This window comes from Novosphingobium album (ex Liu et al. 2023), from assembly GCF_029076845.1.
Classification (GTDB): domain Bacteria; phylum Pseudomonadota; class Alphaproteobacteria; order Sphingomonadales; family Sphingomonadaceae; genus Novosphingobium.
Map to the genome: position 1 here is coordinate 56,365 of NZ_JARESE010000012.1, position 51,423 is coordinate 107,787.

Annotated in this window: 46 protein-coding genes and 2 tRNA genes (1 of these 48 only partly in view); 18 read left to right on the forward strand and 30 right to left on the reverse strand. The window is 67.6% G+C overall.

Going from position 1 to position 51,423, the window contains the following annotated elements:
• A protein-coding gene (locus PYV00_RS04705) for an MBL fold metallo-hydrolase (RefSeq protein ID WP_275227110.1) crosses the window boundary here: on the reverse strand, nt 1-102 show its 5' portion. 564 nt of this gene lie to the left of the window's left edge; only the first 102 of its 666 coding nucleotides appear in the window; its start codon is at nt 100-102; its stop codon lies off the left edge, out of view.
• A gap of 143 nt (nt 103-245) precedes the next feature.
• Here PYV00_RS04705 and PYV00_RS04710 point away from each other — a divergent pair, with 143 nt between their 5' ends.
• Nucleotides 246-659, forward strand: coding sequence for a hypothetical protein (locus tag PYV00_RS04710; protein ID WP_275227111.1), 414 nt, complete (start codon nt 246-248; stop codon nt 657-659).
• A gap of 19 nt (nt 660-678) precedes the next feature.
• Here PYV00_RS04710 and PYV00_RS04715 read toward each other — a convergent pair whose 3' ends face one another.
• The 4 genes from PYV00_RS04715 to PYV00_RS04730 all read right to left on the reverse strand — a co-directional run bounded on the left by PYV00_RS04715 (nt 679) and on the right by PYV00_RS04730 (nt 8,197).
• Entirely contained in the window at nt 679-4,137 is a 3,459-nt protein-coding gene (locus PYV00_RS04715) for an error-prone DNA polymerase (protein ID WP_275227112.1), read from the reverse strand.
• A 57-nt stretch (nt 4,138-4,194) separates the two neighbouring features.
• Nucleotides 4,195-5,745, reverse strand: coding sequence for a DUF6504 family protein (locus tag PYV00_RS04720; RefSeq protein ID WP_275227113.1), 1,551 nt, complete (start codon nt 5,743-5,745; stop codon nt 4,195-4,197).
• Nucleotides 5,727-6,491, reverse strand: a complete 765-nt coding sequence (locus tag PYV00_RS04725; RefSeq protein ID WP_275227115.1) for a hypothetical protein — start codon at nt 6,489-6,491, stop codon at nt 5,727-5,729. Before PYV00_RS04725 ends, PYV00_RS04720 begins: the two co-directional genes overlap by 19 nt.
• Nucleotides 6,492-6,613: 122 nt before the next feature.
• On the reverse strand, nt 6,614-8,197 hold the full coding sequence (locus tag PYV00_RS04730; RefSeq protein ID WP_275227116.1) for an amino acid permease: 1,584 nt from the start codon (nt 8,195-8,197) through the stop codon (nt 6,614-6,616).
• Nucleotides 8,198-8,344: 147 nt separating this feature from the next.
• Here PYV00_RS04730 and panB point away from each other — a divergent pair, with 147 nt between their 5' ends.
• The gene (panB, locus tag PYV00_RS04735) at nt 8,345-9,217 is read left to right on the forward strand and encodes a 3-methyl-2-oxobutanoate hydroxymethyltransferase (RefSeq protein WP_275227117.1); all 873 of its coding nucleotides are present in this window, start codon (nt 8,345-8,347) and stop codon (nt 9,215-9,217) included.
• Here panB and PYV00_RS04740 read toward each other — a convergent pair.
• From PYV00_RS04740 to efp, 9 genes are all read right to left on the reverse strand, one after another.
• Nucleotides 9,207-10,187 carry a bile acid:sodium symporter family protein gene (locus PYV00_RS04740; protein WP_275227118.1) on the reverse strand — a complete coding sequence of 327 codons (981 nt, stop codon included), beginning with the start codon at nt 10,185-10,187 and terminating at the stop codon, nt 9,207-9,209. The two genes, panB and PYV00_RS04740, sit on opposite strands and share 11 nt — an antisense overlap.
• 113 nt (nt 10,188-10,300) lie before the next feature.
• Nucleotides 10,301-12,115 carry a tetratricopeptide repeat protein gene (locus tag PYV00_RS04745; RefSeq protein WP_275227119.1) on the reverse strand — a complete coding sequence of 605 codons (1,815 nt, stop codon included), beginning with the start codon at nt 12,113-12,115 and terminating at the stop codon, nt 10,301-10,303.
• Nucleotides 12,081-13,445, reverse strand: coding sequence for a PEP-CTERM-box response regulator transcription factor (gene prsR, locus PYV00_RS04750; protein ID WP_275227121.1), 1,365 nt, complete (start codon nt 13,443-13,445; stop codon nt 12,081-12,083). The genes PYV00_RS04745 and prsR overlap by 35 nt, the downstream gene beginning before the upstream one ends.
• Nucleotides 13,445-15,565, reverse strand: coding sequence for an XrtA/PEP-CTERM system histidine kinase PrsK (prsK, locus tag PYV00_RS04755; protein ID WP_275227122.1), 2,121 nt, complete (start codon nt 15,563-15,565; stop codon nt 13,445-13,447). Before prsK ends, prsR begins: the two co-directional genes overlap by 1 nt.
• On the reverse strand, nt 15,565-16,950 hold the full coding sequence (locus PYV00_RS04760) for a TIGR03013 family XrtA/PEP-CTERM system glycosyltransferase (protein WP_275227124.1): 1,386 nt from the start codon (nt 16,948-16,950) through the stop codon (nt 15,565-15,567). The genes prsK and PYV00_RS04760 overlap by 1 nt, the downstream gene beginning before the upstream one ends.
• A 233-nt stretch (nt 16,951-17,183) precedes the next feature.
• Nucleotides 17,184-17,267 (reverse strand) — tRNA-Leu (locus tag PYV00_RS04765).
• A 50-nt stretch (nt 17,268-17,317) separates the two neighbouring features.
• The gene (locus PYV00_RS04770; protein ID WP_275227125.1) at nt 17,318-17,605 is read right to left on the reverse strand and encodes a hypothetical protein; all 288 of its coding nucleotides are present in this window, start codon (nt 17,603-17,605) and stop codon (nt 17,318-17,320) included.
• Nucleotides 17,606-17,781: 176 nt separating this feature from the next.
• The gene (locus PYV00_RS04775; protein WP_275227126.1) at nt 17,782-18,603 is read right to left on the reverse strand and encodes an inositol monophosphatase family protein; all 822 of its coding nucleotides are present in this window, start codon (nt 18,601-18,603) and stop codon (nt 17,782-17,784) included.
• 132 nt (nt 18,604-18,735) lie between these two features.
• Nucleotides 18,736-19,299 (reverse strand): elongation factor P, encoded by a 564-nt coding sequence (efp, locus tag PYV00_RS04780; protein ID WP_275227127.1) that lies wholly within the window; start codon nt 19,297-19,299, stop codon nt 18,736-18,738.
• A gap of 104 nt (nt 19,300-19,403) precedes the next feature.
• Between efp and PYV00_RS04785 the strand changes: the two genes are divergently transcribed.
• The 4 genes from PYV00_RS04785 to PYV00_RS04800 all read left to right on the forward strand — a co-directional run bounded on the left by PYV00_RS04785 (nt 19,404) and on the right by PYV00_RS04800 (nt 22,535).
• Entirely contained in the window at nt 19,404-19,787 is a 384-nt protein-coding gene (locus tag PYV00_RS04785) for a hypothetical protein (protein WP_275227128.1), read from the forward strand.
• A gap of 49 nt (nt 19,788-19,836) precedes the next feature.
• Nucleotides 19,837-20,649, forward strand: coding sequence for an SDR family NAD(P)-dependent oxidoreductase (locus PYV00_RS04790; RefSeq protein ID WP_275227129.1), 813 nt, complete (start codon nt 19,837-19,839; stop codon nt 20,647-20,649).
• 163 nt (nt 20,650-20,812) lie between these two features.
• Nucleotides 20,813-21,994 carry a sulfotransferase family protein gene (locus tag PYV00_RS04795; RefSeq protein WP_275227130.1) on the forward strand — a complete coding sequence of 394 codons (1,182 nt, stop codon included), beginning with the start codon at nt 20,813-20,815 and terminating at the stop codon, nt 21,992-21,994.
• Nucleotides 21,995-22,007: 13 nt separating this feature from the next.
• Complete coding sequence (locus PYV00_RS04800; protein ID WP_275227131.1) at nt 22,008-22,535, forward strand: nuclear transport factor 2 family protein; 528 nt, start codon at nt 22,008-22,010, stop codon at nt 22,533-22,535.
• On the opposite strand, the gene PYV00_RS04805 is transcribed toward PYV00_RS04800, so the two are convergent.
• Nucleotides 22,532-23,371 (reverse strand): TauD/TfdA dioxygenase family protein, encoded by an 840-nt coding sequence (locus PYV00_RS04805; RefSeq protein WP_275227132.1) that lies wholly within the window; start codon nt 23,369-23,371, stop codon nt 22,532-22,534. The two genes, PYV00_RS04800 and PYV00_RS04805, sit on opposite strands and share 4 nt — an antisense overlap.
• A 59-nt stretch (nt 23,372-23,430) precedes the next feature.
• On the opposite strand from PYV00_RS04805, the gene PYV00_RS04810 reads away from it, so the two are divergent.
• The gene (locus tag PYV00_RS04810) at nt 23,431-23,832 is read left to right on the forward strand and encodes a nuclear transport factor 2 family protein (RefSeq protein WP_275227133.1); all 402 of its coding nucleotides are present in this window, start codon (nt 23,431-23,433) and stop codon (nt 23,830-23,832) included.
• A gap of 46 nt (nt 23,833-23,878) precedes the next feature.
• On the opposite strand, the gene PYV00_RS04815 is transcribed toward PYV00_RS04810, so the two are convergent.
• From PYV00_RS04815 to PYV00_RS04835, 5 genes are all read right to left on the reverse strand, one after another.
• Nucleotides 23,879-24,118 (reverse strand): hypothetical protein, encoded by a 240-nt coding sequence (locus PYV00_RS04815; protein WP_275227134.1) that lies wholly within the window; start codon nt 24,116-24,118, stop codon nt 23,879-23,881.
• A gap of 5 nt (nt 24,119-24,123) precedes the next feature.
• Nucleotides 24,124-26,394 (reverse strand): xanthine dehydrogenase family protein molybdopterin-binding subunit, encoded by a 2,271-nt coding sequence (locus tag PYV00_RS04820; protein ID WP_275227135.1) that lies wholly within the window; start codon nt 26,392-26,394, stop codon nt 24,124-24,126.
• Nucleotides 26,391-26,879: a (2Fe-2S)-binding protein gene (locus PYV00_RS04825; RefSeq protein WP_275227136.1), complete on the reverse strand. Its 489-nt coding sequence runs from the start codon at nt 26,877-26,879 to the stop codon at nt 26,391-26,393. The genes PYV00_RS04820 and PYV00_RS04825 overlap by 4 nt, the downstream gene beginning before the upstream one ends.
• Nucleotides 26,876-27,745 (reverse strand): FAD binding domain-containing protein, encoded by an 870-nt coding sequence (locus tag PYV00_RS04830; RefSeq protein WP_275227137.1) that lies wholly within the window; start codon nt 27,743-27,745, stop codon nt 26,876-26,878. The genes PYV00_RS04825 and PYV00_RS04830 overlap by 4 nt, the downstream gene beginning before the upstream one ends.
• A gap of 95 nt (nt 27,746-27,840) precedes the next feature.
• Nucleotides 27,841-28,641, reverse strand: a complete 801-nt coding sequence (locus PYV00_RS04835) for an SDR family NAD(P)-dependent oxidoreductase (protein WP_275227139.1) — start codon at nt 28,639-28,641, stop codon at nt 27,841-27,843.
• A gap of 95 nt (nt 28,642-28,736) precedes the next feature.
• Between PYV00_RS04835 and PYV00_RS04840 the strand changes: the two genes are divergently transcribed.
• Together PYV00_RS04840 and PYV00_RS04845 are read left to right on the forward strand one after the other, a co-directional pair.
• A complete protein-coding gene (locus tag PYV00_RS04840) occupies nt 28,737-29,915 on the forward strand; it encodes a DUF1214 domain-containing protein (RefSeq protein ID WP_275227140.1) in 1,179 nt (392 codons plus the stop codon).
• Nucleotides 29,915-30,703, forward strand: coding sequence for an SDR family NAD(P)-dependent oxidoreductase (locus tag PYV00_RS04845; RefSeq protein WP_275227141.1), 789 nt, complete (start codon nt 29,915-29,917; stop codon nt 30,701-30,703). Before PYV00_RS04840 ends, PYV00_RS04845 begins: the two co-directional genes overlap by 1 nt.
• Before the next feature lie 52 nt (nt 30,704-30,755).
• Here PYV00_RS04845 and PYV00_RS04850 read toward each other — a convergent pair whose 3' ends face one another.
• The 6 genes from PYV00_RS04850 to PYV00_RS04875 all read right to left on the reverse strand — a co-directional run bounded on the left by PYV00_RS04850 (nt 30,756) and on the right by PYV00_RS04875 (nt 36,421).
• Nucleotides 30,756-31,256, reverse strand: a complete 501-nt coding sequence (locus PYV00_RS04850) for a GNAT family N-acetyltransferase (protein ID WP_275227142.1) — start codon at nt 31,254-31,256, stop codon at nt 30,756-30,758.
• Nucleotides 31,250-31,522, reverse strand: a complete 273-nt coding sequence (locus tag PYV00_RS04855; RefSeq protein WP_275227143.1) for a YjhX family toxin — start codon at nt 31,520-31,522, stop codon at nt 31,250-31,252. The genes PYV00_RS04850 and PYV00_RS04855 overlap by 7 nt, the downstream gene beginning before the upstream one ends.
• Before the next feature lie 208 nt (nt 31,523-31,730).
• Complete coding sequence (locus PYV00_RS04860) at nt 31,731-32,648, reverse strand: acyl-CoA dehydrogenase family protein (RefSeq protein ID WP_275227144.1); 918 nt, start codon at nt 32,646-32,648, stop codon at nt 31,731-31,733.
• Nucleotides 32,648-33,793, reverse strand: a complete 1,146-nt coding sequence (locus tag PYV00_RS04865) for an acyl-CoA dehydrogenase family protein (RefSeq protein ID WP_275227145.1) — start codon at nt 33,791-33,793, stop codon at nt 32,648-32,650. The genes PYV00_RS04860 and PYV00_RS04865 overlap by 1 nt, the downstream gene beginning before the upstream one ends.
• Nucleotides 33,794-33,908: 115 nt before the next feature.
• Nucleotides 33,909-34,682, reverse strand: a complete 774-nt coding sequence (locus tag PYV00_RS04870) for an SDR family NAD(P)-dependent oxidoreductase (RefSeq protein WP_275227146.1) — start codon at nt 34,680-34,682, stop codon at nt 33,909-33,911.
• A 23-nt stretch (nt 34,683-34,705) separates the two neighbouring features.
• A complete protein-coding gene (locus PYV00_RS04875; protein ID WP_275227148.1) occupies nt 34,706-36,421 on the reverse strand; it encodes an FAD-dependent oxidoreductase in 1,716 nt (571 codons plus the stop codon).
• A gap of 185 nt (nt 36,422-36,606) precedes the next feature.
• Between PYV00_RS04875 and PYV00_RS04880 the strand changes: the two genes are divergently transcribed.
• The 3 genes from PYV00_RS04880 to PYV00_RS04890 are packed head-to-tail and all read left to right on the forward strand — an operon-like array spanning nt 36,607 to nt 39,179.
• Nucleotides 36,607-36,921 (forward strand): Rieske (2Fe-2S) protein, encoded by a 315-nt coding sequence (locus PYV00_RS04880; RefSeq protein WP_275227163.1) that lies wholly within the window; start codon nt 36,607-36,609, stop codon nt 36,919-36,921.
• 60 nt (nt 36,922-36,981) lie between these two features.
• Nucleotides 36,982-38,163, forward strand: a complete 1,182-nt coding sequence (locus PYV00_RS04885; RefSeq protein WP_275227149.1) for an acyl-CoA dehydrogenase family protein — start codon at nt 36,982-36,984, stop codon at nt 38,161-38,163.
• On the forward strand, nt 38,163-39,179 hold the full coding sequence (locus PYV00_RS04890) for an acyl-CoA dehydrogenase family protein (RefSeq protein ID WP_275227150.1): 1,017 nt from the start codon (nt 38,163-38,165) through the stop codon (nt 39,177-39,179). Before PYV00_RS04885 ends, PYV00_RS04890 begins: the two co-directional genes overlap by 1 nt.
• A gap of 7 nt (nt 39,180-39,186) precedes the next feature.
• Here the strand turns inward: PYV00_RS04890 and recG are convergent, their stop codons facing one another.
• On the reverse strand, nt 39,187-41,244 hold the full coding sequence (gene recG / locus PYV00_RS04895; RefSeq protein WP_275227151.1) for an ATP-dependent DNA helicase RecG: 2,058 nt from the start codon (nt 41,242-41,244) through the stop codon (nt 39,187-39,189).
• 65 nt (nt 41,245-41,309) lie between these two features.
• On the opposite strand from recG, the gene PYV00_RS04900 reads away from it, so the two are divergent.
• Nucleotides 41,310-41,594: a succinate dehydrogenase assembly factor 2 gene (locus PYV00_RS04900; RefSeq protein WP_275227153.1), complete on the forward strand. Its 285-nt coding sequence runs from the start codon at nt 41,310-41,312 to the stop codon at nt 41,592-41,594.
• Nucleotides 41,595-41,682: 88 nt separating this feature from the next.
• A complete protein-coding gene (gene mfd, locus PYV00_RS04905) occupies nt 41,683-45,156 on the forward strand; it encodes a transcription-repair coupling factor (protein ID WP_275227154.1) in 3,474 nt (1,157 codons plus the stop codon).
• A 376-nt stretch (nt 45,157-45,532) separates the two neighbouring features.
• On the opposite strand, the gene PYV00_RS04910 is transcribed toward mfd, so the two are convergent.
• The gene (locus PYV00_RS04910; protein WP_275227156.1) at nt 45,533-46,843 is read right to left on the reverse strand and encodes a GGDEF domain-containing phosphodiesterase; all 1,311 of its coding nucleotides are present in this window, start codon (nt 46,841-46,843) and stop codon (nt 45,533-45,535) included.
• A gap of 100 nt (nt 46,844-46,943) precedes the next feature.
• Here PYV00_RS04910 and PYV00_RS04915 point away from each other — a divergent pair, with 100 nt between their 5' ends.
• The 4 genes from PYV00_RS04915 to PYV00_RS04930 all read left to right on the forward strand — a co-directional run bounded on the left by PYV00_RS04915 (nt 46,944) and on the right by PYV00_RS04930 (nt 50,242).
• Nucleotides 46,944-47,723, forward strand: coding sequence for an NAD kinase (locus PYV00_RS04915; RefSeq protein ID WP_275227157.1), 780 nt, complete (start codon nt 46,944-46,946; stop codon nt 47,721-47,723).
• A gap of 156 nt (nt 47,724-47,879) precedes the next feature.
• A tRNA-Asn gene (locus PYV00_RS04920) sits at nt 47,880-47,954 on the forward strand.
• 169 nt (nt 47,955-48,123) lie between these two features.
• Nucleotides 48,124-49,359: a tyrosine-type recombinase/integrase gene (locus tag PYV00_RS04925; protein ID WP_275227158.1), complete on the forward strand. Its 1,236-nt coding sequence runs from the start codon at nt 48,124-48,126 to the stop codon at nt 49,357-49,359.
• Nucleotides 49,360-49,375: 16 nt separating this feature from the next.
• Entirely contained in the window at nt 49,376-50,242 is an 867-nt protein-coding gene (locus PYV00_RS04930; RefSeq protein ID WP_275227160.1) for a hypothetical protein, read from the forward strand.
• 186 nt (nt 50,243-50,428) lie between these two features.
• Here PYV00_RS04930 and PYV00_RS04935 read toward each other — a convergent pair whose 3' ends face one another.
• Together PYV00_RS04935 and PYV00_RS04940 are read right to left on the reverse strand one after the other, a co-directional pair.
• Complete coding sequence (locus PYV00_RS04935) at nt 50,429-50,668, reverse strand: hypothetical protein (protein ID WP_275227161.1); 240 nt, start codon at nt 50,666-50,668, stop codon at nt 50,429-50,431.
• Nucleotides 50,669-50,727: 59 nt separating this feature from the next.
• Nucleotides 50,728-51,423 (reverse strand): tyrosine-type recombinase/integrase (locus PYV00_RS04940; protein ID WP_275227162.1); only part of this gene is annotated, 696 nt, incomplete at its 5' end.

Sequence of the window (51,423 nt, forward strand, 5' to 3'; positions counted from 1 at the left end):
ATCGCCGCCCGGATCGATCACCACCGCGCGCCGGGTCCGCTCGCACCAGACGAGCGAGCAGTTCTGCTTGTAGCGCGTGACCGGGACGATCTCGAATTCCATGCCCCCATCCTGCCCGAGCGCGGCCGGCGATGCCAGAGCCCGCGCGACGATCACGATCGCGCGCGCATGATTTGATTCGCCGTGCCCGGGCCACGCGATTATGCAGGCGGGAAATGGCTGCTCGTTTGGGGGAAGAAAGACCGATGAAGCGTTACCATGGCCTGGCCGCGATCGCGGCTTTTTCGCTGATCGCCTGCAAGTCCGAAAGCACTGAAGCCGCGTCCGGGGAAACCGCCGCCGCGACCGGGACGGCAACGGCAAGCGCCGCCCCGGCCCAGGCCACGGCCAGCCCGGTGGCCATGACCGGGGCCACGCCCGGCGCGAAGCCGACCAGGGACTTCATGGTGGGCAAGTGGGGCGAAGAGGGCGATTGCGCGCTCGCCATCGAATTCAAGGCCGACGGCACGATGGTCGGCCCGTTCGAACGCTGGAACCTTGCAGACGGTATGCTGAAAATGGTCGGCAATCCGCAGAAGATCGCGCTGATCATTGTCGACGACAAGACGATGGAATCGCAGATCGGCAACGATCCCAAGCACAAGCTGACCCGCTGCTGAGGGGGGAGCCGCGCCCTCTTCAATGGAAATCGCGTGACCGGGGGATGATCCGCAAATCGCGGGGATGGCCGTGGCGCGGCATATGCCGGCGGCTTTCCAGCCCATGTCTGGCAGGCAGCGGATGGTCAACGTGATCGGCCCGCGCGCTGGGCGGCGGCGGCAGGTCTTCGGACAAGCGATGCAGATCGGCCGTCGCATCGGCCAGATGCGCGGCGATGACGTGGATCACCTCGTCATCGTATTCCACCCGGCCACGCACTTCCATCAGCCGCGCGCCCATCACCACCTTGCGCTGGCGCTCCATGAGATCGGGCCAGACCACCAGGTTGGCCACGCCCGTCTCGTCCTCCAGCGTGATGAAGCACACCCCCTTGGCCGATCCGGGCCGCTGGCGGATCAGCACGATCCCCGCCACCCGCACCATGGCGCGCACCTTGCGCGCGCGCAGATCGCCAGCGCGCGTGAAGCCGCGTTCGGCCAGGCTGGCGCGCAAAAAGGCCATGGGATGGGCTTTCAATGACAGCCGCAGCGTCTGATAATCGGTGATCACTTCCTCCGACAGCGGCATGGCCGGCAGCCGGGTCTCGGCCCGTTCCGCCCCTTCGTCACGCGCGGCGGCGGCGGCGAACAGCGGCAGATCGGGCGCGGCGATCAGGCCGCGCGCATCCCACAGCGCCTGCCGCCGGCCCAGCGAGAGCGAGGAAAAGCAATCGGCCGCGGCCAGCTTCTCGATATGCGCGGGCGAAAGCCCTGCCCGCTCGCGCAGTTCGGCGATATCGCGAAACGCCCCGCCCGCCTCGCGCGCGGCGACGAGCCGGGCGGCGGCATGTTCGGGAAAGCCATCGACTTGCCGGAAGCCGAGCCGCAGGGCGACGGGAGAGTCCGAAGGGTCCCCGTCGGATTCCAGCGTACAGTCCCACGCGCTGGCGTTCACGTCCACCGGCAGCACCGGGACGCCGTGTTCGCGCGCGTCGCGCACGATCTGGGCGGGGGCATAGAAGCCCATCGGCTGTGAATTGAGCAGCGCGCAGGCGAAGGCGGCGGGATAGTGGCACTTGAGCCAGCTTGAAACGTAGACGAGCTGCGCGAAGCTGGCCGCGTGGCTTTCGGGAAAGCCATATTCGCCGAAACCCTTGATCTGGTTGAAGCAGCGCTGGGCGAATTCGGGATCGTATCCACGCGCGATCATCCGGCCGACCATCAGGCCTTCCAACTCGTGCACGTTCCCGCGCGAACGGAATGTCGCCATCGCCTTGCGCAGCCGGTTGGCATCGCTGCTGTCGAACTTCGCCGCGTCCAGCGCGATCTTCATCGCCTGTTCCTGGAAGATCGGCACGCCCAGCGTGCGCCCCAGGATAGAGGTCAATTCGTCCGCCGGGCCATGCTCGGGCGCCGGCGAGGGAATTGTGACGGCTTCCTGCTCGTTCCGCCGCTTCAGATAGGGATGCACCATATCGCCCTGGATCGGCCCCGGCCGCACGATCGCGACCTCGATGACAAGATCGTAGAATATGCGGGGTTTCAGGCGCGGCAGCATGTTCATCTGCGCGCGGCTTTCCACCTGGAACACGCCGAGCGAATCCCCCCGGCACAGCATGTCGTAAGTCTGCGTATCCGCCTGCGGAACCGTGGCGAGCGTCAGCGCGCGGCCATGGTGTGCGCCCAGCAGATCGAAGCACTTGCGGATGCAGGTGAGCATGCCCAGCGCGAGCACATCGACTTTCAGGATACCAAGCTCGTCGATGTCGTCCTTGTCCCACTCGATGAAGCTGCGATCGGGCATGGCGCCGTTGCCGATCGGCACGGTTTCGGTGAGCGCCCCTTCGGTGAGGATGAAGCCGCCGACATGCTGCGAAAGGTGGCGCGGCATGCCGATCATCTGTTCGGTGAGTTTCAGCACCCGGCGCAAGTGCGGATCGGACAAGTCCAGTCCGATCTCGGCCGCATGTTTTTCCGCCACTTCATCGCCGTAGCTGCCCCAGACGGTGCGGGCGAGCGCGGAGGTCACGTCTTCCGACAGCCCCATCGCCTTGCCCACCTCGCGGATCGCCATGCGCGGGCGGTAGTGGATCACCGTGGCGCACAGGCCGGCGCGGTGGCGGCCATATCTGGCATAGATGTGCTGGATCACTTCCTCGCGCCGTTCATGCTCGAAATCGACGTCGATATCGGGCGGCTCGTCGCGGTCCTCGGAAATGAAGCGCTCGAACAGCAGCTCGTGATGCGCCGGATCGACCGAGGTGATGCCCAGGCAAAAGCACACCGCCGAATTGGCCGCCGATCCGCGCCCCTGGCACAGGATCGGCGGCTCCTGCGCCCGCGCGAAAGCGACGATGCCGTGGATGGTGAGGAAATAGCGCGCAAGCTGCTTCTTGCCGATCAGCGCGAACTCCTTCGCCAGCGCGGCCCGCACCTTTTCCGGCACGCCGTTCGGGTAATGGTGGCGCGCGCCTTCCCAGGTCAGCCGTTCCAAATGCTGCTGCGCGTCGAGCCCGTCGGGATAGCTTTCCTCGGGATATTCATAGCGCAACTCCTCCAGGCTGAAGGTGCAGGCATCGGCCACTTCGCGCGCCGCCGCGATGGCGTGGGGCCAGCGTTCGAACAGGCGCACCATCTCCCCGGGCGATTTCAGGTGGCGTTCGGCATTGGCTTCGAGCAGCCAGCCCGCCCGCGCCACCGTGGTCTTGTGGCGGATCGCGGTCATCACGTCCTGCAAGGGGCGGCGATCGGGCGCGTGATAGAGCACGTCGTTGGTGGCCAGGATCGTCATGCCGTTCGCCCGCGCCATGGCATCGAGCGCGGCGATCCGCGCCACGTCGTTACCGGCATGGCAATAACAGGCGGCAATGTGGCGCAAGCCGGGCAATCGCGCCGCGAGATGGGGCAGGATTTCGGCGATCGGGGCGGTCAACCGCGCTTCCTTGGGAGCAGGCGGTTCGGGTTCCGGTCCCTCCCCCAGCGGGAGGGGGACGACATTGCTTGCCACCGCCACGGTGAACCGCGCGGCCAGATCGCGCGGCGGCACCAGCACGAGCCGCACCCCCTCGGCATGGACGGCCAGCATGGCGAGCGAGATCTCGCACACGCCCTTGGCCTGCCACGCGCCCGCAAGCGTGCCCATCCGCCCCGCCGAGATCAGCCGGCACAGCCGCCCGTAAGCGGCACGGTCGGTCGGATAGGCAAGGAACACCAGCCCTTCCACCGTCTCGATCCGGCAACCGATCACCGGGCGCAGCTTCAGTGCCCTGGCCTCGGCATGGACGCGCACCACGCCCGCCATCGAATTGGCATCGGCGATGCCGATCGCATCGTAGCCGAGCATACGGGCGGTGGTCACAAGGTCGACCGCGTCCGAAGCCCCGCGCAGGAACGAGAAGCAGCTTGCCACGCCCAGTTCGACGAACGGCGCGCGCGGCGGCACGCCGATGGCATCGACCCTGGCACGGCGGCGATCGGGCGTGAGCGGGATATCAGGCATGGGCACGCGGCCAAAGCCCTCTTCCCTTCAGGCGAGAGAAGGCTGGTGGGTTCCTTCTCATCCACAGATCCCTTGCAGAAACCATCCGGGCACGCCGCCGCGCCCGTCGCCGATCAGGCCCAGGCGATAGATCCAGTAGCGCCGCCCTGCCCCATCCTCGATCCGGTAATAGTCGCGCAACCGGGTGGAGGAGCGTTCGCGCCACCATTCGGGCGCGATCCGTTCGGGCCCTTCAGCGCGGGTGATCTCATGCACCTGGCCACGCCAGCGGAAACGGCGCGGCAAGCCGTCTGGGGTTTCGTAGATGACCGCGATCGGTTCTACCCGATCGAGCAATTTCAAGGGCCTGTCATGGAATTCGAATGTATCTTGCAAGGGTTTTTCCGGTTCGAGCGGGCCTTGCCAGCCTTGCGCGCGTTCGGGCAGGTGGCTGGCGCGCGGCACCGGGCGGCGCACCGCTCCGGCGCCCAGGCGCACGGTCAGCCGGTCGATGCAGGCGGCCAGGCTGGTGCCATGGGTTTCGGCCGCAGCCTCGAAATCGCCTTGCGCCAGCGCGAAAGGTTCGGTCCACGGCGCGCGCAGGCGCACCAGCTCGATGCCGAAACCGGCATCGACATCATCCAGCTTGCGGCCGAACAGGCCGGCGATATGCCCGGCCTCGCGGCTCGGCGCGGCCAGTTCGAGCACCCGGACGATGACTTCGCCGTCCACCCGCCACAGCCCGAGTTCCAGCCGGCGCGCGCCCAGCGCACGGCTTTCCAGCCGGCGCGCCATGTCCCCGGCCAGATCGGCGACGACCCGGTCAAGCAAGTCGCGGTGGCGGATCGGCTCCAGCAGCCGGCGCTGGACCAGCGGCGGCTCCACCGCGATAACCGGCAGCAGCGGCTCGGGCACGCGGCCCAGCAGCTGGTCCATGCGGATCAGCGGATTGGCCGCGGGTGAGCGGCGATCGCGGAAGCGCCGGACCAGCGCCGCGCGCGCGACGCCGTGCAGATCGCCCAGCCGCTTGAGGCCAAGGCGCCGCAGCACCGTGATCGTCGCGTCATCCAGCCGCAGCGCCGCCACCGGCAAATCCGCCAGCCGCGCGGCGGGATCGTCGCGCGGGCGCAGGATCGCGTCATCGGGGCCGTGATGCGCCAGCGCCCAGGCCGCGCCGGCGGTCGGCGCCACGGCGAGGCGAACCGTGAGCCGGCGGCGCGCGAAAGCCGCGCGGGCATCGGCCAGCAAGGCCCGTTCCCCGCCGAACAGGTGCGCGACGCCGCTGATATCGACGATCAGGCCATCGGGCGGATCGAGCGCGCTGCCCGGCCCCCAGCGCTGCGCCCAGATCGCCAGGCGTTCAAGGAACGCGAGATCGCCCGCCGGGTCCGCCGGGGCGACCGCGAGCGTGGGGCATAGCGTGCGCGCATCGGCCAACATCATGCCCGGCGCCGCCCCCGCCGCGCGCCCGGGGGCATTGGCGGCGGCGATGCGCGGCCCGTGCGCGGTTTCGGCGATCAGCGCGAGCGGGGCGGCATCGGCCCCCTCGCCCGGCGCCAGCCCTTCGCCCAGCCGCCAGCGATCAATCGCCAGCCGCGCGCACCAGATCGCTAGGACGCGGCGGGGCATCGGGCCAGGGCCCCGGCCTGCGCCGCGCCATCCACCCGCTCCGCCAGAAGCCCGGCCCCCTCCGGCCCGGTCCCGTCCAGCCTGGCCGCGGCATCGCCGCGCAGCAGCCATTCGCCCGGCGGATGGCCCCGGGCGCGGAACAGCTCGGCCCGCCAGGCCGGGTGGCCCGGCGCCTGCGGGTTCCAGCGGGGCGGCGGCGAAGCGGCGGGCTCCACATGCCAGCGCATCCGCGCCGAGGACAAGTCGCGCCGCGCGTCGAGCCGGACCAGCCAGAACGGCACCCCGTGCCGTTCGACGGCCAGGCTGAACCGGCGCGAAGCGGTGAAATCGAGCGCGCGGGGATTGCCGGCAATCTCCCCGATCACGAAAGCCAGATCGCGGCAGCGCAGCCCTTCTTCCAGCGCGAACAGCGCGTCTTCCGCGCTTTTCGCCGCGACATGGATCAGGCGATGGCGCAAGCCGCGAGGCAGGCCCGGACGATAAGGCCGCCCGGTGCGCCGCAACGCTTCGCGGTCCTGCACCCAGAGCCACATGCGATCATCGGCCGGGTCGATCCGGTCCAGCGCGAAGGCCAGCGCCAGCGCCGCCCCCGCGCCATGATCGGCCGTAGCGAAGATCTCGGTATGCGCGGCCCCCTCGCCCCGGTTTCCCGGACGCCATTCGGCGGCCTGAAGCGCGCTCTGCCCCGGGGGCGGCAAGACCGTCGCGAATGGGAGATCGGGCATCGAATCGCATCTTTCGAACATCTATGTTCTATTTATGTTCTTATCGAGCGCGATTCGCAATGCCTGCCTTGCGGCCGGCCAAGATGGCCCCGGAAAACAGGAAGGGGGCCCGCAGGCCCCCTTACCGATCAATCCAGCGCCGATCAGTCCAGCTCGGCACCGCCGGGCATCGGCGGCACCGGCTGCGGCGGCGCATCGACATCCTCTTCGTGCACCTCGAACCGGCCGAGCCCGACGTGGCTCTTGCGATAGCCATAGCCGAAATAGAACACGAGGCCGATCGCCCCCCACACCGGCAGGACCAGCATCGCCTCGGTCGGCAGGTTGAAATAGAGCAGCAGGCAGCCCAGCACCGAAATCGGCGCGACCACCCAGATCAGCGGCGTGCGGAACGGACGGTGGCGGCCCGGATCGCGCACGCGCAGGATCAGCACCGCGAGCGACACCATGAAGAACGCGAACAAAGTGCCGGAATTCGAGATGTCGGCCAGCTGGCCCACGGGCAGCAGCGCCGCCGCGATCGCCACGAAAACGCCGGTGATGAGGGTAACGATATGCGGCGTCTTCCACTTGGGGTGCACCGTCGCCAGCTTTTCGGGCAGCAGCCCGTCACGCGCCATGACGAAGAAGATGCGCGTCTGGCCGTAAAGCATCATCAGGATGACCGAGGGCAACGCCAGATTGGCGGCCAGGCCGATAAGATCGCCCGCCCAGGTATAGTTGATCGAGCGCAGGACATGGGCCAGCGCCTCGTTCGAACAGACCAGCGGCACTTCGCCCTTCTGCGCCAGCGCGGCGCACTGCGCGGTGAATTCGGGCGAACCGGGCTGCACGCCCAGCGCGGTGGGCTGCGCGCCATCCGCGCCGATCGCGCCCGCCGCCACCAGCAGGTAGAACACGGTACAGATCCCCAGGCTGCCGATCAGGCCGATCGGCACGTTGCGCTGGGGGTTCTTGGTTTCTTCCGCCGCGGTCGAAACCGCATCGAAGCCGACATAGGCGAAGAAGATCGACGCCGCCGCGCCCACGACGCCCAGGCCGCTCGTCCCGGCGGGTCCGAACCAGCCGTTGGGAGTGAAGGGGGCGAAGTGCTGGCCCTGCATCGCCGGCAAGGTGAGCACGACGAACATGGTCAGCGCGGCGACCTTGATGGCCACGAGCACGGCGTTGAACGTGGCGCTTTCCTTCGTACCGATCATCAGCAGCAAGGTGACGGCCAGCGCGACCACGATCGCCGGAACATTGATGATGCCCGCGCTGAAATCGACCCCGCTCAACGACCAGATCGGCCCGGCGGATAGCGCGGCGGGTAGCTCAAACCCCGTTAAACTCTTGAGAAGTCCCATGAAGTAGCCCGACCACCCGACGGACACGGCACTGGCGGCAACCGCATATTCCAGGATCAGGGCCCAGCCGACCATCCAGGCCAGCAGTTCGCCGACGACGGCATAGCTGTAAGTATAGGCGGAGCCGGACACGGGAACCATCGAAGCCAGCTCGGAATAGCACAGCGCCGCCACCGCGCAGACGAAGCCGGCGATGACGAAGCTCCACATCATGCCGGGGCCGGCCTTCTGCGCCGCCGCCGCCGTCAGCACGAAAATGCCGGTGCCGATGATCGCGCCAACCCCCAGAAGCGTCAGTTGCACGGGCCCTAACGAGCGATGAAGCGATTTCTTTTCTGCCGTCGCCAAGATGGCGTCGAGCGATTTTACGCGACCGAACATGCGGAGACCCCCAGAGAATACGCGGAATTGCGCGACGCTAGCGACAAGCCGAGGCTTGGCAAGAGCCAAACGTACCGAGTCCCCAGCTTTACCGCCACCGCCGGTCCGGCTTTGCCAGAATCCCCGCGCGACGCTAGAAGCACCGGCATGTCCACGACCTTCCAACTCGACACCGCGACCAGCCGCGCCAATCCCACGCCCGCGCCGATGAAGCGCCTTACCGTGCCCGCGATCCAGCGGCGCAAGTTCGAAGGCAAGACGCAAGAGCCGCTGGTCATGCTCACCGCCTATACCGCCCGCCAGGCACAACTGCTCGATCCGCACTGCGACATGCTGCTGGTCGGGGATTCGCTCGGCCAGGTGATCTATGGCCTGCCTTCCACCCTGCCCGTCACGCTCGACATGATGATCGCGCACGGCGCGGCGGTGGTGCGCGGCAGCTATCATTCGGTGGTGATCGTGGACATGCCGTTCGGCAGCTATGAAGCGAGCCCGCAGCAGGCCTTCGCCTCGGCCAGCCGGGTCATGGCCGAAACCGGCTGCGCGGCGGTGAAGCTGGAAGGTGGCACGGCCATGGCCGAAACGATCGCGTTCCTGGCCGCGCGCGGCATCCCGGTGATGGCGCATATCGGGCTGACGCCGCAGGCGGTCAACGCGCTGGGCGGCTACGCGGCGCGCGGCCGCAGCCAGGAAGAGCACGAGAAGATCATCGCCGACGGCCATGCCATCGCCAAGGCCGGGGCCTTTGCCGTCGTGGTCGAAGGCGTGATCGAGCCGATCGCCGTGGCGCTGACCGAAAGCATCGACATCCCCACCATCGGCATCGGCGCATCGGCCCGGTGCGACGGGCAAGTGCTTGTCACCGAAGACATGCTGGGCATGTTCGAACGCGTGCCCCGCTTCGTGAAGCGCTATGGCGACATTGCCGGGATGATTTCCGAAACCGCCGCGAAATATGCCGGGGAAGTGCGCGCCCGCGCCTTCCCCGGCCCCGAGCAGACCTACCAGCCTAAGCCCTGACCGCCTCGCCCTGCGCCCCGCGCGCCAGCCGCCCGGCGATCGGCGCGGCGGCGACCATCTGCGAAAGGTGGTAGACGAGCAGCGGCAGCAGCACCGTGCCGGCGGTCGCCGGGGGGAACAGCAGCGTCGCCAGCGGCGCGCCCATGGCGATGCTCTTCTGCCCGCCGGCGAACAGCAGCGAGATCCGGTCCCCGCGCGAAAGCCGCAAGGCGCCGCCCAGAAGCCAGGCCCCGCCATAAGCGAAAGCCAGCAGGAGGCCGCAGCCCAGCAGCACCGCAAGCCAGGCGACCGGGTCCATCCGGCTCCAGATACCGTCCCCCACCGCGCCCGAGAACGCGACATAGACGCCCAGCGCGATCACGCCCCGGTCCATCATGGCGATCGCCGCGCGGTGGTGCATCACCCATTCGTGCGTGACCGTCTGCAGCCCCTGCCCGATCAGGAACGGCAGCAGCAGCATGGTCAGCACCTTGACCAGCGTGGTCCCGTCGAAGACTTGCGCCTCGCTCCCGGCCAGCAGCGAATAGAGCGGCACGGTCAGGAACACCGCCAGGATGTTGAGCAAGGCGGCCGCCACCACCGAACTGGCCACGTTCCCGCGCGCCAGCGAGCAATAGACCGTGGCCGACTGCACGGTCGAAGGCAGCACGCCCAGATAGAGGAAGCCCAGCGCCAGCGATGCCGGCACCACCGGCTCGGCCGCGCGCCAGACGGCCCAGCCGGCCAGCGCCATCACGCCGAACACCCAGATCACCAGCGGCACCAGCAGCCGGTGATTGCCCAGCCCTTCCCATACCTCGCGCCGGGAAAGCCGCATCCCGTAGAACAGGAACAGCACGAAGATCGCGACGGTGGAGATCGCCTGCGCCAGCACATAGGCGCCGCCCGTGGCGGGCAGCAGCGTGGCAAGCAGGATCGCGCCCAGGATCAGGCGCACCAGCGGGTCGATGCGGGCGAACAGGCGTGTCACGGCTTCCTCCAACCCCACACCGGCGCAGCGATGCCGCAGCAGGCAGCGATTGTCGAGCGCCGAGAGACTGTTTGGAAATGCGCCTTTCGGCGAAGGCCGTACCGGCCCGCGCGCTATCCCGCGCCGGCCAGCCTGAGGCGCGCTTGCGCCAGCAAGGGGCTGTCGCCCATCAGCCGCCGCGCCTTGTCCAGCAGGGCCAGGGCATTGCCCCGATCCTGGCCAAGCGCGGCCAGGCCGAGGCCGAACGCCTGCGCCGCCACCGGGCTCGCGCGCTGAAGCAGGCTGGCCGCGCGCGCGGTTTCCACGCCCGCCCGGGCATCGCCCGCCCGCACCTGCACCAGCGCGAGATCGGACAGGAGCTGGACGTCGCGCTCCTCGCCACGGGCGCGCAAGTATTCCAGGATCGCGCGCCCGCGCGGCACATCGCCCGACTGGACGGCGAGCCACGCGGTGAGGCGCAGCGCGGCCAGGCTGGTGGGGTTTTCCATCAGGTAGCTTTCGAGCAGCTCGCTCGCGCCGCGCGTGTCGCCGGCGATCAGGTAGGCCTGGAAGCGCCGCAGCATCAGGCTTTCGGGCATACGGATCATCGCGGCGGCGGCATAGCGCTGCTGCGCCACATCCGCCCGGCCCAGCATGAGCTGGACGTCACCGGCCAGCATCTGGTTGTCGAAATTGCCCGGCGCCGCCGCCCGGTCGCGCTCTGTCCGCGCTTCGGCCTCGCTGGCGCGGCCCTCGGCCAGCAAGGCGCCGATCGGGCCGCTGTCGGGCACGGGATGGAGCGGCGCGGCGGGCGGCAAGGCCGCGCGATCGAGCAGCGGCCCGGCCAGGGCGCGCTCGTCCAGCGCCTCGTGCGCGCGCGCCACCACCGTCAGCAGGTAGGGAGAGGCGTCGGGCCGTGCGATCTCGTCGGAAAAGCGCCGGGTCAGGTAACGGTATTCGCCGCCCAGATAGAGCGCGCGGGCCAGCAGCAGCTTGGCGCGCGCATTGGCGGGCTGGCGCTGCAACAGGCGTTCCAGCTCCTCGCTCGCCACCGAGAAATTGCCCGCCGCCAGCTCGATCACGCCTTCCAGCAGCATCGTGCCCGGCACATCGTCCAGCTTGCCGCGCGTGCGGTTCATCAGCGCCTTGGCCAGCGCATAGTTGCCCGCGCGCGCCGCCAGCACGGCCTGCAAGTAATAGGCGCGCGGATTCTTGCCATCGAGCTGCAGCACCCGCCGCGTCACCGCGACCGCTTCGCTCGCCCGGTCAAGATCGCCCAGCGTGGCGGCATATTGCAGCAGCACCGACACATCGTCGGGCGCCCGCGCCAGCGCCGCCTCGAACCAGGGCAGCGCGGCGGCCAGGCCATAGCGATCGCGCACCAGCTCGCCCTGGAATTCCAGCGCGCGCACGTTGCGCGGGTCCAGGTCCAGCGCATGGCGCGATGCGTCGATCGCCAACTGGTGCTCGCCCCCGACATAGCGCAGCCGGCCGATCTCCACCCACAGCCCCGCGTCGTTCGGGGTGATCGCCAGCGCCCGGTCAAACGCGCGGCCCGCGGCCGGCAGGTTGCCGTCGTGCTGTTCCAGCCGCGCGAGCGCGCGAAAGCCGGTGGCGGCGGTATCGGGGCTGAATTCGCCGGGGCCGAGCCAGACGCGCGCCTTTTCGGCATTGTCCTGCGCCAGATAGGCCTCGCCCATGTAGGCGGCCACCGCGCGGCGCGGCACGCCGCGATCGAGCGCCTCGCGCAGCTTGACCTCGGCATCAATGCCATCGGCCCGCCACAGCGCCGCCCGGCCCGCCTGGACCAGCGCGCCGCCGTCCGCCCCTTCGGCGCGCCCCGGCGCGGCATGGGCGAAAGCCGCCGCCGCCAGCAGCACGGCCGCGATCATCGCGCCCGGCCGCCGGAAGCGCTCAGGCGTGGAGATCGTACTGCTTGAGCAGGTCATACAATGTGGGCCGGCTGATCCCCAGCATCTTGGCGGTGCTGGAGATATTGCCCTCGCTGCGCGCCAGCGCGTGGCGGATCACCTTGCGGTCCGCCTGCTCGCGCGCGGTCTTGAGGTTGAGCGCGTTGATCGTCTGCTCGTCCGGCTCACGCAAGTCGAGGTCGGCGGCGGAGACCAGCTTTTCGTCGGCCATGATCACCGCGCGCTTCACCCGGTTTTCCAGCTCGCGCACATTGCCCGGCCAGTGCCAGGCATCGATCGCGGCCAGCGCGTCGGCGGCAAAGCCGCGCACCTTCGGGTTCATTTCCTTGGCGAAGCGGTTGAGGAAGGCCTTGGCCAGCAGCGTCGCATCGCCGGGACGCTCGGCCAGGCTCGGGATCTTCACGACGATCTCGGCCAGGCGATAGAACAGATCCTCGCGGAAGCGGCCATCGGCGATCATCGCTTCCAGATCCTGGTGCGTGGCGCAGACGATGCGGGTGTCGACCGCGATCGATTCGCGCGAGCCGATGCGCTCGATCACCCGCTCCTGCAGGAAGCGCAGCAGCTTGACCTGGAGCTGCAGCGGAATGTCGCCCACTTCATCCAGGAACAGGGTGCCGCCATTGGCCTGCTCGATCTTGCCCTCGGTGGTCTTGACCGCGCCGGTGAAAGCGCCCTTCTCATGCCCGAACAGCTCGCTTTCGAGCAGGTTCTCGGGGATCGCGGCGCAATTGATCGCCACGAACGCGCCGTTCGCGCGGTCGCTGGCATCGTGCAGCCCGCGCGCCAGCAGCTCCTTGCCGGTGCCGCTCGCGCCCAGCAGCATGACCGAGACGTTGGTATTGGCCACGCGCTCGATCGTGCGGGCGACGCGTACCATTTCGGGGGCGGCGGTGATCATCCGGCCGAGCACGCGGTCCTCGGTGCCGGCCTTGGCGGCAAGCCGGCGGTTTTCCAGTTCGAGCCGGTGAAGCTGGAACGCGCGGCGCACGATCAGGCCCAGCGCGTCGATATCGACCGGCTTCTGGTAGAAGTCGTAGGCCCCCTTGGCGATCGCCTGCAGCGCGCTTTCGCACGCGCCGTGGCCACTGGCGACGATCACCTTGGTGTCGGGCTTCAAGGCCATGATCTCGTCGAGCACGGCAAAGCCCTCGCTCACCCCGTCGGGATCGGGCGGCAGGCCCAGGTCCAGCGTCACCACATCGGGCGCCTCGGAGCGCAGCAGCGCCAGCGCGGACGCGCGATCGCCCGCGACGAGGACTTCGAAATCCTCATAAGCCCACTTGAGCTGCGCCTGCAGGCCGGCATCGTCCTCGACCACCAGCAGCTTGGGTTTGGTGTCGCTCATCAGGCCACTCTTTGCTCGTTGCTTGTGAAGTTCTGGTAGACGTCGGTCGTCGCGCTCAGCGGGATGCGCACCACGAAGCGCGAGCCCAGCCCTTCGCGCGATTCCACTTCCAGGCGGCCGCGCATCGCGCGCACCAGTTCGCGCGCCTCGAACGCGCCGATGCCGAACCCGCCGTTCTTGGTGGAGACGAACGGCTTGAACAGCCGCGTGCGGACGAATTCGGGCGACATGCCGCAGCCCGAATCGACGATCTCGAACCGCGCGCCCAGCCCGTCCATCGCAACCGAGAGGAACACCGGCTCACCCGGCGCGCTGGCATCGATGCCGTTCTGCACCAGATGCACCAGCACCTGCTCCAGCGAATGGCGGTTCGCCGTGATCGTCAGATCCTGGTTCTCGGTCAGCGTCACTTGCGGGGCGGAATGGAACATGGCCATCACCGATGCGGTCACATCGCGGGTGGAGACCTGCTCCAGCCGCTCCACCGCGCCCGTGCCATAGCGCGAGAGCCGCGCCAGCAGCGCGTTCAGCTTGTCCGCCGAATTGCGCAGCGTCAGCAGCATGTCGTCGCGGAATTCCTTCTTTTCCGCGTGCAGCTCGGCATTGCGCGCCAGCAGGCTGAGCTGGCTGGCCAGGTTCTTGATATCGTGCATGACGAAAGCGATGCGGCGATGGAAATCGTCGAACCGCCGCGCCTCTGCCAGCGCTTCCTGGCTGGCGTTCTCGGCCAGATAGCTGGCCAGCTGCTGGCCGACGACGCGCAGCAGATCGAAATCCTCCCAGTCGAACCCGCGCTTCACCGCCGAACGCGCCAGCACGACGATGCCGACCAGCCGCTCGTAATGGATCAGCGGCACCAGCGCCCAGGCGCGCGAATCCGCGACCAGCCAGGCCGGGACATGATCGGTCTCGCCGCGATCGTCATGGCCGGCGCGGATATCGTCGAGATCGACGATGAAGTTCTCACGCTCGAAAAAGCCCAGCGATTTCGTGGGAAAGGCCGTGGCCGGCACTGCGATCTCGGGCCAGTTCCAGCGCGCGGCCAGCGTCAGGTCGCCATGATCGCCGGCGGTCAGCAGCAGGCCGGCCGGGCAATCGGCGATGTCGGCCACCGCCTGGACCACGCGCTCGCCCAGCGGCATCGCCGCCGAGCCGCTGTTGCCGATCGTGCGGGTAAACCGCAGCCATTCCTCGCGATAGTCATAGCGGTGCTGGAACAAGTGCTTGGCCAGCGCCACCTTGAACCAGCCGCGCATCCGCTTGGACGGCAGCACCAGCACGGCGGTGGCGCTGGCGATGGTCAGGAAGCCCAGCTCGACCAGCCGGGCGAAATCGCCGCCAGCATAGGACAGCCACTGCGCCACGCCGACCATCGCGACCAGATAGACGCCGATCAGAAGCAGCGAAAAGGTCTGGAACGTCACCGCGCGCGAAGGCCGCAGCCGCAGCACGTCGCGCCCCTTGCTGGCGCCGATCGCCAGCAGGCCGACCATCGCGATCGTCGCCAGCCCGCGCGCCGCGGCGAATTCGACCGGCCAGTGCCCGCCCAGGTAAGCGATCGTGTAAAGGTTGAGATCGAACACGAACATCACCGCCAGCGCGGCGGTGGGCCAGCGCAACGCCGGGCGCACATCGCGCGAGGCGCCGGCATAGAGGTTGTGCACCAGCACCAGCCCGCCCACCGTGACCAGCAGCCGGAACATGACGATGACGTTGAGCGCGGTGCGCGTGATGTCCCAGTCGAGCGGCAGGCGGACGACCGCCATGCCCAGCGCCAGGTGCAGCACTTCCACGAAGGCCAGCGCGATCACCACCGGCCGGATCGGCGCAAGGCTGGCATGGCGCCCGTCGCTGGCGAACAGGCGGTAGATCACGATCAGCCAGGCCAGATTGCGCACCGATTCGGCGAACGCGGCGCCGAAGCTGTTGCCGTGCGAGGCGGCCTGGGCGATGCACCAGATCGCGGTGAGCAGCAGCGCCAGCACGATCGCGGTGCCCGCCTGCCCCAAGCTGTCGCGCCGGGGCCAGATCCAGATCGCCAGCGTTGCGGCGGCGATCGCGCCGGCCACGTCGAATGCCAGTGTCAGCAGGTACCAGATCTGGGGCAAGGCCAGCCCCATCACCGCGCGCCTTCGTGCCAGAGCACCACGCGCAGCGTCTGCAGCAAGATCAGCAGATCGAGGAACGGGGTGTAGTTCTTGGCGTAATAGAGATCGTATTCGAGCTTGTTGCGCGAATCCTCGATCGAGGCGCCATAGGGATAATTGATCTGCGCCCAGCCGGTGATCCCCGGCTTCACCATGTGCCGCTCGGCGTAGTAGGGCAGTTGCTCCTCAAGATCGGCGACGAACTCGGGCCGTTCCGGGCGCGGGCCGACAAAGCTCATCTCGCCGCGCAGCACGCTCCAGGCCTGGGGCAGCTCGTCGATGCGGACCTTGCGGATGAAGCGGCCGACGCGGGTGACGCGCGGATCGTCCTTCGAAGCCCATTTGGCGCCATCCACCTCGGCATCGGTGCGCATCGAGCGCAGCTTGAGCACATCGAAGTTCTGCCCGAACAGGCCGACGCGGGTCTGGCGGAAGAATGCCGGGCCCTTGCTGTCCAGTTTCACCAGCAGCGCGAAGACCACGATCAGCGGTGCGGTGAGCAGCAGCAGGATCGCGCTGGCGGTGACATCGAACACCCGCTTGGCCGCGCTGGAGAACATTCGCCCGGCCGAAAAACCATCGGAAAAGATCAGCCAGCTCGGGTTGACCGTGTCAAGATCGACTCGCCCGGTCTCCCGCTCCAGGAAGCTGGAGAACTCGTTGACGTGAACGCCGGCGGTCTTGATCCGCAGCAGATCCTTCAGCGGCAGCGCGTTGCGCCGTTCCTCCAGCGCCAGCACCACTTCGCTGACGCCCAGGTTCTCGACATAGCGGGTGAGGTTGTGGATCGCCGAGCGGGCGATCGCTTCTTCCACCACCGGGCTCGATTCGCTCATGGCGATATAGCCGACGATGACGAAGCCGGCCTCGGGCTTGTCGCCCAGATCGCGCAGGCGCTGCGCCCGGTTGCCTGCGCCCAGCACCAGCACACGGCGGCGAAACGCCGATGTGCCCAGCATACTGCCCAGCACCATGCGGTTCAGGATCAGGAAGACGATGCCGAACGCCATCGAATAGGCCAGCGTCGAGCGCCAGAAGTTCTGCCCGCCGATCAGGAAATCGAAGAACGAGAGCGCGATGATGCCCAGCGAGATGGCGACCAGCAGCCGCGCCACGGCAAACCGCATCGAGCGCAGCGCATCGGACCCGTAGACCCCCACAGAGATCATCGCGATCACGATCATCGCGGCAAAGCCCGCGTGCGGCAGCAGCCGGTGGACCGGATCGCCTGCCTCGATGCCGATCTGGCCGGCGCGCAGACGCCACGACAGCTCGTTGGCGCCGATCAGCAGCACGATATCGACCAGCCACAGCAGGATGACGGCGTGGGGGATGTAGTGTTTGAACAGGCGGATCATCGTCTGGGCCGGCACCTTCCGGGCCTGTGCGGCCCTTCCCGCACGGCCTAGGGCAAAGACGTAAAATGTCGGTAAATCTGACAGCGCAAACACGAATGCCGCGTTTTCGCGCGCCTGGAAGCAGGCCGCCTTGCCCGCCTTGCCTGTCGGCGCGGCTTACAATGGGGGTTTTGCGCCCGGCACGGCCTGCCGGGATCGCGCGATCGGCCGCGCCGGAAACGCGCGTCCGGCGGTGGTGCCCCTGGCCCGACTCGAACGGGCACGCCTTGCGACAAACGATTTTGAGTCGTTCGCGTCTACCATTCCGCCACAGGGGCACGCGTCGGCGGGCGTGGCTTAGCCGCGTGCGCGCCGCGGTTCAAGCGGATCAGAAATCCCAGTTGAGGCCGACGTGGGCGATTTTCGGCATACCCTTCCGGCCGCCGCCCAGCGCGCCCATCTCGATCTGCGGGCCATCGTCGAGCGGCTGGAAGCTCCAGTGCGGGCCCAGCTTCTCCTTGGGATAGCCAGGCCGGACGCCGCGCGCCGTCGCGGTTTCGCCCGATGCCTGCGCCCGGATGGCGATATCGCGCGCCAGATCGAAATCGCGGTCACGGTCTATGTCGAGATTGGTCAGAACCTTGCGCGCGTGTGCCGAGGGGCACTGCAGCGCCACAGAAGCGGTAATACCTGCCAGGAATGCAACGCGAATGCGCTCCATGACAATCTAACCCCCCAAGATCGCCAGTTGTATCGCAGGTGCGTGGTTAAACCCGGTTTAAGACGGTGTCATGAATCGCCTGGAGAGTGCGGGCCGGGAAATGCGCGCCAGGGCGCATTCGCGGATAAACCTCAGTCCTTGACCGCGCCGGCCAGGATCTTGTGCAGGCGCGAATGCAGCGAATCGTTGCCGGCCAGCACCTCGGCATCGCAGATCGGCAGCGAACGGCCGCGCCAGTCCGAAACGAAGCCGCCCGCCTCGCGCACCAGCAGGCAGCCGGCGGCGGTGTCCCACGGGTTGAGATCGGCTTCCCAGAAACCCTCGTAACGCCCCGCCGCGACCCAGGCGAGATCGAGCGCGGCCGAGCCCAGACGGCGGATGCCCGCGATCTGCGGGCCGAACGCGTGATAGATGCGGGTCCACTGCCCCATGTCGCCCCGCCCGGAAAACGGGATGCCGGTGGCGATCAGGCTCTCGTCCAGATGGCGGCGCGCCGAAACGCGCAGGCGCCGGTCATGCAGCCAGGCGCCCCGGCTCTTTTCGGCCCAGAAGCTTTCGTCGGTGATCGGCTGGTAGATCAGCCCGGCAACGACATCGCCCCAGCCCGATCCGTCCAGCCTGGGCTCCTGCACCGCGATCGAGACCGCGAAGTGCGGAATGCCGTGCAGGAAGTTGCTGGTGCCGTCGAGCGGATCGACGATGAAGCGCGGCTTGGTCGGATCGCCCTCGATCTCGCCCGCTTCCTCGAACAGGAAGCCCCAGTCGGGCCGCGCGACCTTCAGTTCGTCCCAGATCGTGCGTTCGGCGGCAAGATCGGCCTTGGAGACGAAGTCCGCCGGCCCCTTGCGCGAAACCTGCAAGTGCTCGATCTCGCCGAAATCGCGGCGCAAGCGCTGGCCGGCCTTGCGGGCGGCCTTTTCGATGACGCGGATCAGACCGGATATTGCTGCCATTTCAAACCTCAGCCGTTCACCCCCAAAGCCGATCGGGGGGATTGCGTCGAGCGCGGCCGGTTCATTCCCGGCCTTGCCCGGCCCTGTCCCTCGACGGCGCTCGGGACGAACGGGCCGAGGGAAAGGACGAATTCAGTCCGCCTTGCGGACGTAAGCCTTTTCGTAGACGTCGACCACGATCCGCGTGCCGCTTTCGATATGCGGCGGGACCATGACGCGCACGCCGTTATCGAGCACGGCGGGCTTGTAGCTGGAAGAGGCGGTCTGCCCCTTCACCACCGCGTCAGCCTCGACGATGGTGGCTTCCACCTGCTCGGGCAGTTCCACCGAGATCGGACGCTCTTCCCACAGTTCGAGCATGACCTGCATCCCATCCTGCAGGAAGGCGGCGGCATCGCCAAGCAGGTCGGCCGGCAGGGTGATCTGCTCGTAGCTTTCGGTATCCATGAAGACCAGATCCTCGCCCTCGGCATAAAGGAATTGGAAGTCCTTGGTATCGAGGCGGACTTTCTCGACCGTGTCGGCGCTGCGGAAGCGCACGTTGGTCTTGCGCCCGTCGATCAGGTTCTTCATCTCCACCTGCATGAACGCGCCGCCCTTGCCCGGCTGCGTGTGCTGCGTCTTGGCGACTTTCCAGATGCCGTTCTCGTATTCGAGGATGTTGCCGGGGCGGATGTCGACGCCGCTGATCTTCATGGGGTTTGCCTTCGATGGGAAAGAGCCGGTTGAGCGAGAGCCGCGCCCTTAGCGCGCGCGCGCCGCTGTGGCAATTCCCCCGCCACGGTGATAGCCAGCGGCACATGCAGCGCATCGCCCCCATTGCCGCACTCATCCCCGCAGCCCTGGCGCTGATCGGCTCGGCCCCGCCGCCGCCGGTTCCGGGCGGGCCGATCGGCGTGCTCCAGCAGGGGCATTACCTGTGCGAGATGCCCGGCGATGCCACCGGGCCCATTGGCCATCCGGTGGCCGATATCGATTTCCGCATCGTCAATGCCTCAGGCTACAATGCCGGTGGCAAGCACGGCAACTACCTGCTGACCGGCGATATCCTGACGATGACCACGGGCACGCTCAAGGGCCTGAAATTCCACCGCGTGTCCGAACGCTTCCTGCGCCGGATCGAGGATAACGGAGAGGATGGGCCCTTGCGCTGCGTCCTTACCGGCCGCACGCTGCGGCCATAAGCGGCGCGCCGGCCGGAATTACGGGACCGGATTACGGGAGGGTCATGTCATGAAGCTGGGTCTGGAAGGCAAGGTCGCGGTGGTTACGGCGGCCACCGCCAATATCGGGCGGGCCATCGCGCTGGAACTGGCGCAGGAAGGCGCCAGGCTGGTCGCCGTGGGCCGCGATGCCGAAGCCGGCGCCCGGCTGGTCGCCACCGCGAAGGAACGGGGCGCGGCCGAGGCGATCTTCGTCGCGGCCGATCTCATCGATCCGGCATCGCCCGCGCGCATCGTCGCCGAAGCCAGCAAGCTGGGCCCGATCGAAGTGCTGGTGAACGCCCTGGGCGGCAATGTCGACCAGGGGCTGTTCGAAAATTCCGACCCGGCCAAGTGGGCCGAGGATATCGACCTCAACTTCGGCACCGTGCTGCGCATGACGCACGCCGTGCTGCCAGGGATGATCGCGCATGGCGGCGGCGCCATCGTCAATGTCGGATCGACCGCCGGGCTGGTCGGCGATTACATGCTGCCGGTCTATTCGGCGATGAAAGGCGCGGTGCACAGCTTCACCATCGTGCTGGCCAAGGAATTGGCCCAGCACGCGATCCGGGTGAACGCGATCGCGCCTTACGCCACGTTCGCCACCGATCCGGCCGCCTTCAGCAAGGGCAGCCGTTTCCACCCCGATTCCGGTTTCTTCGCCAAGCTGGGCGACAGCGTGCGCGAGGAAGACCGCGCGATCCGCCAGCGCCGCACCTTCGTGGGCAAGCCTTTCGCCGTGCCCGAGGAGCTTTCGGGCCTCGTCACCTTCCTCGCCTCGCCGCGCGCCAGCTTCATCACCGGGCAGGTCTATCCGATCGACGGCGGCTCGCTGCTTTAGGGATCGAGGCATCTTCGGGCGCATGGCGGCACCGGCAGAAAATGCGCTCTTTCCGCGCATTTTCAAAAACCAGGCGCATCGCGCCACCGATATGTCGGCCCGGGGCCGCGCCGACGCTGATCGGCCATGCTAGGCTGCGCTCCATAAGACAAGGGAGAGCAGCATGATCGAGCTGGAAGCCATCATCGCCGAGGCAGAGGCCAACGCCGGCCTGGCCGACCCCGAACCGCACCTGCACCGCAACCTCGCGGCCCTGCTCGCCTCCATCGCCGCCGGTCCGCCCATGCACGCGAACGGCATGGCGGCAATGCGCCGGGCGATGACGGGCTTCACCACCAACCGGCTCGAAGGGCTGAGGTGGCTGCGCGATCACCCGCAGATCGGCGAGGAAGCCGTGATCGCGCCAGTGTTCCTGTGCGGCCTGCCGCGTTCGGGCACGACCTATTTCCAGTACCTGTTCGATCGCGATCGCCGCTTCCGCCTGCTGCGCACCTGGGAAGCGATCATGCCCAATCCGCCACCGGGCCACGATCCCGCCTCGGTCACGGCGCGCAAGGCGGCCGAAGCGGAAATGCGCGGAAAATGGAAGCCCGGCGAGATCGAGGGCTTCGACGCGCTCCACCTGATCGACGAGGACGGGTCCGAGGAATGCCACGCCATTCTTGAGCAGGCCTATGCCACGGCGGGCTCGTTCAACCTTTACGACGCGCCCGAATTCTTCGATTTCCTGATGGACGGGCTCGATCTGGAAGCCGCCTACCGCGTGCACAAGCGGCAGTTGCAATTGCTCCAGTGGCTGATGCCGCCACGGCGCTGGGCGCTCAAGTATCCCAACCACGTGATCGCGATGGATGCGATCCTGCAGGTCTACCCCGACGCGCGCTTCGCGATGACGCACCGCGATCCGCTGCAGACGCTGGCCTCGATTGCCAAGATGACCTTCACCTTGCGTTCGGCGCGTTATGCGGACCCGGTGGACCGTACGCGGGTGGGCCGCCAGATGCTCGATTTCGTGGACCGGCATATCGCGCGGATCATGGCCTTCGCCAAAGGCCCGCAGGCTGATCGCGCGGTGCATGTCGATTACTATCGCCTTGTCGCCGATCCCGCGAAAGTCATGGCCGAAGTGCACGCCGGGCTGGGCATCGACACGCCCGGGGACGTGCGCGAGGCCATCGCCGGCTGGCGGCGCGAGAACCCCAAGAACAAGCGCGGCGCCAACGAATACACGCTCGACCAGTTCGGCATCGATCCTGGTGAGGCGCGCGAACGCTTCGCCGACTACATCGCCCATTTCGACATCGCCAGCGAAGCGGCAGGAACCGCGCTCGCCAGTGCCCGCTGAAGGAGACAATGCCATGGCCATCGACGAAGCCGCGCTGCAGGCGGTGATCGACAAGGACGCGATCCGCGACCTCGTGCTGCTCTATTCGCGCGCCATCGACCGGCAGGACATCGAGCTGCTGCGCGATCTCTACACCGAAGACGCCACCGATTCGCACGGCAGCAGCTTCGATGGTTCGGCCGAGGACTACTGCAAGTTCATCGCCGGCTCGTTCCCCTACATGCCCTATAGCGGCCATCATGTGTGCAACCACCTGATCAGCGTCGATGGCGATGCGGGCAGCGGCGAGGTCTATGCGCTGGCCTATCACCTGATCCCCACGCGCGAGGGCGGGCAGGAAGAGGATTTCATGGCGGTGCGCTATATCGACAACTATCGCCGCTGCGCCGATGGCAAGTGGCGCTTTGCCAAGCGCGTGGTGACATACGATTTCCAGCTTCGCCGCCCGTTCAGCGGTGGCGGCACGCTGGGCCAGCGCGATGCCGATCCCAGCTATGCCGTCTGCACCCAGCGCCTGTTCCAGCGCGGCGCGCGCGGCTAGGGCCGTTCGATATTCCAGGGCGTGATATGCGGCGCGACGCCCTGCGTGCCGACGATCACCCGTTGCAGCACGCGCCGCCCCACGCCCGCCAGATCGCCGCGCGCGTGCTGCAGCGCGATGTTGTCCCAGATCAGCAGATCGCCCTTGCGCCAGCGATGCTCGAAGACACCGGCCGCGTCGTAGAGCACGTCGAACACCACATGGAGCACGGCGCGGCTTTCCTCCCAGTCCATGCCGAGCAGGCGCGCGGTCTGAAGTTCACTCACCCACACGCACCGCCGGCCGTTGTGCGGGTTGGTCACGATCGCCGGGCGGATGCCGCGCTTCTGCGCCTCGGGATCGCGCCGGTCGCAAGTGCGCTCGGCCAGGCGCGTGTAATGCGGTGAGATCATCTCCTGTTCGCGCCCGGCCAACGCATCGGCAAGATCGGGCGGCAATGCGGCCAGCGCCTGCTCGGCACTGACGAAGCGGGTGGACGAGGCATCGTCCACAACGTCGAGCGCATGCAGCGCCAGCGCATCGAACGGCGCTTCGGTATAAGCGGCATCCGAATGCCAGGTGAGTTCGGACGCGCTGGGCCCGCCGCCATCGTTGGACATCGTCCCGGTTTCGCCCGCCCGATCGAGAATCGGGCCGAACAGCGCGCAGATCTCGCGCTGTCGCGCCATCGACAGCGACTGGCCGCGCGCCAGGATCAGGCCGTGCGCGCGCAGCAATTGGGTGAGATGGAACGCCTCGGACGGCGCCAGCGGCCGGGACAAGTCACGCTCGATCTCGACGCCGAACGGCGCAAGCCCGCGAAACGGCACCGTCACGCCCATTTCCTGCCTTTCCATCCTGTTCTGCGGCGCAGCTTATGATACCCGCGCGCAACCGCAAGCAGGGAGACACGCGCGTGGAAAGCCCGACACATGACCTCATCCGCCGGTTTTTCGCCAACCTGGGCGCCGGCACGCCCGACCCGGACATGTTCACCGACGACATGATCGCATGGACGATCAGCACGCACGCCGATGCGCCGGGCCAGTCCTATCTCGGTGCCACGCGAATGCTGGCCGCGCTGTTCGCCGGCACGCTGCGCTATGACGTGAAAGCCCTGATCGTGGAAGGCGATCGCGCGGCCGCGCAAGTGCGCGGCTCGGGCACGCTCGCCTCGGGCGAGAGGTACGAGAACGACTATGCGCACCTGTTCGACCTGCGCGACGGCAGGATCGCCCGCATCGCCGAATTCTTCGATCCCGCGCCGGTGAACGAAAAGATCATGCCGCTGCTGCTGGAAGCGATGGCCGCGAAATGAGCGAGCGGGCCGGCTGACCCCGATCCCCCTCGACCCGGGAAGGAGTTCAGCCGCCGCCGACGCGCGGGAGCAGGATCACTTCGGTGACGTTCGCCAGCGGCGATGCCCAGTCATGCGTCACCACGCCGTCGATCGCGAAAGTGGCGCGCACCTGGGCGATGGTGGCGAAGCCCGGCGCCAATGCGTCGAGCTGGCCGACAAGGTCGAACAGGTTCGTCGCGGCCAGATCGAGCCGGTCGGTGCCGAAGAACTCGCGGTCGAACGGCGGCATGATGACGATGCGCAAGCCGCTCAGCCCTCGGGATGGAGCGCGGCGTAGACCCGGTCGGGCGAAAGCGGCAGGTCGTGCATCCGCACCCCCGTGGCCCGCGCCACCGCATTGGCGACGGCGGCCAGCGGCGGCACGATCGGCACTTCGCCCACGCCCTTGACGCCGAAGGGATGGTCGGGGTTGGGCACTTCGACCATCACCGTGTCGATCATCGGCACGTCGGAGGCGACCGGCATCCGGTAATCGAGGAAGCCGGGGTTATCCAGCTTGCCTTGCGCGTTGTAGATATAGGTCTCGTTCAGGGCCCAGCCGATGCCCTGCACGGCCCCGCCCTGCATCTGCCCTTCGACATAGTCGGGATGGATCGCCCGGCCCACGTCCTGGATCGCGGTATAGCGCACCACGCGCACCTGGCCGGTTTCGGCATCGACCTCGGTATCGCAGATATGCACGCCGAAGCCGGGCAGCCAGCCGGCCGCGTTGATCGCCGCCTCGGCCGAAACCGGCCCGCCGGCGAAGATCGCCCTGGCCGCGATCGTGCCGATGGCCATCGATTCGCCCGCCTTGTCGCCGCCGGTGCAATGGGCCGCGCCATCGCGCCATTCCACGTCGGCGGCAGCGACGCCCCACATGCGCGCGGCCCGTTCGCGCAGCGTGTCCTTCACCATGTTCGCCGCATCGACCACCGCCTTGCCGGTGGCGAAGGTGACGCGGCTGCCGCCCGTGACCATCGAGAAGCCGATCGAGGCGGTGTCCGCGATCGTGCAGCGCACTTTCTCGTAAGGCACTTCCAGCACTTCGGCGGCCATGATCGCCATCGCGGCGCGGCTGCCGCCGATATCCGGGCTGCCGGTGGTGACAAGCACCGAACCATCCTCGCCCAGGCTGACCGAGGCGGTCGAGGGCCCGCCGTAATTGCCCCAGTAGCCGCCGGCGACGCCCCGGCCCTGGTTGGGGCCCAGGGGCGCAGACCAGTGCGGATGCGCCCTGGCCGCTTCCAGGCACTCGATCCAGCCGATCATGCCGAACGGCACGCCCGATGTCTGCGGATCGCCGGGCGCCACTGCGTTCTTCAGGCGCAATTCCAGCGGGTCCATGCCCAGCTTGCCGGCGATCTCGTCGATCGCGCTTTCGACCGCGAAGTTGACTTGCGGCGCGCCGGGCGCGCGATAGGCCTTGGTCGCCGGGCGGTTGCACAGCACTTCCCAGCCGATCAGGCGGGTGTTGGCGATGCGGTAATGGCCCACCGCGCTCGATACGCCCGAATGCGCGGTGATCGCGGGATAGGCGCCCGAGTGGTACTTGAAATCGACTTCGGCGGCGACGAGCATCCCGTCGGCATCCGCGCCGATCCGCACGTCGATCACAGCGCCCGGCGCCGGGCCGGACGCGCGGAACACATCCTCGCGGCTCATCGCCAGGCGCACCGGGCGGCCCGCCTTGCGCGACAGCAGCATCGCCACGGGTTCGAGATAGACCGTGGTCTTGCCGCCGAAGCCGCCGCCGATCTCCAGCGGCGTCACGCGGATATCGGCTTGCGGGATGCCCAGCGTCGACGCGGTGAGCGAACGGATCGCGAAGTGGCCCTGGCTTGAACACCAGATCTGCGCCTGCCCGTCCGCGTTCCATGAGGCGACGCAGGCGTGCGGCTCGATATAGCCCTGGTGCACCGGCTCCATCGTATAGCGCCCGGACACGACCACCGCCGCCCCGGCCAGCGCCGCATCGACATCGCCCTTGCCCATCTCCACCCGCATCGAGGCGTTGGACGGCTTGTCCGGCCTGGGGCTGACGCCCTTGGTGAAGACATCGTCGTGCAGCAGCGGCGCATCGTCCGCCAGTGCTTCCTCCAGCCCCAGGACATGTGGCAGGACTTCGTAATCGACTTCGATCAGCGCCGCCGCCTCGCGGGCGATTTCCGGGCTGGTCGCAGCCACGGCGGCCACCGCGTGGCCTTCATAGAGCACTTTGTCGAGCGCGAGGCAGTTGCGCGCGACATGCACGATGTCGGAGGCGGATTCGCCCACCGCCATGATCAGCGATTGCAGGCTGGGAAAGTCCCTGCCCGTCACCACCGCCTTGACACCGGGCAGCGCCTCGGCCTTGCGGGTGTCGATCGCCCGGATCCGCGCGTGCGGATGCGGGCTGCGCAGCACCGCGCCCTGCAACATGCCGGGCGCCTTGAAATCGGTGCCGTAAAGCGCCTTGCCCGTGACCTTGTCCACGCCATCGGGCCGCACCGGGCGCGTGCCGACGACCTGGAAGCCATCCTGCTTTTGCGGCGCGTTCATGCGGGCATCCTTTCCTGGCGCAGTTCGGCGGCGGCATCCATCACCGCGCGCACGATCTTGTCATAGCCGGTGCAGCGGCACAGGTTGCCGGCCAGCCAATAGCGGATCTCGGTCTCGGTCGGGTTCGGGTTGCGATCGAGCAGCGCCTTGGCCGCAACGATGAAGCCCGGCGTGCAGAACCCGCATTGCAGCGCGCCATGTTCCAGGAACTGGCGCTGGACCGGGTGCAGCATCGCCCCTTCGGCAACGCCCTCGATCGTGGCGACCGTGCGCCCCTGGGCCTCGGCCGCCAGGACCAGGCAGGAACAGACCATCTGGCCATCGAGCACCACGGTGCAGGCCCCGCAATCGCCCGAGGCGCAGCCTTCCTTGGTGCCGGTCAGCCCGATCCCGTCGCGCAGCACGTCGAGCAGGGTGGCCGTCGGATCGCAGAGGAATTCCTGCGCGTCGCCATTGATGATGGTGGAAATATGCAGCTTGTTCATGCGGCGGCTCCCGCGCGCTTGAGGGCAGTGAGGACGACGCGCCTGGCCAGCACGGCGGCCATGGCCTTGCGATAGGCGATCGTGCCGCGCTTGTCGTCGATGGGGTGGCAGGCGGCCTTCACCGCTTCGGCCAAGGCGGCGAAAGCCGCGTCGTCGAACCGCGAGCCGACCAGCGCGGCGCCGGCATCCGCGACCAGCACCACTGTCGGCGCGACCGCGCCCAGCGCGATCCGCGCGGCGGTGCAGCGGCCTTCGGCATCGACCGTCAGGTTCGCGCCCGCGCCGACGACGGCGATATCCATCTCGGTACGCGGGATCGAGCGCAGATAGGCATCCCCGTCACCCACTCCGCGCGCCGGCAGGCGGATCTCGACAAGGAATTCGCCGGGCGCCAGCGAGGTGCGTCCTGGCGCTTGCGGAATGGCCGCCACCGGCACTTCGCGCTGTCCATCGGGGCCGGCGATCAGGCAGGTCGCGTTCGCGGCGACCAGCGCGGGCACGCTGTCGGCGGCGGGCGAGGCGTTGCACAAGTTGCCGGCCATGGTGGCGCGATTGCGCACCTGGACCGAGCCGATCAGGTTCGCCGCCTCCACCACGCCCGGCCAGGCGGCGGCCAGTTCGGCATGGTCCTTGAGCGCGGTGCACGGCGTGGCCGCGCCGATGGCGAAGCCATCGCCCACCCGGCGCACGCCGGACAGGCCGGCAATGCGCTTGAGATCGATCACGGCGGCCGGCGCGATCCGGCCCGAGCGCATCTGGACGATCAGGTCCGTCCCGCCCGAAAGCGGACGGGCGGACGGATTGCCGGCAAGCAGCGCAACGGCCTGCTCGATGGTTTCCGGCGCATGGTATGCGGTTGCTGTCATGGAATCTCCCCGGGCCGATCGGTCCGTGTCCGGGGAGATTCGGCGTCCCGGCCGGTTTCGTCAACCGCCCCGGGCAGATTTTTCTACCGAACGGTCTACATTGACGGCGCGTAGCCGCCGTTGAGCGGATAGGTCTGCCCGGTGATCCATGAGGCCGCGTCCGAGCACAGGAACGTCACCAGCGCGGCGACATCGCCCGATTTGCCGTAGCGGCGGATGGTGTAGCGCGAAAGCTGCGCCTTGGCGTGATCGCTCTGCATCACTTCGGCCAGCTTCTCCTCAGGCATGTCGGGCATCAGCGAGGAGAGCGAGACAGCGTTGCAAGTGACGCCGTAGCGCCCCAGTTCCTTGGCGATCGAGCGGACGAAGCCCTGCGCGCCCGCCTTGGCCGAGGCATAGACCGCCAGCCTGGGCTCTCCGATGCGGCCCGAATCGGACACGATGGTGACGATGCGGCCGCGCTTTGCCTCCACCATGTTGGGAATGAAGCCGAAACAGCAGTTGTAGACGCCGTAGAGATTGGTGCCGAGATAGCGCGGCCAGTTCGCCGGGTCTTCCTCCCAGAAGTTCAGCGTCGGCCGCAGCGATCCGCCCGGCCCGGCCATGCCGGCATTGTTGACCAGGATCGTCGCCGCGCCCAGCCGGTCCTTGATCGCGGCATCGGCGGCCTTCACCGCGTCCAGATCGCAGACGTCGAACGCCGCCGCCATCGCCGGCACGCCCAGCGCGCGGATTTCCGCGGCCACCGCCTCGGCCCGTTCGGCCACGAAATCGTTCACCGCGATGCCGCCGGCATTGTGCCGCGCCAGTTCCAGCGCGGTGGCGCGGCCCGCATTCTGCCCCGCGCCCGTGACGATCGCCACTTGCCCGCCAAGATCGAGAAGATCGTGTTCCATCCCATGCATCCTTCCGTTTGCCGGCACTTTAGATAGTGTATACCATCTAGCGCAAGCGAGTCCCGACCGGAGCGGGCAAAGGAGAGGAAGCCGGCATGACCACCCCCATCGGCCCACTGTTCGATTATCTTGGCGATCTTGAAGAGGCCGTAGCGCAGATTGCCAATACCTGGCGGCCCGATGACCCCGAATATCGCGCCGACGTTTACCGCCAGATCATGATGCAGATGAGCTATGGCTATTTCGCGTTCTTCCACGCCGATGCCGAGCATCCCGACTGGGCGCCGCTGTGGAACCCGGTCTACACGCTGCAACCCAACCCGGACGACATCTACCTCTATTGCCCGATCGATTCCGCCTTCCGGTATCGCATCACCGGCAACCGCGGCTCGGTCTACATGATCACGTTCAACACGCAGGCCGCGCTGCCCGGCCTGAAAGGCCCGATCGACCAGACCGGCGAATTCTATGCCGATCTTGACGATGGCGACTTGCGGATCGACGCCGACGGCAATTTCGATATCCTCGTCAGCCGGGAGAAGCCGGAAGGGTTCACCGGCAACTGGCTGCAGATCAAGCCCGGCGCGATCGCGCTGATGACCCGCTATCGCAGCTATGACTGGGTGAACGAGGTCGATCCGGTGATGTCGATCGAATGCCTCGATCCCACTGGCCCCAAGCGGCGGCTTTCGCCCGATGAGATCCTCGATCGCATCCGCCAGATGGCGGCGATGCCGGCGGCGGCGACGCGATTGTTCTATGCGATGCAGAACCAGGTGAAGGCGAGCGTCGGCGTCAACGTGTTCGAGCCTTCGCGCTATCTCGGCGCGCTGTCGCGGCAGATCTATATCCCGGCGGTGTTCGAGTTCGAGGACGACGAGGCGCTGATCCTGGAAACCGACCTGCCCGAGACGCGGCGCTACTGGAACTTCCAGCTCAACGATCCCTATTTCAACGCGGTCGAATATGTCTATCGCCTCAGCAGCAGCAATGGCCATTTCGCCAAGGTCGCGTCCGACGGGCGGTTCTATGCGGTGGTCTCGTTGCGCGATCCCGGCGTGCCCAACTGGCTCGACACCGCCGGCTTCCGGCAAGGCACGATCTATGGCCGCTGGTACGATTGCGACAGCCACCCGCTGCCCACGCTCAAGCGCGTGAAGTTTTCCGAGATCCGCGACCACTTGCCGGCGGACACGCTGGTGGTGACGGCCGAGGAACGCGCCGAGGAACTGCGCCAGCGCGTGCGCGCCTGCCAGCGGCGGCGGCGGTGGTGATGCTGCCGCCCGAATTCGACCTTTCGGGCCGCGTCGCGCTGGTCACGGGCGGCGGCACCGGCATCGGCCGCGCCACCGCGCTGCTGCTGGCCGAGCGCGGCGCCGATGTCGCTGTCTCGGGCCGGCGGCGCGAACCGCTCGCCGCGACCGTGCACGATATCGAAGCGCTCGGCCGCAAGGCGCTGGCGGTCGAGGCCGACGTGCGCGACGTGGCGAGCGTGCACGCGATGGTCGCGGCGGTCATCGCCCGGTTCGGCAAGCTCGATATCCTGATCAACAATGCCGGCGGCGCGCATCGCCATGTCGCGCTGGCGAAGATGGACCCGGCCAGGTGGGACCGTGACGTCCAGCTCAATCTCAGCGCGGCGATGTATTGCTCGCAGGCCGCCCTGCCGCACCTGAAGGCCGGCAAGGGCTGCGTGGTCAACGTCTCCTCGCTCGCCGGGATGCACGGCACGCAAGGCGTCGCCGCCTATTCCGCCGCCAAGGCCGGGCTGCAGATGTTCACCCGCGTCGCCTCGGCCGAATGGGGGCCCTCGGGCGTGCGGGTGAACTGTGTGGCGCCGGGCATGACCGCGACCGAAGCCGCGCGCGAAGGTTGGGAGAAGCACGGCTTCGACGCGATGGCCGCCTGCGGCGCCTTCCCGCTGCGCCGCTATGGCGAGATGCGCGAGGTGGCGCAGATGATCGTGTTCTTCGCCAGCGACGCGGCAAGCTATATCACTGGCGAAAGCGTGGCGGTGGGCGGCGGCCCGCAGATCGGCGGGATGATCCGGGTGGAGGACTAGGACGCAAAAGGTCGGGCCGCGCCTCGCGATGGAGCGCGACCCGACCTTTCCGTCACTCCTGCTGGTCGAGGCCGAAAGCCGGGTGGTGGATCAGCTCGCCACAAGGCTCGCTGCCGTCGAACGGCAATGCCTGAACCGCTTCCGGGGGGCAGCCCGTCACGCCCAGGCCGGGAAAGGCCCGAAAGCCGAACCGGCCGTAATAGCCGGGATCGCCCACCAGCGCCGCACCCCGGCAAGTCCTGCGCAATCGGCGGATGGCCTCCGTCATCAGGGCCGTGCCGACCCCCTGGCTATGCCTTGAGGGCAATACGGCGACCGGGCCGATCAGGCCCCAGCCCGGCTGCGCCCCGATCCGGGCCGGCGAGGCGGCCAGATAGCCGATCACCCCGCCTTCGTCCTCGGCCACGAGCGAGAGGGCCAGCGCCCCTTCCGCCCGCAGCTTCTCGACGATGCCCGCCTCGGTTCCGCTGGCTTGCGCCAGCATCCGCATGGCTTCGGTGACGACCCGGCCGATCGCCGGGATATCGCGAGCGATTTCATCGCGGATCAGCATGTCACGCTTCCCTGATTGTCAAGTTGCGCGCGAACCGAGGCGAGGCCGCGTTTCGATATCCGGTACGGACAGCCCCAGCGGGATGCGATCAGCCGCTTCCGCCGCAACCGGGTGAAGACGCTCAGGTCGAAGTCGGCCAGGATCATCCCCTCGCGCGTGATGCAGGTGACGGAGGTGATTTTGGGGCCGTTGTCGCGCTCGTGCAGAATGCAGCCGCCAAGGGCCAGAACGTGCAGCGCACGTTGTTCATTTCGTGAAATGTTCATGGAATTCTCGCATGACAGACGTGAAAACACACTCGGGTGCACAGGCACCCGGCGGCTTTGGATTCACGCGGCTCTCTGAAATTCAGAGAGCCTGGTCACACAAGCTCTGACATCCCGTCTCCATCGGACACGCGGCAGGCATCGCCGCCGCGCATCCGTGGCGATATCGCGCGCGGGCGCTTGCGGCAATGGGGAAAAGTGGCTGGCCCTAGCCCCAGATCGCCTCGGCCGCCGCCAGCCCCTGCCCGCCGCGCCCGCCCAGTTCGGCGGAGAGCAGCTTGAGGCGATAAGTCCACAAGTGCAGCGGGTGCTCCAGCGTGATGCCCATGCCGCCCAGGAACTGGTGGAAATCGTAGCACACCCGCTTGGCCGCGTCCTGCGCATGGAGCAGCGCCAGCGCGGCATCGCCGGCATCGCCGGTGCCGGCCGCGCGCAGCGCCAGCCAGTAGGCGGTGTTGGTCATCACCTGATCTTCGGCCAGACGATGGCGCATCCCCTGGAACGTGGCGAGCGGCCGACCGAACTGCTTGCGTTCGGACACGTAAATCACCGTGCTCGCCAGCGCGGCGCCAAGCAGGCCGGCGGCCTCGGCGGCGATGGCGACACGCCAGGCGCGCAGCACTTCGGCGGGCTCGGCATCATGCGCGGTCATCGCCTCGGGCAGCGCGGTCAGGAAGGCGACGGGATAGCCGTACAGCGTATCCTCCTGCGCCGCGCCGATCATTTCCGCCGTCGCGGTGAAGCTGCGCACGCCCGAGGGGCCGACCATGACCACGCTGGCGCCGGGCTTCAGGAAGCGCAGCGGCTTGCGGGTCTGGCCTTCCTCGACCAGACAGAGCGGGCGCGGCAGTTCGGGATCGATCAGCGGGCGGACCATGGCCGAAGCCGCCGCCTCGATCGCGAACGGCAGGCGGGCCAGCTTCTCGATCACCAGCGCGGCGGTGACCGGGCCAAGCTCCTCGACCGCCATGACATCGAGGAACCCGTTCTCGACCAGCGCCGCGTCCAGTTCCGCGCTGGTGAGCGCCAGCGAAACGTCGTGCATCGGCACGCCCGCATAGGGCCTGGCGAGGCTGTCGATGAAATCGAGGATCTGGGTCTGGTCCTCGTTGAGCGAAAGCAGCATCAGCGCGGCTCCCTCGGCAATTCCAGCACTTCGCTGGCGATGATGTTGAGCTGGATCTCGGCCGATCCCGCCGCGATGCCGGCAACGATGCCGCGCTGGTGGTGCATCTTGAGATAGGGCGAGGCGCCGGCCAGCGCTTCGGGCAGGAACTCGGCGACGAATTCGCACACCGCGCGCTCGGCCATGACGGTGGCATAGCGCGCCGAACTGGATTCGGCGCCGATCACCAGGCCATCGACCCGGCGCTGGACCACGGCATAGTTCGCCGTGCCCGCCGCTTCGCACAAGGCCGCGCAGCGCGCCGCCTCGATCCGCACGTATTCGCGCGTGAAGTCACCCGCATCCCGCAGCATCGCCACCGCCCGGTCAAGCGCGGCGCGCGCCAGCGTGAAGCGCGGGATGCCCAGCCGCTCGTTGCGCAGCGAATAGGCGATGATTTCCCACGCCTGCCCTTCCTCGCCGAACCGCGCGCCCTCGGGCACGGTGACATCGTCAAAGAACACTTCGTGGATATCGCCCTCGCCGATCAGCGAGGGGATCTGCCGCACGGTGATGCCCGGCGTATCCATCGGCACCAGCAGGATGGTGATGCCCTTCTTGCGATCGTCGCTGGTGCGGGTGAGCAGGAAGCAGGTGTCGGCCAGGCCGGCGTACGAGGTCCAGATCTTCTGGCCGTTGATCACGTAGTTGCCGTCGGTCAGCACCGCGCGGGTGCGCAGGCTGGCAAGGTCGGAACCCGCATCGGGCTCGGAAAAGCCCTGACACCACAGCGACTTACCCTCGGTGATCGGCGCCAGATAGCGGGCCTTCTGCTCCTCGGTGCCGTACTTGTCGAGCGTCGGGCCGATCCAGTTGACATTCATGTACTGGCCACCGCGCGGCTCGCCCGCGATCCACATCTCTTCGGAAAGGATCTGCTGCTCCCAGGGCCCCAGCCCTTCGCCGCCCAGTTCCTTCGGCCAGTGCGGGAACAGCAGGCCGACCTCGGCCAGCTTGACGCAGAACTCGCGCGCGAACGCGGTCAGCGCGGGCGAGGCCGGGCCATGCTCGGAAAACTTCTCCCAGTCATCGGGCAGGTTCGCGGCCAGGAAGCCGCGGATCTTGGTGCGGAAAGCGTCCTGTTCCTCGGTCCATTCGAAATCCATGGCATCCCCTGGCTGACTTGGCCACTTTCACACGCGGGCGCGCGCCGCGCCTCGCTTTGCAGGTGCGTTAGCCAGCGGGGCGGGCCATGCCAAGGGGCGTTGGATCGGCGCGGCGTTACTTGCGTTCGGCGCCGATCGCCACGGGCGAGAGATAGCGGGTGGTAGAAATGCCGCCATCGACCGCGATGGTCTGCCCGTTCACGAAACCCGCTTCGTCCGAGCAGAGGAAGGCGACCATGCTGGCCACGTCCTCGACGGTGCATTCGCGGTCGCTCGGCGTCAGTTCGTGATTGGTGCGGCGGAAGAAATCGAGATCCCAGTAGGCATCGGTCATCTCGGTGCGCACCACGGTGGGCGCGACATAATTGGTGCGGATGCCCTTGGCGCCATATTCGGCGGCCATCGTCTGCGTCAGGCCGATCTGCCCGGCCTTGACCACGCTGTAGGCGCCGCCGCCCGGCGTGCCATAGATGCCCCAGGTCGAGCCGATGAAGACGAAAGCGCCGCCATGGCCGATATGCGCCAGCGCCTCGCGGCACAGCCGGAACGGCGCGCGCAGCGAAATGCCCAGCACTTCGTCGAGCATGGCGTCGGTGGTCTGGTCCACGGGGCCGAAATTGAACGAACCGGCATTGTTGACGACGATATCGAGCCGCCCGAACGCGACGATCGCGCCATCGACGATCTTGCGCGGCGCATCGTCGGCCGTGGCATCGACCGCGACGAAATCGAACGCCATGCTATCGCCCAGCCTGTCCTTGAGCGCGCCCAGCTTGCCGGCGTTGCGCCCGGTGCCGAGCACCTTGACGCCCTTCTCGCCCAGCTTGCGCACGATCGCCTCGCCAATGCCACCGGCCGCGCCGGTGACGATCGCTACCTTGCCTTCCATCACTGCGAAATCTCCCTGCTGGATCAGGCCCGCTGGTTGCCGGATCGTTCCGCGATGTCGTTCGCGGCGACGTAGCCGAAGGTCATGCCCGGCCCGATCGTCGCCCCGGCGCCCGGATAGACATCGCCGAACGGCGTGCCCGAATTGTTGCCCGCCGCATAAAGTCCGGCGATCGGCGTGCCCGACTGGTCGAGCACGCGCGCCCGCGCATCGCACCGCAAGCCGCCCTTGGTGCCGAGGTCGCCATTGTTGATCGGCACCGCATAGTAAGGCGGCGTGTCGATCGGGCCGATGTTCGGGTTGGGCGTCGAGACCGGATCGCCGAACATCTGGTCATAGGGGTTCATGCCCCGGCCGAACTCGGGGTCGATCCCCGTTTTGGCGTAACCGTTCATGTTGGCGACCGTCTGGCTGACGGCCTCGACCGGCAGATGGGTCTTGCGGCACAGCTCCTCGATCGTATCCGCGCGGAACACGTAGTGATCCCACCAGTCGGCCGGCACCTTGCTTTCGGCGGTATGCACGGTGGGCATCAGGCCGCCAGCGCTGAACTTCTTGCGGAACTTGGCATCGAAGATCAGCCAGCAGGGCATGTTCGCCCCGGTCTTCAAGTGATCCTCGACCATCGCCTGGCCGAACTGGTCATAGCCGCAAGCCTCGTCGCAGAAACGCACGCCGTTGCGGTTGACCACCACGCTCCACGGCCGGCCGACGTCGAACGCGGCCTGATGGATCTCGTGGAAGTTGGAGGCTTTGGGCATCGGCAGGGTCATCGTCGGAATCCACCAGCCCTGCTCGGTATGCTCGGTCGACGCGCCGATCTTCTCGGCGGCGATCAGCGCCTCGCCCCGATTGCCGTCCTCGGGCGTGGAGGAATGGCGCGTGAGGCCGGGCACCGGGTAGAAGCGGTCGCGCAGCGCCTGGTTCCATTCGAAGCCGCCCGCCGCCAGCACCACGCCGTGGCGCGCGCCGATCCGGTAGCGGCGCCCGAAGTTCGAGACTTCCACGCCGAAAACGCGGCCAGTGGCATCGACTTCCAGCGCCTCCAGCATGGTCTCCATGCGCAGCTCGACACCCCGCGCGAAGACCTGCTTGTAAGTCGCGCCCATCAGCGCCGCGCCCTGGGTGAAGCGCCGGTCGCGGTGGGAGACCTTGCGGGTGGAGCGGTCCTTCCAATAGCGCCCGATCATCCTGGCCGCGACCGTGCGCCAGCCCTTCGACTGCATCATCAGCGCGAACGTCTCGGTCAGGTCCATCGCATAGCGGCCGAACAGCTTGAAGCGGTTGTACTGCTCGCGCATCAGGGCATAACGCCCGTCTCCCAGTTCGCGCCCATCGAAAGTCGGCACGATCACCGAGCGATCGGCCCGTGCGCCGGGCTTGTCCGGGAAATAGTCGGGCCAGGCCGCGGCCATGACCGCGACGCCGCTGTCCTTGAGGAAGCGCAGCATTTTCGGCGCCTCGTCGACGAAGGCTTCCAGCCGGTCGCGATTGACCGGCTTGCCGATGATACTGTCAAGATAAGTGAGCGTAGCCTCGCGGCTGTCGCCCTTGTCGCCGTCCAGCCGATGGTTGGGTATCCACATCACCCCGCCGGATGTCGCCGAAGTGCCGCCGAACTTGTGCGCCTTTTCGACGATCAGCACGGTCAGGCCCAGGTCGGCGGCACGCAGCGCGGCCATCGCGCCCGCCGCGCCCGAGCCCACCACCACGACATCGAATGTCTCGCCTTGTGCCATCCGGCGTCTCCCGATTGCCGCTTGTCCGTCTGCGCGGCCTTATCGCCGCCGGGTCTTGCCCGAGAAATGACCGCCAAGGTAGAGCGAATTGCTTGGCCATGCTCTGGCCTTCGCGCCGGCATTGCGCCATGGCTCGGCCGAACGCAGGTGCGATGCGCACGCAGGATGAAGAGACGACGGGAAACATGAGCGAAAAGACATTCGTTGCGGTGGCAAGGCTGGAAGAGGTGCCGGCCGGCGGCAAGAAGGTTGTCGAGGTGAACGGCATCCAGATCATCCTGTGCAATACCAGGGACCGCATCTTCGCGGTGCGCAACTTGTGCAGCCATGCTTACGAGACGCTGGAATGCGGCCGCGTGCGCAATGGCTGGATCTCCTGCCCGGTGCATGGCGCGCGCTTCGATCTGGAGACGGGCGAGCCGATGAACCCGCCCGCGACGATGCCGATCGAGACCTACCAGGTGCGCGTCGAGGGCGATACGATCGAAGTCGCCGCCTGATATCGCCTGCCCGTTGGCCGGGGTCTGGACGCCGGTGCCGCTGCCGTGCATGGAACGCGGATGACCGAAAACACCGATCTTGAAAGCCTGCGCGCCGAGGTTCGTGGCTGGCTGTCCGTGAACGCCCCGGCCGGCTGGCGCGATGCCAGCCGCACGCAGGAGGATTTCGTCGCGACCCAGCGTGACTGGTTCGCCCGGCTGGTGAAAGCGGGCTATGCGATACCCCATTGGCCGGCCGAATTTCCCGGCGGTGGTCGCTCGCTCGCCGAGCAGAAAGTGATCTACGAGGAACTGGCCAAGGCCGATTGCCCGCGCCTGCTGCTCTCGTTCGTTTCCACCTACCATGCCTTTGCCACGCTGCACGAATGCGCCAGCGCCGAGCAGAAGGCGAAGTACCTGCCGCGCATCCTGGAAGGCGAGACCTGGTGCCAGGGCTTTTCCGAACCCGGCGCCGGTTCCGATCTTGCCGCGCTCAAGACCAGGGCCGAGCGGAAAGGCGACGTCTATGTCGTCAACGGCCAGAAGGTCTGGTCGACCATGGCGCAGTTCGCCGACAAGTGCCTGCTGCTGGTCCGCACGTCGAGCGACGGGCCCAAGCAGGCGGGCATCACTTACCTGCTGATGGACATGAAGACGCCCGGCGTCTCCGTCCGCCCGATCCACCAGATCCAGGGCGACGAGGAATTCGCCGAGATCTTCCTCGACAATGTCGAGATCCCGGTATCGGAGCGCGTGGGCGAGGAAGGCGCGGGCTGGGCCGTGGCGCAAGCGACGCTGTCCTCGGAACGCGGCCTGACGCTGATGGAACTGTCGTACCGGATGCGCGGCGCGCTGGCCCGCGTGGCGAAGCTGATCCGCGAGCATGGGCGCGAGAACGATGCCGGCGTGCTGCGCGATTTCGGCACGCTGGTCACGCAAGTCGATACCACTTGCGCCATCGCCGACCAGTTCCTGGAAAACCGCATCGCCGGCATCGAGCGGATGGGCGACGCCTCGATCGTCAAGAACACCTATTCGCGCGCGCTCAGGGCCTATTCGCTGCTGGGCCTGAGGCTGGGCGGAATGGCCGAGCAGTATGTCGCGCCGATCACCTTCGGCGATCTCAATACGGGCAACTGGATGGCCGACTACATGAACTCGTTCGCCTGGACGATCGCGGGCGGCAGCGAGGAAGTGCAGCGCAACATCATTGCCGAACGTATGCTGGAAATGCCGCGCGAACCGAAATCCTGGGTGCTGTGATGATCGAACTCAACGAACTGACCGACGCGGCGCAAAAGGCCTTCCCGGCCGACAAGCTCTCGCCGCCGCGCGATGCGAGCTGGCAACTGGTCGCCGAGATGGGCTGGTTGATGATCCGCCTGCCGGAAAACGAAGGCGGCCTCGGGCTCGGCCGCGAGGCCTCGACCGCGATCCACTACGAGATGGGCCGCGTGCTTTCCGCCGTGCCGCTGATCCCGGCGCAGCTTGGCCTGCACGGCGTGCTGGGCAGCGAGACGCTGGCCGAGCGGGCCGACTGGATCGAGCGGATCGCCGGCGGCGCATACGTGCCGCTGCATATGCTGCCCACCAGCCTCGAAGCCGGCGCCGACGGCGCGTTGACCGGCACGGTCTCGGGCGTGTTCGAGGCGGACATGGCCACGGCCGTGCTTGCCCGCCTGCCCGATTGCTATGCGCTAGTGCCACTGGACGCGAAAGGTGTCGGCATTGCCGAACGCCCGGTCTGGGACCCGAGCCGGCGGCTGTTCGACCTGGTGCTCAGCGACTACCGGCCCGATCCGGCCCTGATCGTGGCGAGCGGCGATGCCGCCAACGCGCTGCACGACACGATCGGCCCCGAAGCGCACCTGGCGCTTGCCGCAGACAGCCTGGGCGGCGCCACCGCCGCGCTCGCCATGTCGGTCGAGTACATGAAGATGCGCAAGCAGTTCGACCGGCCGATCGCGATGTTCCAGGCGCTGAAACACCGCGCCGCCGATCTCAAGACCCGCATCGTCGCGGCCGAGGCGCTGCTGTGGAACCGCGCGCGCGATGCGGGCGTGACGAACACCCAGATGGGCGCGCTCAAGACGCTGGCGGCCGAAGTCTACGAATTCGTCACCGAGGAAGCGATCCAGTTCCACGGCGGCATCGGCCTGACCGAAGAGCACCAGTGCCACTTGTTCATGAAGCGGGCGATGCTCAACCTGTCGCTGTGCGGATCGTCCGACTTGTGGAAGGAACGCACCGGCCGCGAGGCGCTGGCCGCTTTCGCCTGACGCGGGCTTACCCGCCGCGCAGCAATTGCACGCCCCAGTCGCGCTCGAACAGGTAGAGCAGCAGCCGCGCCGCCTCGCCGCGCGGCCCGGTCAACCCGCCGTCACGCTCCATCAGCAGGCGCGCATCGTCGTGGGCCAGCGGCAGCAGGCGCTGGATCTGCTCAAGGCTGGCGATGCGAAACGGCGTGTCGCCCGATTGCCGCGTGCCCAGCAATTCGCCGCCCCCGCGCAGTTCAAGGTCTTCCTCGGCCAGCCTGAAGCCGTCCTGCGTCTCGCGCATCAGCGCCAGCCGCTTGCGCGCGGTTTCGGACAAGGCATTGCCACGCAGCAGGAGGCAGACCGACTTGTCCGAGCCGCGCCCCACCCGGCCGCGCAACTGGTGAAGCTGGGCAAGGCCGAAACGCTCGGCCTGTTCGATCACCATCAAGGTGGCGTTGGGCACGTCCACGCCGACCTCGATCACCGTGGTCGCCACCAGCAGCTTCGCCCCGCCGCTGGCGAAGCGCTCCATCGCCGCGTCCTTGGCCTCGGGCTTGAGCTGGCCGTGGACCAGCACCACCGCGTCGCCGAAGCGCGCCTTCAGCCCGGCATAGCGCGCCTCGGCGGCGGCCAGATCGTCGCTTTCGCTCTCGCGCACCATCGGGCAGACCCAATAGGCCTGCCCGCCACCTTCGAGATGCCGCGCCATGGCACCCACCACGTCGTCCATCCGCTCGGTCGCGACCACGCGCGTGTCGATCGCCTGCCGGCCGGGCGGTAATTCATCGAGCCGCGAGACGTCCATCTCGCCGTATTGCGCCAAGGTCAGCGTGCGCGGGATCGGGGTTGCGGTCATGGCCAGGCAATGCGGCGTGCGACGGCCCTTGCGCGCCAGCATCAGCCGCTGGCCGACGCCGAAGCGGTGCTGCTCGTCGATCACCACCAGGGCGAGGTTTTTATAGGCCACGGTATCCTGAAAGATCGCGTGAGTGCCGACCAGGATGTCGATCGAGCCATCGACCAGCCCCATCAGGATCGATTCGCGCGCCCTGCCCTTGTCGCGCCCGGTCAGCAGCGCGATCTCCACGCCCGTGCCCGCCGCCATGCGCGTGAGCGTTTCGTGGTGCTGGCGCGCGAGGATCTCGGTCGGCGCGAGCATCGCCGCTTGCGCACCGGCCTCGACCGCGATCAGCATGGCCGATAGCGCCACCACCGTCTTGCCCGAGCCGACATCGCCTTGCAGCAGCCGCAGCATCGGCGCCTTCTGCGCGATATCCCCCTCGATCTCGCCGATCGAGCGGACTTGCGCCCCGGTCAGCGCGAACGGCAATTTCAGCCTGGCGCGCAAGCGCCCGTCGCCCACCAGCGGCGTGCCCGATTGCGCACGGTTGCTTTCGCGCACCAGCATCAGCGCCAGGCTGTTGGCCAGCAGCTCGTCGAAGGCCAGCCGGTCACGCCCGGCCGGATCGTGGCTGCGGTGCGCCTCGATCAGCGCCTCGCGCCAGGCCGGCCACCGCAGGCGCGCGACAAGGCCGGGCTCGGCCCATTCGGGCAGCATCGGCAGCGCTTTCAGGGCTTGCGCGACAAGGTGGGCGACGCGGCCCTGCGTCAACCCCTCGGACAGCGCATAGACCGGCTCGCGCAGTTGGCCGAGCGGCGCGGCGGCATCTTCGGACACATGCTCGGGATGAACGATCTGGAGCATCTGGCCATACTGCTCGAGCCGGCCGGCGATCCAGCGCTTCTCGCCCAGCGGCAGCAGCTTCCTGGCCGAATAGGACGCCCGGCCGAAGTAGGTGAGCGCGCAGCTGTTGCCCAGCGCGTCCTCGGCCATGGCGCGGAACGGCCCGCGCCCGGTGGAAGCGCGATGTTCGCGCACGGTAAGCGCGACGATGATGTTCTCGCCCACGCTCGCCTCGTCCAGATCGGCGACCGCGCGGCGCTCCACGAAGCGGTCGGGCAAGTGATAGGCGATGTCCTTCACCCGCGTCAGCCCCAGCTTTTCCAACGGGCGGCGCAGCTTGGGGCCGACGCCTTCCAGCGCCTCGGTCTCGACGAACAGGGGATTGAGCGCTTCGGGCCGCATTGCGGTCCCTTAGCGCGCCGCACGGCCGCTTGCCATGGCGTGCTGCCTGGCTTACCCGCCGGTTCATGTCCGAGGTTCCCATGTCCGCACTCTCGCCCCGCCTCGCCCGCATGAAGTTCCGCGCCTGGCATCGCGGCACGCGGGAGGCCGATTACATGATGGGCTGCTTCTTCGATTGCTTCCACGCCGGCTGGAACGACACCGATGTCCAGTGGTTCGAGGACTTGCTGGAGGAAGACGATGTCGACGTCATGGCCTGGGCGCTCCAGACCCAGCCCGTGCCCGAACGCTTCGCCGGCCCGCTGATGGCGCGGATGCAGCAGCTCGACTACGTCGAGATTCCGCGCTGACCTCAGGCCCTCTCCCCTCAAGGGGAGAGGGCCGAACGGCCACGGGGCTTTTGCCATCGGCGCTTTCCCGCTAGGGGCTCTCACCCCCATGTCTGACTTTACCCGCATTCTGACGGCCCAGGCGCCGCTGACACTCGGCTCGGTCGTCCGGGGCGCGCAGCCGCTGGTCATGGCCGATCTGGCCCGCGCGGCGAAGGGCCGGGCGGTGTTCGTCGCCACCAGCGACGCGGAAATGCGCGAGATCGCGGAAGCCGCCGCCTTCTTCGCGCCCGAGCTGGACGTGATCGAGTTCCCCGCGTGGGACTGCCTGCCCTATGACCGGGCGAGCCCGGCCCTGTCGGTCAGCGCCCGGCGGCTCGCCGCGCTGCACCGGCTCCAGGCCAGGGCGAGCGGTCCGCAACTGCTCGTCACCACGGTCAACGCCTTGCTCCAGCGCGTGGTCACGCCGTTCCGCATCCGCGAATCGGTGCGCCTGCTCAAGCCCGGCATGGAGATCGGCCACGAAAGCCTGATCGCGCTGCTGCGCCGGCAAGGCTACATGCGCAACGATACCGCGATCGACGCGGGCGAATTCGCGGTGCGCGGCTCGATCTTCGATATCGTGCCCTCGGGCCTCGAACAGGGCCTGCGGCTCGATTTCTTCGGCGACGAGCTGGAAACGCTGCGCCTGTTCGAAACCGGCACCCAGCGCTCGACCGGCCCGATCGACGAGCACTTGCTGCTGCCCGCGAGCGAGGCCCTGCTCGACGACGAGACCGTCAAGCGCTTCCGCGGCCGCTATCGCGAGATGTTCGGCGCCCACGCCACCGCCGATCCGCTCTACCAGGCGGTCAGCGACGGGCGGCGGCTGGCCGGCATGGAGCACTGGCTGCCGCTGTTCGAGGAACGCCTGGTCACGCTGTTCGACCATCTCGGCAAGGACGACGTGATCGTGTTCGACGGCGGCGCCAGCGCCGGCGCGGACGAGCGGCTGGCCGACATCGCCGACTATCACAAGGCGCGCCTCGACACCTCCGGGCAGAAGGCCGGCAGCTACCGCCCGCTCGATCCCGCCGCGCTGTACCTCACGGCCGAGGAATTCGCGCAATGGGCCACGCGCTGGCCCGCGCATCGCGCCGATATCTTCGCCCAGCCCGAAAGCGCCAAGGTGATCGACTTCGGCTTCACCAATGCCCGCGATTTCGCGCCCGAGCGCGCGCGCGGCGACAATGCCTATGAGGCCGCCGCCAGGCATCTGCACGCGATCGCCCGGTCTGGCCGCAAGGCGCTGTTCGCCGCCTATTCGCAAGGCAGCCGCGCACGGATCAGCTCGATCCTGGGCGAAGCGGCGGCGCCCGCGCCGCTCATGGCCGATGGCTGGCAGGAAGCGCTGGGCCTGGCCGCGAAAGGCCGCCCGGCCGCGCTGATCCTGCCGCTGGAGACCGGCTTCGGCAACGAAGAGCTGGAGATCATCACCGAGCAGGACATCCTGGGTGACCGGCTGGTGCGGCGCAAGAAGCGCAAGAAGGATTCCGATGCCTTCCTGGCCGAACTGGCGGCGCTGACGCCGGGCGACCTGATCGTCCACATGGACCACGGCATCGGCCGATACGAGGGCCTGCAGTCGATCCCGGTGGGCAAGAGCCCGCACGACTGCGTGATGCTGACTTACGCGGGCGGCGACAAGCTCTACATCCCGGTCGAGAACCTAGACGTGCTCTCGCGCTATGGCAGCGACAGCGAAGGCGTCTCGCTCGACAGGCTGGGCGGTGAAGCCTGGCAGAAGCGCCGCGCCCGCCTCAGGGAACGCATCCAGGAGATCGCCGGCGAGCTGATGCGCACTGCCGCCGAGCGCGCGCTGCGCGAAGCCCCGGTGCTGCTGCCCGAGGGATCGGCCTATGACCAGTTCGTCGATCGCTTCCCCTGGCAGGAGACCGAGGACCAGGACAACGCGATCTCCGACGTGCTGGGCGATCTGGCCGAAGGCAAGCCGATGGACCGGCTGGTCTGCGGCGATGTCGGCTTCGGCAAGACCGAGGTGGCGCTGCGCGCCGCCTTCGTCGCGGCCATGGCCGGGCAGCAGGTGGCGGTGGTGGCGCCCACCACGCTGCTGGCCCGCCAGCACTACACCGGCTTTTCCGAGCGTTTCGCCGGCTTCCCGCTCGAAGTCGGCCGCCTTTCGCGACTGGTGCCCGAAAAGGAAGCGAAAGCCACGCGCGAGGGGCTGGCCAGCGGCACGGTCGACGTGGTCGTGGGCACGCACGCGATCCTGTCGAAATCGGTCTCGTTCAAGCGGCTGGGGCTGGTCATCGTCGACGAGGAACAGCGCTTCGGCGTCAACCACAAGGAAAAGCTCAAGCAGCTGCGCACCAATGTCCATGTCCTGACGCTCACCGCCACGCCGATCCCGCGCACGCTGCAAATGGCGATGAGCGGCCTGCGCGAGCTATCCACCATCCAGACCCCGCCGGTCGATCGCCTGGCGGTGCGGACCTACGTGATGGAATGGGACGACATGGTGATGCGCGAGGCATTGCTGCGCGAACATCATCGCGGCGGGCAAAGCTTCATCGTCGTGCCGCGTATCGCCGACATGCCCGAAGTCGAGCAATGGCTGGCCGGACATGTCCCCGAAGTGAAAGTCGTGACCGCGCATGGCCAGATGGGCGCGGGCGAGGTGGAAGAGCGGATGAGCGCCTTCTACGAAGGCAAGTACGAAGTGCTGCTATCGACCACGATCGTCGAATCCGGGCTCGACATCCCGCGCGCCAACACGATCATCATCCACCGCGCCGACCGCTTCGGCCTGGCCCAGCTTTACCAGCTGCGCGGCCGGGTCGGCCGTTCGAAGCTGCGCGCCTATGCCTATCTGACCACGCCGGCCAACCAGCAGCTTTCCGAAGTGGCGGAAAAGCGGCTCAAGGTGCTGGGCGATCTCGACAGCCTGGGCGCCGGCTTCCAGCTCGCCAGCCACGATCTCGACATTCGCGGCGCCGGCAACCTGCTGGGCGACGAACAGTCCGGGCATATCCGCGAAGTCGGCTTCGAACTCTACCAATCGATGCTGGAAGACGCGATCCTGGCCGCCAAGGCCGGTGGCGCCGGACTGGAAAAGGACACCTCGGGCCTCTCGCCGCAGATCACCGTCGATGCGCCGATCATGATCCCGGAAGACTACGTCCCCGATCTGGCGGTGCGCATGGCGCTGTACCGCCGCCTCAACGATGCCGACAGCCAGGGCGAGATCGAGGCCCTGTCCGCCGAGATGATCGACCGCTTCGGCCCCCTGCCCGATGCCACCGCCAATCTCGTCCGCCTCATCGAGATCAAGCGCCAGGCGATCGAGGCGCACATCGCCAAGATCGACGTCGGCCCGCGCGGCACGCTCGTCAGCTTCCACAACGACAGCTTCCCCAACCCGGCCGGCCTGATCGACTATGCCGCCAAGCGCGAAGGCGCGATCAAGCTGCGCCCCGACAGCAAGCTGGTGGTCAACCGCGCCTGGGGCGATCCCAAGTCGCGCCTCAACGGCCTGTTCCAGCTGACCAAGGGCCTCAGCGCGATCGCGCGCAAGGCGGCCTGAAAGACCTTCGATCCGCTCAGGCAGGACCGGGGTTCAGGCTGCGACGCGCTCCACCGCCAGATCGCCTTCATGCGCGCGCTTGCGCCATGTCATGCGCCGCCTGCATCCGCATGAGCGCATCGGCGGAAACCCCGAAGGCCTTCTCGAACCGGATGGCCATCATCGCGGACAGCCCAGCGCGACGTGATCGCGGCCGAGCACTGCGCCTATTACCACGGTCCCGACCCGCAGCCACGGGCCAGGATGAACCGCGAACGAGCGGTGCAACCTGATAGCCATCCGTGATAATCTTCCAGATCGAGATCGGCGATCGTGCGGTCGTCGATCCTGGTGAACGTCAAGCCACACACTACAGGCAATGGCCCCAACGCCCCGCTCACCCGCCGATCAGCTTGGCGAACATCGCCGGCTTCATCGGCTGGGCGCGCAGGAAGCCCTGGTAATAGGCGCAATGCTCGGCCGCGATCACGTCGCGCTGGGCCTCGTTCTCCACCCCTTCGGCGATCACTTCGAGGTCAAGCGCCTTGGCCATGGCGACGATCGCGCGCAGCACCGCGACGTCGCGCTTGTCGCGCGTGATCCCCTCGATCATCGAACGATCGAGCTTGAGATAATGCAGCGGCAGCACCTTCAGGTAGCGGAAGTTGCAGAAGCCGGCGCCGAAATCGTCGAGCGCGATGCGGATGCCCTGCGCGGAGAATTCCGCCATCATCTGCGCGGCCAGGCTGACATCGCTGATCAGCGCCTGCTCGGTCACTTCCAGCGTCAGGCGGCGCGGCGGAAAGCCGCTGTCGCGCACGAGGTCGAGCATTTGCCGCACATAGGAACCGAACGCCAGATCGGCCGGCGTGACATTGAGCGAGAGGCGCAGCCCATCGGGCCAGTCGCGCGCCAGGTCGAGCGCGCGCTGGGCGATGTGGCGCGAAAGCGGCGCGACGTGATCGGCCCGCTCGGCAATGGCGAACAGCGCGCCGGCGCCGATCCGGCCGAGTTCGCCATGGTTCCAGCGCGCCAGCGCCTCGGCGCCGGTCAGCCGGTCGTCGGGCAGGCTGAACTGCGGCTGGAACACGATCTCGATCTCGTCGCGGTCGATCGCGCCCAGCAGGTCGGCTTCGAGCTGCGCGGCCGAACGCCCCGGCGGCGTCGCCTCGCCATCGGCCCAGGCAAAGCGCCCGCCTTCCATCCGGTTGGCCACGTCCAGCGCCTGCCCCAGCCGGTCGAGCATCGAATCGACGCGCTCGCCCTCCAGCGCGCGGACCAGCGCGAAGCGCGGGGAAAGCCGCAGGATGCCCGAAGGAATGGCCATCGGCCGCGCGATCGCGTCGGCGATCTGATCGGCGATGAGTTGCCAGCGCTCCCGGCTGCAAGCCTCGCTGGCGACGAGCAGGAACCGGCCCCCGCCCGCGCGCGCCACCAGCCAGGGACCGTCCAGCTCGCTCGCGGCGAAGTGCGAGACGCGCGCGGCCACTTCCTCCAGCGCGCCGTCGCCCGCGGCCGAGCCATAGGCCAGGTTCACCGCATCGAACCGGCGCAGGCCCAGCAGCATCGCGTGGACCCGCGCGGCCTGCGGGGCAATGCCCGATTGCGCCATCCATTGCTCGACCCGGCCGCGCACGGAATCGACGCCGGGAAGCCCGGTCAACATGTCGCGAAGCGGCTCGGAAGCGTGCGGGGCTGCTGCTGTCATCGGCGGCTTATAGCCGCAAATGCCTTGCCAAAGCTTGCAAAATTCGACAGCCCTGCGCACGGCCCGAAGCCGCGACGCGGCACTGCCGCCGGGAGAAGCGATGAGCGAGAAACTGAAGCTGGCGCTGGTCGTTTCGGACAGCGCGAAAGCCCAGGAAGGCGCCGAACCGCTGCGCCGGTCGCACGCCTGGGTCAAGCCGGCCGAGGCCGACGTGCTGGTGGTGCTGGGTGGCGACGGCTTCCTGCTCCACACGCTGCACGAAATGCTCGACTGGGACCGGGTCAAACCCTGCTACGGGCTGAACCTGGGCACGGTCGGCTTCCTGATGAACGGCCACCACGCGGAAAAGCCGATCGACGAACTCGTCGCCGAAGCGCACCGCGTCGCCGTGCGCCCGCTGGAGATGCACGCCGTCACCCAGGACGGGCGCGAGCTTTTCTACTACGCGATCAACGAAGTCTCACTGCTGCGCGAAACCCGCCAGACCGCCAAGCTGGAAGTGAAGATCAACGGCAAGGTGCGCATGGAGGAACTGGCCGGCGACGGCGTCCTCGTCTCCACGCCCGCCGGTTCGACCGCCTACAACCTGTCCGCCAACGGCCCCATCCTGCCGCTGGGCTCACGGATGCTGGCGCTCACCCCGATCAGCCCGTTCCGCCCGCGCCGCTGGAAAGGCGCGATCATCCCCGAAAGCGCCGAAGTCGAATTCCGCGTGCGCGAACCCAGCAAGCGCCCCGTCGCCGCCGTCGCCGACCAGAAGGAAGTGCGCGACGTGAAGCTGGTGCGCATCATCGCCTCGGCGGAAAAGGAACTGACGCTGCTGTTCGACCCCGGCTTCACCCTGGAAGAACGCATTTTCGCCGAGCAGTTCCAGGTGTGAATGCGGTTTGCGGAAAAATGCGCGGAAGCGCGCATTCCACCGCGCCGCCGCCGCGCTCCGTACCTTTCCGAAAGGCCGGCCAAAATCGCTCAGGACAGGCTTGCCAAACCCGCCCACGCTGCTATAGGCGCACCCCTGCCTCCGACAGGAGGCTGCTCCCCGATAGCTCAGCGGTAGAGCATTCGACTGTTAATCGAATGGCCGTAGGTTCGAATCCTACTCGGGGAGCCAGATACCTTTCTCAAGGGGGCTCCTAAAGGCTCATGGGGTCGTGTAGACCTTGTATTTCCGAGCTTTTTCACGCCTTCCTCCCCCACAACCAATCACAGCCATTCTCAGCGAAGCTCGCCATCAGCGGGGGCATTCGAGGGACATCGGCTTTCGGAGGTGGGGGCATCCGATGTTGACCGAGTTGCAGTGTCGCAAGGCCCTGCCGGCGGAGAAGCCGTACAAGCTCAGCGACGAAAAAGGTCTGCACCTCTACGTCACGCCGAGCGGCTTCAAAAGCTGGCGCTACAAGTACAGGTTCGATCGCAAGGAGAAGCGACTCACGTTCGGCCCTTGGCCGGAGGTCACGCTTCGGGAGGCGCGCGCTCGACGCGACGATGCCCGCCGGCTCTTGCGCGATGGCATCGATCCAGGCGCGAAGGCGGCGAAACGGGAGGTTCCGACCCTCAGGGCCGTAACGGCGCGCTGGTTGGAACTGCAGGCCGATCTCTGGAAGCCGAAGCACGCGGACTATGTTCGCAAGGGTCTCGAGGCAGAGATCCTGCCGGCGCTGGGTGCCCGGCCGATCGACGCCATCACACCATCGGATGTGCTCGAGCTGCTCACCGCGATCCAGACACGCGGTGCAACGGAAGCGGCCCATCGGCTTCGTTCACAGCTATCGCACGTATTTCAGCACGCGATAGCGTCAGCGGATGCGACTTTCGATCCGGCGGCCGCGTTGGCCGCAGCGCTCAGACCGATCGTGAAACGCAAGCACCCTGCCCTGCTGGATCTGAAAAAGGCGCGAGCCTGCCTGCTGAAGGTGGAGAGCGAACCTGGCTTTCCCGTGGTCAAGCTGGCGTCGCGGCTGCTGGCCCTGACCGCGGCGCGGCCGGGGATGATCCGCTATGCCGAACCTGCCGACTTCGAGGATCTCGACGGCGACAACCCGATCTGGCGGGTTCCAGCGGCGAAAATGAAGCTCGAGCGGGCCAGCAGCGAACAGGCGGCCTACGACTTCATCCTGCCGTTGTCGCGCCAGGCAGTCGAGACGGTTCGGGTGACGGCCGAACTCAACAAGGGCCGCAAGTACCTCTTCGCGTCCATCTCGAAGTCGCATCTGCCGATCAGCGAGAACGCTCTGAACGTGGCCTATCGGCGAGCGGGATACGAACGGCTGCACGTTCCGCATGGCTGGCGATCGACCTTCTCGACCTTGATGAACGAGCGCGCGATGGATCTCGATCGCCCCGGCGATCGGGCCGTCATCGATCTGATGCTCGCCCACCAGCCCAGCGGTGTCGAGGCACATTACAATCGCGCGGGGTACATGCCACGCCGGCGATTGATCGCGCAGGAGTGGGCGGACCTGCTCTTGCAGGGCCTGCCCTGCCCCAAATCCTTGCTGATCGGTCGCCGACGCTGATCGCGGGAGGCCGCGCATGACGGCGCGGCCCATGGGAGACCTGCTCACTAGCTCATCCCGGAGCACCGTTGTGTTCCGACAAACCGGGCAACCGATCTGGCGCGGAAGCTACGATGTCGAGGATGAACGCACAAAGGTTGGCCGACCTTTCGGCGATGGCAGCGCCCGTCAGGCCCGGGTCGTCATCAACGGGATACGCGACACCATGTTCGCCTGGATAAACAAGGTGGGCACGATCATCGACAAGGGGGGGAAGGTTCACCGGCTGCGATGGGAACATGCCCGAACGGCTTGCGCCGTCCTGAGTCTCATGGACTTCGCGACCGGGACTTGCGAGGCGACATATGAGATGATCGCCAAGGCGGCCGGCATCTGCCGCATCACCGCTATTCGGCACATGGCAATTCTGCGGGAGAGCAAATGGCTCGACTGGGTCCGCCGCTCTGAATCGGGCAAGCAGGCACCCAACAGCTACATCTTCGAAATCAGCCGCCTCCCCTTCGAGGCACAGGTTCATCTGCGGCAGATCCTCAAGCGCCAGGGGGTCGCACTGGAATCGCATCCCGAGCGCAAGGGCTCGGGGCCTGTACCCAACCGCGCGCAGCGGTTGGCCGAGCGCGTCGCAAAAGGGTTCGCGGGAACGATCGACCGCATGACAGGCCGCAAGCGTCGCGACACTCTGATCGACGAAGCGGAATTCGTCAGAACCGAAATGGCGCATTTCGGGGACATCCCGACAAGCCAGTGGGCCGCCATGCGCCATCCCGATGATCCAGACGCGCAGCGTGCCTACAACGCCCGTCTCGGCATCCCTTTTTTTGTCGACCCGAGTATCAGGAATGCACCTGATTCCGGGCTTGTAGAACAAGGACAAAAGGACTGAGGGCGCTTTGGCGCCCTCAGGAGTCAATTTGTTCTGATAATCGACGACCGAAAGGTCTTTCCCGCCATCAGCGGAGCGCTGAAACCACCGGCGTGCGGGACCGGCTGCGCCGGTCCAGGGCTTCCCAGGGGGGGAAGCGCAAGGTTCGTGCCAAGCCGGTACGGTTCGTTCAACCGCACCGGTCGATCATTGCGGACCTTCGAGAACCCGCGATCCTCCCGCGATCAGCACCGACATGAGCGCGTCGATTTGATCACCGGTCGGTAATTCCTCGGCGGTTTCGAGCATCTTCACGGCAGCACGATAGGCGTCGATCACTTTCACGATGCGAGGATCATACCCGGTAACCGTCGCGTCGATCGCGACGATGAGCTCCTGTAAGGAGCGAACCGCAACGACCGACACTTCCCAATCGCTAAGAGCCACCTCAATTCCCCGCTGCCAAAGCCGTGGGCCGAATTGGTAGTTTAACGGCCGCGCCAGGGCTAGCCCGCGAGCAGCGCCCCCCAGCGATCGAACAACTGACGCCGGCGGCCGAGCTGCGCCGCGCGATTGTAGGCCGCTTCCACCTTGTCCTTGGGACTGTGCGCCAGCGCGCGGTCGATATCGGCGCGCCACTCGGGCGGCATCGATTCGTTGAGGATCGTCGAAAAGCTCGAGCGCCAGCCGTGCGGCACGTGCCGGCCGGCGAAGCCCGCGCGGGCATAGAGCGCGCCGATCGCGCCCTCGCCGATCGGCGTGACGCCATCGCGGCCGGGGAAGACCAGGGCGTGCAAATTTGCAGGGAGAGAATGCAAATTTGCATCGCCAGGATACGAATTGGCGGCCGCGCGCAGCACCGCCACCGCCTCGGCCGAGAGCGGCACCAGGTGCGCGAACCGCGAGTCCTGCTTCTTCGCCCTCGCCAGCTTCATGCGCGCCGGCGGCACGCGCCAGATCCAGCGCCCCTGCAGGCCCTCGCGATCCTCGTCGGGCTCGATCTCGCTCCAGTGCATCCCCCGCACCGCCTCCAGGCGGACGGCGGTCAGCGCCAGGAATCGCGATGCCAGCAAAACAGATACGCGCGCGCGCGCGTATTCGCAGGCGGCGATCAGCGCCCGGCACTCCTCGATCGAGGTCAGCGCCGGCTGCGGCCGGGGCGGACGCGCGCGGGCCATCGCCCTGCCCAGCTGCGCGGCCGG

Bases quoted from the DNA above. Each gene is read 5' to 3' on its own strand.
- PYV00_RS04710 (WP_275227111.1), top strand. From the start codon at position 246: ATGAAGCGTTACCATGGCCTGGCCGCGATCGCGGCTTTTTCGCTGATC.
- PYV00_RS04715 (WP_275227112.1), bottom strand. From the start codon at position 4,137: ATGCCTGATATCCCGCTCACGCCCGATCGCCGCCGTGCCAGGGTCGAT.
- PYV00_RS04720 (WP_275227113.1), bottom strand. From the start codon at position 5,745: ATGCCCCGCCGCGTCCTAGCGATCTGGTGCGCGCGGCTGGCGATTGAT.
- PYV00_RS04725 (WP_275227115.1), bottom strand. From the start codon at position 6,491: ATGTTCGAAAGATGCGATTCGATGCCCGATCTCCCATTCGCGACGGTC.
- PYV00_RS04730 (WP_275227116.1), bottom strand. From the start codon at position 8,197: ATGTTCGGTCGCGTAAAATCGCTCGACGCCATCTTGGCGACGGCAGAA.
- panB (WP_275227117.1), top strand. From the start codon at position 8,345: ATGTCCACGACCTTCCAACTCGACACCGCGACCAGCCGCGCCAATCCC.
- PYV00_RS04745 (WP_275227119.1), bottom strand. From the start codon at position 12,115: ATGACCTGCTCAAGCAGTACGATCTCCACGCCTGAGCGCTTCCGGCGG.
- prsR (WP_275227121.1), bottom strand. From the start codon at position 13,445: ATGAGCGACACCAAACCCAAGCTGCTGGTGGTCGAGGACGATGCCGGC.
- prsK (WP_275227122.1), bottom strand. From the start codon at position 15,565: ATGGGGCTGGCCTTGCCCCAGATCTGGTACCTGCTGACACTGGCATTC.
- PYV00_RS04760 (WP_275227124.1), bottom strand. From the start codon at position 16,950: ATGATCCGCCTGTTCAAACACTACATCCCCCACGCCGTCATCCTGCTG.
- PYV00_RS04775 (WP_275227126.1), bottom strand. From the start codon at position 18,603: ATGGCAGCAATATCCGGTCTGATCCGCGTCATCGAAAAGGCCGCCCGC.
- efp (WP_275227127.1), bottom strand. From the start codon at position 19,299: ATGAAGATCAGCGGCGTCGACATCCGCCCCGGCAACATCCTCGAATAC.
- PYV00_RS04785 (WP_275227128.1), top strand. From the start codon at position 19,404: ATGCAGCGCATCGCCCCCATTGCCGCACTCATCCCCGCAGCCCTGGCG.
- PYV00_RS04790 (WP_275227129.1), top strand. From the start codon at position 19,837: ATGAAGCTGGGTCTGGAAGGCAAGGTCGCGGTGGTTACGGCGGCCACC.
- PYV00_RS04795 (WP_275227130.1), top strand. From the start codon at position 20,813: ATGATCGAGCTGGAAGCCATCATCGCCGAGGCAGAGGCCAACGCCGGC.
- PYV00_RS04800 (WP_275227131.1), top strand. From the start codon at position 22,008: ATGGCCATCGACGAAGCCGCGCTGCAGGCGGTGATCGACAAGGACGCG.
- PYV00_RS04805 (WP_275227132.1), bottom strand. From the start codon at position 23,371: ATGGAAAGGCAGGAAATGGGCGTGACGGTGCCGTTTCGCGGGCTTGCG.
- PYV00_RS04820 (WP_275227135.1), bottom strand. From the start codon at position 26,394: ATGAACGCGCCGCAAAAGCAGGATGGCTTCCAGGTCGTCGGCACGCGC.
- PYV00_RS04825 (WP_275227136.1), bottom strand. From the start codon at position 26,879: ATGAACAAGCTGCATATTTCCACCATCATCAATGGCGACGCGCAGGAA.
- PYV00_RS04830 (WP_275227137.1), bottom strand. From the start codon at position 27,745: ATGACAGCAACCGCATACCATGCGCCGGAAACCATCGAGCAGGCCGTT.
- PYV00_RS04835 (WP_275227139.1), bottom strand. From the start codon at position 28,641: ATGGAACACGATCTTCTCGATCTTGGCGGGCAAGTGGCGATCGTCACG.
- PYV00_RS04840 (WP_275227140.1), top strand. From the start codon at position 28,737: ATGACCACCCCCATCGGCCCACTGTTCGATTATCTTGGCGATCTTGAA.
- PYV00_RS04845 (WP_275227141.1), top strand. From the start codon at position 29,915: ATGCTGCCGCCCGAATTCGACCTTTCGGGCCGCGTCGCGCTGGTCACG.
- PYV00_RS04850 (WP_275227142.1), bottom strand. From the start codon at position 31,256: ATGCTGATCCGCGATGAAATCGCTCGCGATATCCCGGCGATCGGCCGG.
- PYV00_RS04855 (WP_275227143.1), bottom strand. From the start codon at position 31,522: ATGAACATTTCACGAAATGAACAACGTGCGCTGCACGTTCTGGCCCTT.
- PYV00_RS04860 (WP_275227144.1), bottom strand. From the start codon at position 32,648: ATGCTGCTTTCGCTCAACGAGGACCAGACCCAGATCCTCGATTTCATC.
- PYV00_RS04865 (WP_275227145.1), bottom strand. From the start codon at position 33,793: ATGGATTTCGAATGGACCGAGGAACAGGACGCTTTCCGCACCAAGATC.
- PYV00_RS04870 (WP_275227146.1), bottom strand. From the start codon at position 34,682: ATGGAAGGCAAGGTAGCGATCGTCACCGGCGCGGCCGGTGGCATTGGC.
- PYV00_RS04875 (WP_275227148.1), bottom strand. From the start codon at position 36,421: ATGGCACAAGGCGAGACATTCGATGTCGTGGTGGTGGGCTCGGGCGCG.
- PYV00_RS04880 (WP_275227163.1), top strand. From the start codon at position 36,607: ATGAGCGAAAAGACATTCGTTGCGGTGGCAAGGCTGGAAGAGGTGCCG.
- PYV00_RS04885 (WP_275227149.1), top strand. From the start codon at position 36,982: ATGACCGAAAACACCGATCTTGAAAGCCTGCGCGCCGAGGTTCGTGGC.
- PYV00_RS04890 (WP_275227150.1), top strand. From the start codon at position 38,163: ATGATCGAACTCAACGAACTGACCGACGCGGCGCAAAAGGCCTTCCCG.
- recG (WP_275227151.1), bottom strand. From the start codon at position 41,244: ATGCGGCCCGAAGCGCTCAATCCCCTGTTCGTCGAGACCGAGGCGCTG.
- PYV00_RS04900 (WP_275227153.1), top strand. From the start codon at position 41,310: ATGTCCGAGGTTCCCATGTCCGCACTCTCGCCCCGCCTCGCCCGCATG.
- mfd (WP_275227154.1), top strand. From the start codon at position 41,683: ATGTCTGACTTTACCCGCATTCTGACGGCCCAGGCGCCGCTGACACTC.
- PYV00_RS04910 (WP_275227156.1), bottom strand. From the start codon at position 46,843: ATGACAGCAGCAGCCCCGCACGCTTCCGAGCCGCTTCGCGACATGTTG.
- PYV00_RS04915 (WP_275227157.1), top strand. From the start codon at position 46,944: ATGAGCGAGAAACTGAAGCTGGCGCTGGTCGTTTCGGACAGCGCGAAA.
- PYV00_RS04925 (WP_275227158.1), top strand. From the start codon at position 48,124: ATGTTGACCGAGTTGCAGTGTCGCAAGGCCCTGCCGGCGGAGAAGCCG.
- PYV00_RS04930 (WP_275227160.1), top strand. From the start codon at position 49,376: ATGACGGCGCGGCCCATGGGAGACCTGCTCACTAGCTCATCCCGGAGC.